Raw genomic sequence first — 57,671 nt, forward strand, 5'->3', positions numbered from 1 at the left:
ACGGGTTTTGAGGCAGTCCGGCTTGAAGCAGGAGGTAGAAACTCTTTATATCTGATCAAAGAGTCTTGCATTTTGTACCTCACTTACTTGCAAACGGCTGTAACTAAATCATCGAGCGTCCCTAATCCTCAATCCTATAAATCGGAATGGTAATTATAAACTGTGAGCCATGTCCTGAAACTGACTTGACTTCTAATGTTCCTCTATGCTTTTCTACAATAATTTGATGAGCGATCGCTAATCCTAAACCAGTTCCTTTACCTACGTCTTTAGTAGTAAAAAATTGTTCAAATATACGCTGTTGCACTTCTCTAGATATTCCTATCCCATTATCAATAATTTGAATTAATCTAAATTTTTGGTCTTTAGTTAGTTCTGTACGAATTTTGATTTGAGGTGTGAATTCGATTTTAGATTTAGGTAATATAGAATTGGGAGTTGGGAATTGAGTAGGTAAGCAAGTTAATTTATCTACTCCCGCTTTCTCTATTTTCGGTAGTCGCACATTATTAATCTTCTCATCAATTGCATCAACAGCATTGGATAAAAGATTCATAAACACTTGATTTATTTGTCCTGCATAACACTCTATGGGTATTAATTCACCATACTCCTTAATCAATTCAATAGCTGGACGCTCTTGTGTAGCTCTCAAGCGACTATGCAAAATCATTAAAGTACTATCAATACCTATATGCAAGTCAACTTTTTTAATTTCCGCTTCATCCAATCGCGAGAAAATTCGGAGCGATAGCACAATTTCTTGAATGCGGTTAGATCCCACCATCATTGATGATAAAAGTTTAGGAAGGTCTTCCTTGAGAAAATTTAATTCAATGAATTGTGAAAATTCTTGAATTTCTTGGATAGTATCTGGTGTATAATTTTCGTATAATTGCAGTAGTTTTAATAAATTTTCAATATATTTTTGAGCATAAATTAAGTTGCCAGAAATAAAACTAACTGGATTATTAATTTCATGAGCAATTCCGGCTACCAATTGTCCCAAAGAAGACATTTTTTCTTCTTGTACTAACTTTAACTGCATTCTCCGCAGTTCTAAGTGGACATTGATCCGGGCTAAAACCTCTTCATGTTCAATAGGCTTAGTAATATAGTCTACCGCACCCAGATGCAATCCCTTCACTTTTTCCACACTTTCAGAAAGTGCCGTCATAAAAATCACTGGAATATCTTTAGTTTTTTGGTTATTTTTTAGACGACGGCAGGTTTCAAATCCATCAATTCCTGGCATCATTACATCTAATAAAATCAAGTCTGGTAATGTTTCTTGCGCTTTTTGTAATGCGCTTTCACCGCTCTTTGCAATAGAGACTTTAAAGCCAGAATTGTTTAAAATATCAAATAGAACCTTGAGGTTATTTGGAATATCGTCAACAATTAAAATCATTTTCTTTTGAAAATCATTCGTTTTTAATTTCATATAAATTATTTTTGATTAAATTAACAATTGCTTCATCATCAAAATTTTCTGCCAATTTTAACATTTTATTAGCAAAAACTGTATATGTTTGGTCTAGATTTTTAATATAATCTGCTTCTTCTTGAATCTCTTGAATATAACCAGTTTTAGCAGCTTTATACAAATTAACAAGCTGCTCTGAAGGTGGAAATATCATTTCTTCCAAAGGACTAATACTCTCTAAAAAGTCATTTTCTACTTCATAAATCCATGTTAAATTTAAATAATGTTGTAATTTTTCAAATAACTCGAAATTTTGCACTGGTTTAGGCAGAAAGTCATTACAACCTGCCTCTTGGCTCTGTTGACGATTCAAGCTGAATACACTTGCAGAAGAGGCGATAATTACCGTATCTTTAAATTCAGATTGAGCGCGTAAATGCTGTGTCATTTTTAAGCCATTCATTATAGGCATTACTAAGTCGGTAATAATCAAATCTGGTTGAAATTCTTGAGCTTTCTTTAAACCCTCTTCGCCATTTTCTGCTTCAAGGACTTTAAAACCAACAGGTTCAAGTAGATTGATAATTACAGACCGATTTTCCCAACGGTCATCAACAATTAGAATTATCTGTTGTCTACCTTGGTAAGAAACTACATTTTTGTTTAACTCAGGCGTCTGTGATGATATCCAGTTACTAGCTTCTGGTAGAGCTAAGTCAAACCAAAATTTGCTACCTTTATTTGGTGTAGTTTCGACTTTGATTTTACCTCCCATCATTTCTACAATTTGACGACTGATTGCTAATCCTAAACCTGTGCCTTCAGATTTATGTTTGCTATCCCCTACTTGCTCAAAAGGTAAGAAAATTTTCTCTAATTGTTCGGGAGTCATCCCAACGCCTGAATCTTCAACTTGGAAGCGGATATTCCAAGTATTAATAATATTTTTCTTTTCTATTGCATATTTTTCATTTTCTAGGACTCCTACTGAAAACGTTACTTCCCCTCGTTCTGTAAACTTAATAGCATTACCCAGAAGATTAATTAATACTTGTTTTAAACGTTTTTCATCAGTATGAATAGCGGTAGGTAACTGGTTAATTACTTCATATTTAAAATTTAATTCTTTTTGTTCTGATTTAATACTACAGATGTTTCTTACTCCCAGAAGAAAGTTTTCTAAATGAAAGTCAGTAGTGTAAATATCGAGTTTTTTTGCCTCAATTTTAGAAAGCTCTAAAATGTCATTAATTAGTGTCAATAGGTGAGAACCACACTCCTGAATAATGCTAAGTCCGTTCTTTTGTTTGGAAGTAGCGGTTTTATCGCGTTGCAGAATTTGAGCGTAGCCGAGAATTCCGTTGAGGGGAGTGCGGAGTTCATGACTCATGTTTGCTAAAAATTCGCTTTTTGCCTGATTAGCAACATCGGCTGCTTCTTTTGCTGCTTTGAGTTCTACGGTACGTTCTTCAACCCGCTTTTCTAAATCTTGATTGGTATTTTCTAAGTTGGTGAAAGACTCTCGTAACTGTCCTGCCATTTGGTTAAAGGATTGGGCAAGGATGCTGAGTTCTTTGATCCCAGAAACTTTTACTGCTAGGTCTAGGTTACCAGATGCGATCGCACTACTTGCTTGGCTTAACTCCCAAATAGGTTTGATAATCCAACGAGAAGTGTAGATTCCCAAAATTGTTGCTACACCTAATGCACCAAGACACAGTAAAATTGTTGTCTGGTTATTGGCGTTGATTTGTGCCATAAAATCCCTTTCTGGTACAACGACAACTACTAACCAGTCGAGACCGAACTCGTCTTGCCAATTCATGACGTGGACAAATTCGCGATCGCCTTTAAACTCAAAATCCAGTTTTTGGGTGTCTTTAATTGCCTTAAAGTTGCCAAATTTATGCTGTAAATACTTTGCTGTCGCTTGAATTAAGAGATCACTACTATTTAATGCGCTTAAGCGTTGCGTTTTACCATTTATCAACGTAAATGACCTGTGGCTATTAGAATTAGCTATTAATAGCCCGTCGCGTTCAATAATAAAAGTTTTTGCTCTTAGGCTAACTTTTAAGTTGCTCAAAAAATCACTGATACTCGACAGCAGCAAATCAGTGCCTATCACACCAATCAATTTGTGAGTATTGTCGTAAATAGGACGATCTGCCGAAGCTACGATATATCCTTCAAATCCCTCTGTTACGGAAATTTGACTCCAAATAGGTCGGCCTGCTTTTACCGTCTCAGCGTACCAGTCATCAGTTAGCGGGTCATAGTCTGTAGATTTTAGTAATTTAGTGCAATTTCCCTGGCTATCTACTGCGTAAGTGTAGTCTTTGTTTGCAAAACCTTTATTAATTACAATTCCTTGACCTGCTAGCCAACGACCCGCCCCAGCCTCTTCATAGGTTTCTAGATTATAGCCAATCCAGCTAATATTTTTGAATACCTGCGCTTGTTTCCAAAAGTAACGCCCTGTACTTTCCAAGTCTTTTAAGTTGAGTAGCCCTTGATCTATTGCATCAATGTTGATTTGATTAATCTGATGCGGGGTTGCCAAATAAGTATCAAGGTGTTCGTCAACTAGGCTATCAGTTTTGCTCATCAACTGATTAGCAAGGTCATTAACTGCCTTCTGTCCATTTTTAAACGAGAGATACCCCACCAGTCCCACAGCAGCAAAGATTTGGATCACAAAGGGGACAATGAGTACAAGGCGCAGTGGTAACTTTTTGGAATATGGCAAGCCAAGAAGGTTCATTGCTTAAAGTTTTGGGCAGTTTGATGACTCCTATCTTGGACTTAGCGATCAGAGTTGCCAGGGCTAAGTGCAAGATGTGAGCAAAAAGTAAATTTACTAGCTGGATTTAGTTTGCCCACAATCTTGTTTCTTGTATCAATCCCGTTAAGATAAAAATGCCGCAATCCAAGTAATATGCACAGTTTCATTCCACCATAACGCTTTTTTCCCTACTCATCTGTACTGACATCCAGGCAATGCCAGATAAGAAAAATGTGGTAATCATCCACCCAGTGGGGGCAATTGAACAACATGACCCTCATCTGCGGTTGATTGTAGATGCCGTTTTACTCAAAGTTAAAAATCCAATATATTAGATGCGGGAGAGCATCTAGATTTGCTAATGTAGGAATAATGGAAAGAGTCCTGGCATAGCTGCTTAAAATCTCTCGAGCAGTAAATTTCTATTAAAAGTAATATAAGAGAAAAAATTATGACGGCGTTTGAACCTCAAAGCATCCGCTCTTATAACCAAGAAGATGTCCAACAGATTCTGCACTTAGCGATCGCTCGTCAAGCTGATGACAAAGACACAGAATTTTCTTATGAGCAGATATTAGAAATTGCTGCTGAGTTAGAAATTTCACCAGAGTCTTTAAAATTAGCAGAACGCGATTGGGTAGGGCAACAGAGCCAAGTCCAACAGCGAAAAGCTTTTGACGCCTACCGCATCAGAAGATTTCAGAAGCGTCTAGGTAATTATGCAATTTTCAATGGCTTTTTGATCCTGGTCGATTTAATTACTGGTGGCGGAATTTCTTGGTCGCTGTACATTTTACTATTCTGCGGATTGCCAGTAGGGCTTGATATCTGGAATACCTTTCAAATCAAAGGTGAAGAATATGAAATGGCATTCCAGAAGTGGAGTCGCAAACATCAGATTAAGAAAACTATCAGTACAGTTTTGAACAAGTGGTTTAAGGCATTACAGGCTTAGTAGATTTGCTTACTTGCCTAAGCGTACCCCGACTCTTAAAGCTTTCTACGCCTTGGTCTGGTAGACCTCGCTAATTCAAAGAAAAACCCCGCAGGAGATCGGGGTAATATTTGCCGCAATACAATATTTGTCGTGTAACAAAATTGTTTTGATACTCCAGTGCATAGATCGGTCTTGCATGAGTTTCTTCAGCGTTGAAAAAGTCACATTTTCAGATATTTGGGTGTTTTTTTGCCCACCTACTTACTCCATAAATTCCTTAGGTGGCAATCCGCCCCAGTGAGCCGCGGCTTGCGGAATATTCTTCCATACTTTCGGTCTTTGAGGAAAATCTTCGTGCCAGGGTCGGGGTTCAAAATATCCGAGGTCTTCGTTGAGCATGATATCTATTTCGGTAAATAGTTCGACTATGTTTTTGTCAGGGTCTTGATGATACGTAGCGATGTTATGTCCGATCCCGTGGCGTACTGGCCCCCAAAGAAGCGTGATGTTGTGCTTTACCAAAAAATCACAAGCGGTTTGCACATGCGCCCAGTCTCGTAATTGAAAGGCAATGTGGAACATTTTTTGCTGTTTAGACTGCAAAAAATTCATAGTATGGTGATCCCGATTGCATCGCATGAAGACAAAGCGATCTTCGAGCCAGTCAGACACACGGAAGCCTAACATATTCTGATAAAAATCAACACATTTATGGACATCATGCACATACATGGCGACGTGTCCTAATTTTTCCGGGACGATGCCTGTTTCTCGAAACCCATCGCTTACTTCTTGAATAGTTGAATATAGCTGGAGAGTATGTCCTTCAGGATCGCAAAACTGAAGGAGTTCCGGTATTCCTGGTTGGGCATCTGTTTTTTGCTCTACCTGGATGCCTGCGTCACGTAGTTGTTTCGCTGCTTCTTTCAATGTCTGACTGCCATCAATCTGAAAAGCAAAGTGATTATGACCGTTCTGTGTCGATGGATAGAGAATGATTGTATGATGATCTACTGCACAGCTTAAATAGACGGCTCCATCAGAGCCTCGTTCGGTCAGAGTAAACCCCAGAATTTCTGTATAGTATGCCAGCATAGCTTCTACATCTGGCGTTTTAAATCCAGCATGACTGATTTTTGCTACTTGTACCATTTTTTCTCCTTATAAATTAGCGTACTATTTAACATATTTAATACTCAAATCATCTCTGTTAACCTACAATTGTGCAAAATAATCTGTAGTTTTAACTATAAAATTAGATGCGCTTACCCTGACCTTTCTACGGATATGAAGATCTATCAATAGTCTGAAAGATGATTTTATCTACAGTGGTTTTCAGATAACACTAGGTGAACCACCAAATAGACATCTGGGAAAATTAATTATGCGTTCACCCAAACCCTTGTAGAGATGCGAAATTTCGCGTCTCTACATTCTTTTCTGGAGATGTCTCAACGCGCTGGCTCCCCTACGTATATTTCCAAAGTCAAATATGAATCCTATATGTGCATCTACCCTTGCACCACAAAATCTGATGCACTGAGAATCGGCGCACCAGTTAGAGTTGCAAATAGATCACCGCTACCAAAACCAGCCGCACTGCCATTTTGGTTGTAGAACAACTGCCCACTAAAAGCGTCGTAGATAATTTTCGCCGTGCTAGCCGCCCCGGAAGAAGTAATTTGAAAATCACTCTTTTTACTAAAACCTGTTCCGGGAGCAGAAGTAATCGCATTAAAGGTAGTTTTATCTAAGATAATCTTATCGCCTTGGGAGCGGTTGAAATCAGCGATCGCATCTACACCAACAGCAGTCAGGGCAAAGGCTGCATCAGTGTTGTAAAAGAAAGAGTCGGCACCTGCACCACCGACAAGGGTATCATTGCCAGAACCGCCGATCAGAATATCATTGCCACAACCCCCCCGCAGCAGGTCATTGCCACTGTTGCCGTCAATAAAGTCGTTACCTCCTTGAGCATTAATCACATCGTTGGAGTTTTCAAAACCTGTGATGCTATTATTCAGGTCATTGAGGAAAGTCACCGTGTTCTTGTTGAACAGGCTAGTTTGAGTGGAATTGGCATTGAAGACATCAAAGCTGTCGGCGATGTTGGTTTGCCCATCAAACTCTATATTACCAATCGCAGGTTTAGCTCCAGAAGCTGGCAGGTTATCGAGGTTTTCTAATTTGAAGTTTTGCAATTGGACTTTGGTAGACGCCACATTTTCAAAGGTAACTTCTAAGTTGTTACCCTGAGGAGTTAATTGCAGATTTTGAGCAGTTAAACCACTACCTGTAAATTGCAAGGTGTCCAAAGAGGCAATTACTGCTGCTGTTGGGTTTGAGCCTTTGCCAACGCCACTAAAATCGGTGATGGTGTCATTGCCATCGCCTGGGCGAATAATAGCCCCTATGCTTGTACGACAAAATCTGATCCACTGAGAGTTGACGCACTATCTAAGAACTGCCAATTCACCGCTACTTCTGCAACTAGGTAGGCTTTGGGCTTGTAGAATAACCGCTGATTTACAGTGTCCTAGAAAATGCGATCGCTACTGCTACCCTCTGAAATTGGACTACGCTACCCTTGCGTCGGGAAACGCAACGCACTCGCTCTCCTATACCATTGGTTGGATATTTTTTTAATTGTCAGTCCCTAACCCGAACTTATTGGTCTTTATTTAAGTTTTTCGTGAGCAGCCCAAATAATTTTTTCGGTTTCTTCCCAGCCAATACATTTATCAGTTACAGAAATACCATATTTTAGTTCTTCTTTCGCTGTAATTGGTTGACTACCTTCATATAAATGGGATTCTAGCATCATGCCAACTATTGATGTATTACCATCCACTATTTGCTGAATAATATTTTCTAAGACAGCACCTTGGAATTTGTAGTCTTTATTGGTATTGCCGTGACTACAGTCTATAACAATTCTCGGTGGTAAATTTGCCTGTTTTAATTTCTCTTCTACCAATTTGACATTTGCTGCATCAAAGTTGGGTTGACTACCACCCCTTAAAATTACGTGACCGTAGGCATTACCCTTAGTTTTAAAGACGCTGACCTGTCCGTTTTGATTAATTCCGAGAAAATTATGCGGGTTTCCAGCTGATTGTAGAGCATTCAAAGCTACTTGAATATTGCCGTCAGTACCGTTTTTAAAACCCACAGGCATCGAAAGTCCACTTGCCATTTCGCGATGAGTTTGTGATTCGGTTGTGCGTGCTCCAATGGCAGACCATGTAATCAGTTCACTAATGTATTGAGGGATGATTGGATCTAGTGCTTCTGTACCAGCAGGTAATCCCAATTCTGTAATTTTTAATAACAGGTTCCGGGCAATTAATAAACCATTCTCTACATGGAAAGAATCATCCATATCTGGATCGTTAATTAACCCTTTCCAGCCTACGGTTGTTCTTGGTTTTTCAAAGTAGACTCGCATAATTAGTAGCAAGTTATCCTTGACTCGCTCGGCCAATACTTTCAACCTCTCAGAATATTCGATCGCTGCTTTTGGATCGTGGATTGAGCATGGGCCAACGACTATAAATTTTCGGCGATCTTGAAAATCCAGGATATGTTCTATTTCCTGCCTAGATTCTAAAACTCTTTGTTCGGCTAATTGTGTTAAAGGTAATTTGGATTTGACTTGATTGGGAGTTAATAAAATGCGATCGTTCTCAATGTTAGTGTTGTCGATATTACTGACTTGATTGGGAGTTAATAAAATGCGATCGTTCTCAATGTTAGCGTTGTCGATATTACTATTAAATAATTTGTTGTGCATAGGAATGCTCTGGCAATTTTATATCCGCACTTCAACTCAAAAGTGTAACACAAACCTATGATATTTTAAAATAGCCTAGTTTCTGCTTGACAAATTTCTACTTAGACTGTAATGAAGTAAGATAATAACTGAAAAAGGGGAAATATATTCCCCCTTTTCTTTGCTATTGGACTACTGACTCAGCGGTAGTGTATATGATTACTGCCATACAAACACTTTGGCTTCGTATGGCCCCAAATCAGCTATGATGCCATCATCACTACCTTCGACATCATAATTGCCTGTCCATTCGTGCCATGTACCACCGCTTGCTAAGTTAGGAACATGATAGTCACCGAGAAAGTTTTCTGAAAAATTAGCTACCACGACTACACGAGAACCTTCATCATTCCAACGAGTATAAGCTAATACTTTTGCCTCTGGATTTTCGTGGATAAAATCAATATTTTCTGTGTAGAGAGCATGATTATTTTTACGCAGGTTAGTTAAGCCTTTGTAAAATTCAAATAAACCACGATTTAAATCATTACCTAACAGCGTCCAATCAATTTTGGCTGATTCAGGTTGTTGAGGTTTGTACTCGCCAAATTCTTCTCCCATCCAAATCAAAGGTACGCCAACAGCAGTCATCAGGATGGCTACTCCCAATTTAGCCCGGCTAAAGGCTTCTTCGTCAAAAATCTCACGGTTTCCTAATTCAACCATGACATGGTTATGATCGTGGTTGGTGAGGTAATTTACCACATTAGTAGTACCCAAGAAGCCTTGGCGCTTGCAGTCAATGACATCTTTTAAACGCTCTAAATCAAATGTATCACCGCAGATATGTTCTAGAATGCAATGATAGAAACTGTCATGCCAGCAACCATCCATTGGGCCATCTACATTGGTAATGCTGGGAGTTTCAGGAATGTGTTCGGCAACGTTATAAAAAGGCTTCATGCTAGCAGTTTTTTTGGCTTCTTGAACAATCCAGTGCATGAAGTCGTAGTTAGCAATTTGTCGCGCCGCATCATAGCGAATACCATCAAGATGATATTCCCCAATCCAAAAACGGATTGTATCACCAATAAATTTCCACGCTGGATGAATATCTAATTTTTCGTCATAATGTTCATAATTAAACTCAGGACCCCAGTTATTATCAGGGTCACGGGGAGAGTGATGATACCAATAATCGTGGTCAATTTGTGTTAAAGGAGCAGATGCTTCTGAGTGGTTATAAATACCGTCAAGAATCACACGAATACCTCTGCCATGACACTCATCAATCAATTTTTTCAATCCAGCAGTTGAACCATAACTAGATTCTGTTGCAAAGAAGTGGCGGGGGTTATAGCCCCAACTATAATCACCAGGATATTCTTTAAGTGGCATCAACTCAATAGCGTTGATTCCGAGTTCACATAGATAATCTAACTTTTCAATGACGTGTTTGTACTTGCCTCGTGCATAAGGGTCATCTTCACCACCAGAAAAGTCACCGACATGCAATTCATAAATTACCAATTCATGGTCAGCAGGTAAAGGTTTATCATCATGTTGCCAAATATAGGCATCAGTAATCCTTTTACCATCTTTTACCTGGATAACACCATCATCTTTTCCACTTTGTTCATCTATATCAGTTGCATAGGGGTCTGTGACATCAACCCATTGTTCTGGTTCCAAAAACCATGAATTTGACTGGATGCGAAATTTATATTTATAAATGCCGTCTTCTAGTTCAACACTTGTACGAAAATAACCATCATCACCTTTTTGCATTGGAATTTCTTGCCAATCCGAAAAAGAACCAATTAATGCGGCTCCTTTGTTGTAAGGTGCAAATAAATTAAATTCAATTGGCTTTGCCATAAAAGTGTTTATAATACCAATGGTTGATGTAAATATTCTCTGATGGTCAATTGAATTTGGAAATCGCTCTATAGAAATAATTAGATAAGGAGTGCTTCTATCTTCAGGAATAATTTATAAATACTTTATAAAACTTAACTGTATTTTTTTATTTTTGACTGTTTATAGTATTTGTTAATTGACTAAAATCCCGATTTACTGTATAAATTTTTTTGCCATTAATATTACTGAAATTCAAATGTAATTGTATTAGACGGCAAATTTAGCAAATAAATCAATAATAAATCAACAGATTTTTATTAACTCCTAATACAGCAGATATTCGGGAGAAATAGGATGCTTTTTAGACAAATATCTCCTGATAAGATTACTCTATTTTGCCGTTAGGTTGTTGCAAATAACTTAACAACCAATTTGCCGCCGTCGCCCTGCGAGTTTGCCGAGGCCCAAATTCACCAATTTTGTAACCTTTGAAACCAAGTTTTTCTTTTAGCATTTGTTTATTTTCAGCAGGAATGGAACGAGTTAACTTGACTGTTGCGGGGCGAGATTCAATGAAATCTGGCGGTTGTGGATACTCATCCTGCCATTCGGGTGCAACTTGGCTAGTGTCCCATTGTACAGTTGAGGAATCATAGCGATAGCCTAAATAATGCCATAGCAATTGGTTGACTGTGGCATCATCAAGTTTATCGTCGAGAATTGCCCAAATTGTTTCTGTATTGAGTGGTGGCAGGTTAGACATAAACAATTCAAAATTCCAAGTTGAAAAACTGATTAATTAAATTCACACCAATTAGTCGGTAGTAAAAAACACTTTATCACTACCTTGCTACACTCTAAAAGATAGCAATGATTTTATTTTTATTTACACCTGCTGGAAGATTTATCTGCCACCAGCATTAGACAAACTACTAAAGTGACCCTAAATAAGGTGATTTACCAACTTAGGAGGAACATTATGGGAATAGGGGATTTGTCCAGAAATATAAAATCTAGTCGGTGGCAACCAGAAACGACGTGATCAAGAGTGGGATAATTGCGATCGCCAGTACAGACATGACAGTGACGATGACGAAGACCGCGAATACAGATATCGCCATTAACAAAATTTATTACAATAGACATAGTTTAATCGTTCAACATATGTAATAGACACTAAAAGTTAATGGACATGGGACAAAGTAACCAACTAGAGATTCGCCACATTAGTCCTAAAGTCAGACAGTTGATTAAAATATACGCCGATGTTAATAACTGTACGCAACCTGAGATGTTGGAACGTATTGTTTTGGAGTGGAACGCCCAACAAAGCGAGAGCGAACGACCGCCAGGAGACGAAGATGAATAGCTTTCTGCTACAATCTTTCTGCTACAATATTTAGTCTACTTTTAGCGAGACGCTTTGATTAATTTGGCTTTCTAGTTCAAGAAAAATTTTCCAGAGATTGGGTCTTGTTTAAGGGATTGAATAAAATCCCTCAAAGTCATCATGCTGCCCGTTAAGGTGAACTTAGGAGTACCATTTTGAGCAACGATTCTCACTTCACCGTCTTGAATCTGAATCTTATTTTTAATGGTATTCCATAGACTATCAAAGCTCTGATCATCCTTGCAACCATTGGCTTCAAGAAACTTTTGGCGCACTTCTGTTTTTAGCGCTAGTGCTTCTGCTGCTTGAGTACGCGCCTCAAAGTGCTTAATTACATCTTCATAAGTACTCTCCCTGAGAGTTTTGTTTTCAGCCTGAACTTGCTCTAACTGAGTTTTTATGGCTTGCAGTTGGGACGCTAAAGCCGCTGATTTCTGGTATTCAACTTTTAAGGCTTGTTTTGCATTGGCTAACAAGGTTTTATAATCTAACTGATCTTGAACTTGATTTTTTTCGGATTCCATTTTTATTTCTTGATCAACAGATTTTCGGTGATCGACTCTCGTCAGTTAGATGACAAAACTGGCGAGAGTTTAGTAAATATTCTCTGTGTTATCTAAATATTAGTTATTTCACTAATAATGGTGATTCAGAGATCGGATTCTCTTGGATACTACTCACACAAAAACTAATGTGGGAGCGAATAGCTCGCTCATAAACTTCAGTCTGCTGAGTGCGTACCCCTACAGCCTGATAGATTAAGTTAATTTCTGGAAATTCAGACCAATACATCAAAAAAATGTCTTTAGCTGGAGTAATTATTTCATAATTATTCTCTTGTCTTTTCTTTCTGAGCCGACAATTATTTAGTTGTAATTTTTGTCTGAATAGTTTTTCAAATTCTGGAATGAAATTTGAAGTAATTTTCATGGTTTAGACACGTTAAAACGTGTTGATGATGCAAACACTATCTCGTGATATTACTAAGTATGACACTTTAGATACCTCTTACAATATAGTGTATCAGTTATCGGGTATTTGAGAATTTGAGGTTATTTTTCCCTTCTTAGGGTGAGCTAATATAGCTAATTCCCATTAAAAAAGATTTTATTTTCTACCTACTAAGTACAGCTTTACATAAAATGTAGCCCTTTTAAACGCACTAGGTAGCAAAGTCAGCGTAAAGGGAAGCAGAGTCTTCTGCCAACGCCAAGGAGCGTCTTGTAGAGTTGGGGAGACGATGCCGCGCATAGCGCAGCCTCTTCTCTACCTTGGGCTATGACAACGAGTCAGACGCTATGCACAGTCGCTCTAAGCGTAGCTTGCTTCCCCGGAGGGGTACGCAAGAGCGTCTCTAAGAGTTGCCATGCCGCAGGCTTTACGCTGGGCTACCCTTGCGTCACCCGTAGGGCTTGCCGTGAGGGATCACTGGTTATGCTGTGTCAGTGTAGCTAGTTAGCAAAAACACCCTGATAATTACACCGCTAAATCATATTCTCTTTAGGTCTTGCGGAGCAATCAGTACCTACAGACTACAGCCTGGGCCTTCAAGACCCTCTGCAAAGCTGATTAATTCCAAGTAATCTGGATTTGCCAGGAATTGTTTAGCTGCTAGCAATCCGGCAATGCTCCAAGTTTGATAAATTCTGGCTTCTTTGCCAATCAAACGACCATTGTTGCCATCGTAGTATTCCGGAAATTTATCCTTAAATAAACGCCTTTCGGCAATGGCGATCGCTGCTTGGGCAAGTTCTGTTCGACCTGTTTTCTGTGCCGCTGCGGTAAAGAACCATAGTAAAACGGGCCAGTTACCGCCGTTGTGATAAGACCAAGCGCTGTTCTTGGAGTCACATCCTGTAACAATTCTCCACTCCAAACCTTCCAAAGCTGGAAAGCAGATTTTAACAGGCATATAGCCAATCAAGTCTTGCCAGCGTTGGGCAAATAAATTCATAATGCTTTCAGATTCTGTTTCGCTTGCTAAGGAAGTTACGATTGCCATCAGATTTCCCAGAGCAAAAAAGCGAAAATCTATGCGTCCTGGGCCCAGATTTCCCGCTAAATATCCTCCAGTTTCGGGTAACCACTGGGTTAACCAACTAGGGATTGATTCTGAGTGGATGTTGAATTTATTAACAATTTCTTTACCAAATTCGTTACCCTTATAACGATAAATTTCCCCCAATCGCTTTAGGTCTAGCCAGAAATAGTTGCGGATATGATATTTCAAAGATCCCAATCGCCTATTGACTTTGCTGAGGTAGCTATCGCCATCCCCATCTGGTAAAAGCAATTCACTAGCAGCCCTGAGGGACGCATAGAATAACACCTGAATTTCTAGAGGATGTTCGTACACTCCCATGCGACGGTCAATCATAAACGCGCCATCGGGAACTAACATTGTTGGGTACAGGGAAAACCGATGTACTAGGCAAAGATCCAAAATTAGCTTGATTCCTTGTTGAAAATTTGGCTGACGCGCTAGAGCCAAATCGCCTGTAGCTTTTTCATAAGCCCGTACCAGGAGAATCCACCACATACAGGAATCAATTGGGGGAACGCGAGCGATCGCCTGCTCACCAAAATCAGCGACCAAAAATTCTTCATTCCCATTAAAATGTACTTTGAAACTTGCAGGCATTAATCCCGCTCCCGGTTCAAAGCAGTCCATCTGCTTTTCATGACTTTGTAATTTTAGTGTTTCTACTAAGAAATTACGCACAATCTCTGCTTTGCCGTGCATGAGAAACACTAAGGCAGAAGGGACAAAATCGCGGAGAAAGCACTGGTCATAATTGAGTGCATCTAACTCCGGATCATGGGCGGCTACTGTACCAATAGGTTTGCCCTGATAATAAATTATGGACTTTTCCAACAGTTTCCAGGCTTCTGCTTCCAGCAGACTGTTATTATCGATCGCGCTAGTCATAGGCGTCTAATTCCACTAATGGTATGTATCGGCTCAATTGTGGAAAGTACGCAAGCCTGACCTCAAGCTGACCAAGTTTCCCGGCAGTCAGCATATAGAGTCAATCCACCATCTACAAGCAGCGTTTGTCCGGTGATGTCAACGGCTTCATCCGAAGCTAAAAAAGCTACTGCGGCTGCCATCTCCTCGGAGTCGCCAGCACGCCCCATTGGGATGTGACTTTCCACAATCGCCTTTTTTTCTATCTTCATCTATCCAGTTTTGATTCATTCGCGTGATCGTTGCTCCGGGGCCAATGGCGTTGACACGAATACCTCGGTTGGCATATTCCAATGCTAAGGTTTTAGTCAGGTTTTCCATACCGCCTTTGCTAATGGAATAACTGATATACATCGGTCGAGGAATAATTTCGTGAACGTTGGAAATATTAACGATCACCCCCGGAAGATTAAGAGACAGGAGGTGTTTAATAGTTTCACGGGCGCAGAGATCAGCACCCCGGAGATTTACTGCAATTACCCGGTCAACGTCTGCTGTGGTAACTTTGTGGGATGGACTTTCTGTTTTAATGCCAGCATTGTTGACTAAAATATCTACACTGCTAAATTCCTTAACAAGGGTGTTGACCATTTTAACAATGTCTGATTCTTGGGAGACAGCTCCCTGAACCAGCAGCCACTTCACACCAGAATTTTCGATATTTCCGCAGGCTTTTTGCAATGCCATCTCTTCGGTATCTGCCGCAGCTTCAGGGTTTTTGCGGTCATTGATGGCGATGTTGCACCCAAGTTGTGCAAGTTTGATAGCGATCGCCTGACCGATACCTGACCTTGCACCTGTAATTAAGGCATTCTTTCCTTCTAACCCTATCATATTTCCTCCCTAAGTTCAGCAATTCTCATAATCAGAATTGCTACGATTAAAAGGAACTGTCATGATGCAGTCAGGCGTTGCTTGTATTCTCAAAACAACAACACCTAAGCATCTACTGACTTAGTTATTTCCTCACATCTATCATTCGTTCATGGTTGTACTGATTCAATAGAGTGACCTTCGTAAATAAATTTGTGTTTTAAAGTAGAAAATAGTTTAATAAACAGCAGGTGTTAGAAAACCAATGAAACCGTTAGGGTTAGTCCTACCTATCTTTTTAATCCTAGTCACGCCTGCTATAGCAGTTGAGTTCAAAGGGCAGAATATCGATGGTCAAAAGCTGCCTGCTAGAGCTTACTACTATGCAACTGGTGGGGTCTACAAAGTTCAGGTGCGCTTTCACAAAAAACGAGCGAGAATTTACTTTGACGACGGTAACCAAATAACCATACAGTTGAACCAGCAAGTGATCACTGACTCAAACAATATTGAAGGCTTTGGAAAACTAGGGCAATATCCTTTAAATGGAACATTCAGTGTTGGATTGGTGTATGACAATAATTGGCTCGGCAGTAATGATAGTCAATCCGAACAGTCAAATCCGCTCTCCGGTTTGTGGAAAATTAGTTTGGAGTAAGTCCAATTAGGCTTTAATTTAGAATGCTTTGCTATTATTTTCTTAAATACTAGATTTATGGATTCTTCTCAGGTTGAAACAGGTGCGCCTCTTTCTATAGAAATTGCTCAGATTGCCTCACCATCAACAACACTCTCTGGTACCTCAACACTCAGTCCTCGTATTTCTAAAGATGCTATTCGCACCAGTTTGAGGGCTTCCACTGTCGATGGAATTTTCGCAGCACTTTTCTCTATTGGCACTGGCGAAATTTTGCTAGGTAATTTCTTGGTGGAGTTGGATGCCACTCCACTGGTATTTGGTATGGTAAGTTCTATCCCTATGTTGGCGAATCTCTTTCAGCCGATAGGTGCTTATTTATCTGAACGCACCACTAGCCGCTTTCAGTATTCCCTTCGCACTCATGGGATTGCTCGGCTACTGTGGCTGATTTTAGTAATTGGCATTGTTAGCTTTAGTTGGGGAGGGCTTAATTCAAACCAATTAGTGGTATTGTCGCTTTTGATTCTCGTATGCACCCATCTTTTAGGAGGACTAGGAACTGCATCGTGGTTCAGTTGGATAGCAATGTTAGTCCCAAGGCGATTGCGAGGTAGATATTTCGGGCTACGCAATAGCATTGGCAACTTAACCGAGTTGGTCAGCTTGCCTTTAGCCGGTCTAGCTGTATCACATTGGTACGGAGGGAGTATCCAAGGTTATGGGGTGATTTTGTTCTTGGGCATTATCTTTGGAATTGTGAGCTTGGCGTCTCACTATTTCCAGGTAGATATAAATCCCCAATTACAAAACACTAATTATGCTAGTTCATCTCAAACAAGTGAGATTCAATCAGACTCGGCACCAAATCAACCTGGTGAGATATCTGAAGCAATCAGTCTGCCGCAAATGCCAACTCCCCAAAACCAGATAGATAACAGCATTTGGAAAAACTCTGATTTTTTGGTGTTTCTGCTTTATTTCGGCTTATGGACGTTTGCTGTTAACCTGAGTGCCCCGTTTTTTAACCTCTACTTGCTAAATACCCTGAACCTGGATGTAAGTTGGGTAACTTTCTACAACAGCCTGCGAGCAGGGGCACATATGGTGATGCTCATCGTCTGGGGTAGATTAACAGATAAAATAGGCAATCGTCCTATTCTAATTTCTACTGGAATTCTAATTTCAGTCATACCCTGGCTGTGGCTGAGGATGGATTCTAATCCCCTCGACCTCTGGCTGTGGTTACCGCTGTTACACATTTTCATTGGAGGTAATTGGGCAGCAGTTGACTTGTGTAACACCAATCTCCAGATAGAGATTGCACCAGTGAAAAATCAGTCTATTTATTTTGCAACAGCAGCAGCTGTTGCTGGGGCGAGTGGTGCTTTAGGAACAACTATAGGTGGCTTCATTGCTCAATTTGCTGGGTCTTTTGGCATAGCGCAAGTGTTCATTGTGTCTGGTATATTACGGTTAGCGTCACTTGTCCCACTTATTATTAAAAAGGATCTAGGTAGTTAGATGAAATTGGTTGACTAACAAACAGTTTTGCATGAGACTTGCGGATTTCTCCACCTCTGGGAAGAATTACTAACTTAATATGTTATATACTGCCCGATGCAAGACTACTCTCTGGAAAAAAGCTGATGACCGATGCTGATAAAAACAAGCAGATAATCCAGAACCTTGTCCAAGTCGTTTGGAACGAACGGAACCTTAGGGCTTTGAAAGATTTCTGGACGGAAGATTGTATCAACCACGCGATGCCAGCATCAGATAATCGCGGTCTTGACGCGCTTCGGGTCTATCATGAGTCGTTCTTTGCTGATTTCTCCGCTTTCTCCAACATCCAAATTCAGATCGTGCAGCAGGTTGCGGAGAGTGATCGGGTTGTTACTTACATCACAACTCAAGGCAAACACAGCGGAATGTTCTATGGCATACCGCCCACTGGTAAGAGCATCTCGATATCGGCGATCCGGATTGATCGTGTCCAAGACGGTAAGATCGCTGAGCATTGGTCTGTTTCCGACGCGGCAGGTCTGATGCAGCAACTTCAAGCCTGAATTCGCCTTTGTATAACGTCGGGGAAAAAATTGACCAATATTACACTTTATAATGCGGATTGGTATCACTCTATAAGCTCGCCCATATTAAAATCTATTCTTATCCAACCTTTGAGTCTTCGTAAATTGTCGAGAATGAGTAAGGGAATTTGCCAGTGATGTACCATCAGGAAGGGTAAAGGATCACTCACCTCAAAAATTGCTTCTTTCCCCTGCCTAATGTTTCTTACCCAGGTTTGCAGTTGCTTAAACGATCTAATCTCATTCAGCCGCCAAACTTCGTGGTACAGCCAATAGGTTGGCTTACTATCACCAAGAGGCTGCAAAGATTCAGCCAGAAGCTCTTTACCAAGATAGGCATCCGCTACTCCTGGATGATTGTAAAACATAGTAATGGCGGAGTGAGTCCGGGGGTTACACTCAATCGCGTAAACAGTTCCGTCTTCTGCCTGGATGAAGTCAAAGGAAAGTTGCCCGGTTTTTCCCAGTTCTTTGGTAAAATGACTCGCCCATTGCATAATTTCTAGCTGATCAACGTTTTCGTAGTTGACTTGAAAGGCGGATGACTCACAGCAGCAGTACATTCTTGACTCACCATCTCGCGCAGTAGTGTGAGTGCAATATTCCTTTCCAGGGATGAATTCCTGCATAATCCAGGGGTTTTCCTCACTGATCGGCAGGCTCTTGACAAATTCTACTGTTTGTGCAAGTGTATCGCAAGGTAGCTTCGTGAGATTCAAGCGACGTATTTGATCGTAGGGGATGCTTTTAAGAATGTATTTGCGCTTTTCCTGAGAAAAGTCAAAGTTGATGACTTGTTCGGGATCGGTAATTTTGAAGGATCTGGGGACAGATAAACCGAACGATCGCGCTGTTTCGCTAAAGGCAAACTTGTCATCCAGGATCTTCGTGATATCAGCATCGAAGTGGAAAAATTCTACACAGTCTGGTAATGGTGGCTTGCCGTGATCATAGTGGATGACAGAGAAAATCGCTACCGGGATAAAAAAGTCGATCTTTTCTGTTTTGGTGATCGCGTGTAGGGTTTCAATGTAGCCTTCTAAGTCTTTGCTAGGATCGGGAACGGTATAAAAGCCTGCAACAGAGTTGGAATATTTATTACCACTTGACCAGAATTTTTCAATGTCAATTATAATCACCCGATGCCCAGCAGCATGAAATGAACGCGCTAGCTGAAGGGTTTTAGTCATTCTCGCGCCAGCGATCAAGATATTTTTGGAATTAGGGTTAACAACAATTGAGTTACTGAATGGTTGCTTAAGAAAATTCCACAGTAGCGATGTTAAGACGACGATGCAGTTTAAGGGAAATGCGATCGCCAGTAATACAAGAGTGCCCAAGTTTTGGAACACTACAAAAATATGTTTTCTCATAATTATAATTGTGACATGATAGTGGAATCAGTCGCTGGTGGATCGGAAAAGGTTAAAGAGATAAGCAGATACGACCCTGCCCTTTTCCATGCTTTCTTACACTCGTATATATGATTGTCAAGCCGTCTCGAATTGGCACCGAACACTTACACGCAACCGGGAATCATCTTTGACGATGCGATTGAAAGGCGCGATCGCCTCTCCATCTAATTTCATTAAGTCTCCAAAGTTTGTAATCAAGCCAACAAGTAGGCTTACTATCACTTAGGGGTTGCAGAGGTAAAGGTTTTATATTTTACGTCTTCTCCAAACTGGATGAGTTTCCCGATGCAAAAATCAATCCTCACCCAACTTCGTAAGGAGCGCAAACTATCGAGTAATAGTAAAGGAATGTACCAGTGATGTACCATTAAGAAAGGTAGTGGGTCATTAACTTCAAATATTGCATCTTTTCCTCGCCAAATATTTTTAAGCCACTTTTGCAACTGCTTTAACGATCTAATTTCATTAAGTCTCCAAAGTTCGTGATAAAGCCAATAAGTAGGCTTACTATCACTCAGGGGTTGCAGAGGTTCAGCCAAAGGCTCTTGATTGAGATAGGCATCCGCTAAACCTGGATGGTTGTAATACATTGTAATCGCCGAGTGAGCGCGAGCGTTGCACTCGATTGCATAAATCGTTCCATCTTCCGCCTGAATGAAGTCAAAAGAAATTTGTCCAGTTAGTTGTAATTCTTTAACAAAATGACTCACCCACTCCTGAATTTCTGGGTGATCAACGTTTTCGTAATTGACTTGAAAAGCAGATGATTTGCAGCAGCAGTGTACCGTTAATTCACCGTTTCTCACTGTACTGTGAGTACAGTATTCTGTTCCGGGAATAAACTCTTGCAATATCCAAGGGTTATCTTTACTAATTGGCTTACTTTTAATATGAAGCGCCATTTTTTCGGGAGACTCCATTGGTAGCTTAGTTAGATCCAAGCGTAAAACAGAGTCATAGACAATACTTTTGAGAATATATTTGTGCTTTTCGTTGGCAAAGTCGAATTTAAGAACTTGTTCGGAATCTGTAATTAGGAAGGTTTTCGGGACAGATAGCGAGAGTGAGCGGGCAATTTCTGCAAAGGTAAACTTGTTATCCAGCGTCTTCATTGTTTCAGCATCGAAGTGGAAATTCTCGCAACAGCCTGATAACACTGGCTTGCGCTCAGAGTCAAAGTAGCTGGCTGCAAAAATGCCTACCGGAACAAAAAAGTCTATGTTTTCTTTTTTGGCGATCGCCCGCACGGCTTGAGTATAGTCTTCTAAGTCTTCTTGCGAGTCAGGAACTGTGTAAAAGCCAGCCACAGAGTTGGAAAATCGATAACCACTGAACCAGTATTGGTCGAGATCAAATAAAATGACTCGATGCCCAGCAGCGTGAAATGATCGCGCCAGCTGAAGGGTTTTGGTCATTCTACCACCACCGATCAAGATATTTTTCGGATTCTCGTTCAAAACCACTTGTTTGCTGAACGGTCGGCTGAAAAAATTCCACAGCAGCGATGCGAGTACGAGGGTACAGTTAAAGGGAAATGCGATCGCCAGTAATGCAAGAGTGCCCAAGTTTTGGAATATTGCAAAAATCTGCTCTCTCATAATTGTAATAATTGTGACATGATAGTGAAACCTGTGGCTGGTGGCGAGCCATATCAAGTCCGGTTAATCACTTATGATTACCGGATCTGTGCAAAAATAGGAAAAGCCTCTTTCCCCCTGCCCCGTGCCCCCTGCCTTTTATAAATTGCCGTCTAGCAGTATTTTAAAGTATTGCACATACTCAGTTTTTTCAGCATCAATGAACACCAACTAAAATAATCCCTGTGCTGCTGCTAGCTTGTGGAGTGTTTCTAATGCTGGTTCCAATTCTAAACAAATTTTGCCACGGTGAGGGGCGATCGCAAAACGTCGAACACTCAAGTAGCTTCCAAGGCGATTGTTAAAAGCATCCAGTCCTGATTACAACATTGTTAAATTAGTCTGGTATTCATATAAAGAATACATTGCTCATCGTCTATTTAAATCAGTAGATGAATTTAAATCTTTACTAGATAAGCTATTGAATCAAGGCGAGTTAGTGATTAAGTAACATCGCCAGATAAAATAAAGGAAATAAGCAATATGTTGCAGCTTAAATGCTTATTAGTTTCTCCCAAGTTAGAAGAAAGCTAAAAAGGTGATTTGCCGGACATCAGTTCATGCCCAACGCTTGATTGATCATCGTCAGAAATAACTCATCTAAAGGAATTCCCACTGTGTTCGCCGTACAGGAAATCACCGCTTTGTGGTCAAAAATACAAAACAACCCGGCTTCTAAGAACCAAGGTTGTCCCTGTGGGTCGATCCGGAAGTCAAATAAACTATAATGGCGACAGCCCAAAGCCAAATGACACTTCTTAACTTCTTGCTGAACCTTTTGGGTAATCGGGTCATTAATATCTACAATCCAACCTGGGACATAATTTTTAGCAGTTGAAGCCAAGTCCCCCTCAATGGGTATTTTGAATTTGTCAGTATAGCTGCGGATGGGTCTGTTTTGGGGGTCTATCTGATACTCTTCAAGGGGTAAACCGATTAGCTCCCCATCTTTGACAATGGCACCGCATCTGACTTCTCGACCGGCTTCAATGAATGTTTCTACAATAACCTCATCTGCAAATTCAAATGCTTTCTTCAAGGCAGCATCATACTCACTAGCCTCTTTGACTAAGGACACCCCTAAAGAGTTGTCGGCATTTGCGGGTTTGATGACTACTGGAGGTGAAATTGTCGGAACGTCTCCTTGGCGGAGCAGTTCTCCAAAAGGCACTTTCACCCCTGCTGCTGCGACAATTGCTTTGGTTCTGGCTTTGTGAGCCGTTAATGCCATGACATCCGCAGTATTGCCTATATAAGGGATCTTAAGCAGGTCGAATAGTGCCCGGTACTCAGTCATTCCAGGGAGACAAAACATTTGTGGCAACATAACGTCAATGTTTTGCGCTGTTATAAACTGTATGGCATCTAATAGGGGCATCGGTTTGGCGATCGCAATATCTTCCAGACTGAGAGAGGAAGGAAATCGCCACAGACCATCAGGTGTGATGTATGCAATCAGAAAGTCATAGAGAGATGGATTTGCCGTAGCTATTATACAGCTTTGGGCGTAATTGCGTGACAACTCACAGTAAAAATCATTGTATGCAGACCCAGCTAAATGAAGGATACGAAGTACTGGCATGATTCATCTTCCTAGTTACTGTTATGCAACGAAAAAATCAGCATTTCTCGTTTGATTTATTTTCCCAGACTTAGAGCGATGTCTACGATAGTCACTGAGCGGCTGGTGAGCGCAGCGATGCACTGAGCTTGTCGTTGGCGCAGCCTCTCGTAGAGAAGTGTCGAACCATGTCGTACCATTTCCCTACGGGACGCTTTGCAAACGTGGAAGCAAGCTATGCGTAGCGTCTCGTAGAGAAGTGTAGGCTACGCCTAAGTCTTTGTCAAGAAGTAGGTGTTAATGATATTATTTTACAGTATATTGAGAATAAAACAGTCTTATTGACATTAGCAGTCGCCCTGGCCCTCTCTCTTCACCCTCTTTTTTGGTAAAAAAGTAGGAGCAGGAGAGGCAGAGGAAGCAGGGGGAGAAAAAATTGTCTCCTTGCACCCTTGTCCGCTTGTCCCCTTGCCCCCTTGTCCCCTTGTCCCCCGATTACGCCACGCGTCTAATCAAGGTGATACCATCTCGTATGGGTAACAGAACTTGCTCTACACGAGGATCGGCGGCGACAACACGGTTGAACTGAGCGATCGCTTCACCGTTTACGGTGCGTTGTTCTGGCGGTAGGTAAACTTGTCCCTGCAACAAAGTATTATCCACGCAGATTAACCCGTCAGGAGTCAGTAAGTGATTATCCAAAATGGTCTGGAAGTAGTTTACATACTCCTTTTTGTCAGCATCTATGAATATCAAATCAAATGATTCCTTTCTTGCTGCTAGCTTGTGGAGTGTCTCTAGGGCAGGTGCTACTTCCACAACGATTTTGTCGCCGTGGGGAGACTCACTAAAGCAACGAATAGCAAATTGAGCGACATAGGGGTCTACCTCACAACCTATGAGTTGCCCATCGCTTGGTAGTGCCTCTGCCATTGCCAAGGCTGAATACCCTGTGAACATTCCCACTTCTAGAATGCGTTTTGCCTTAGTCATGTGAACAAACATTTTCAATGTCTGTCCTTCAAGATGTCCTGAGAGCATCTCCTGTTCTAGTTGACGCACTGTTTCACCATCGCTGAAACGTTTACTCCAGTCTTCTTTGCTGGTTTTTTGCGCCAATGCTGTCAATGCACTCGATTCGGGGGTGGTGTAATCATCCAAGTAGGGATCTAAACCCGCCGCTAATTGCACCCCCAGCCGCAGAGAATCTAATATTTCTACGGGAATGTTGTTCTCTTCTGCTAATTTGAGGGTTTGCTGTAGCTGGGCTACTAAGATGCTGTGTGGCGTTATCGGTCTAGCAGTCTCTCGTCCTAAAACACTAGTCATGTCTTTACACCCCCAAGAGCTTCGCTTCTTGAGTTTCAATGTAGGCGTCAATCCCTTCCCCACCACGAGGGTATGTAGCACAAAGACGTTTATGTTCAGCTAAGGCAGCATCAAGTTCTTCGCGAGTGAGATCGTTGGCAAAGAAGCACTCACCAATCGGACGAGGCATGGCTGCGCGTTGTTTGCCATCTCGTGTCAAGCTTATAGACTGGGTAGCATACCACAATAAATCCCCATCTAGTAGAGGATGATCGAGTGATAAACCTATACGACTCATCAAGTCTAGGATGCGATCGCGCTCCTCTGTTGAAATATAGCCCCGTTGTCCTGCAATGGTTGCAGATAAAGCCATATCTATATTGACCGCGTGACCATGATATAGGGGTATGTGAGGTGCTAATTCTAGGGTAGGACTCCAAGTATGACCGTAGGCAATGACGCGATCAAGGTCTATTTCATGCAAGTTAGGAGTCTCTAACTCTAGCATGGTTTTGATTGCTTCGTAGTTGACTTTGTGGGCAATCTCTTCAAGTTCAGGTGTACTATTCACATGTCCAAAGTGAGTGGAAAGCAGTTCTTCGCCATATTCGTATAGCAGTTCAAAGACTTCAGAGTTAGAAACTACAGCAATTTTCACTAACTCTGCCATCCCATTACGAACTTGAGCCGTTGGCAAGGTTTTCAAAAATGAGAAATCCAGGATCACTTTCAAAGGTGCATGATATGCTCCCAAGCGATTTTTTTCCTTGCGATGATTAACTGCAACCTTAATTGCTACACCTGCATCAATTAAACCAATCAACGTAGTAGGAATGCGAATATAGTTACTCTTGCGACGGTAAGAAGCGCAAGCAAACCCAGCCACATCAGTAATTAGACCACCACCGACGACTAATACTGGTTCTTTACGAACTAAGCCAAAGTCCGAAAAAGCATCAATAATTTTTTCAAAAGTTGCAAGGGTTTTAGCTGGCTCTGTAATGATGATGGAAAATACTGTGAGTTCAATGTCATAGTGTCTAAAATATGACCTGATCTGCTCGCCATAAAGTTCATGGACATTAGCATCAATTACAGTCAGACAGCGACCAAATTTTGCATAGCTATCTGCTATTTCTCTGTTTTTAATATCAAATGCACCGTTCACATAGACAAGACTAAAATCGATTTTTTCGTAACCTTGCACGTGAAATGCAGCTTCCGTAGCTTCAAATGATGCTTGAACTTTATTCATGTGTGTTGACCTTATTCCAATTAAAAAATTGTGAGATTTCGGTAATCATTCCGGTTTACTCTAATGTATGCCAGCAAGCAATTATCCTGTTTATCCTTTCAGATTAAAGACAGGACAAAATTAGCTTTCAATAAAAAGCCAACGCTTTTTGCTGACTGGCAATGTTTTTAAACAACACCATTCATTTGAGTAAATTATGTAGATAGGTTAACCCGTAATCCGGTATAACCTCAAACTAGTCAACTAGCCCCACTAGCAATATATTGGCATAATACTTGCCTGTTTCTTTCATGGATTATTGACTTTAGATTTGGGAAATTCATCTGAGTTCAGATTTATTCCACTATTAACTCTAGTGGCTTTCCAACTGTGCGATTCCGCAAAAACTCTAGCCGAGAAAACTGATCGCATCGTTGATCTCCAAGCTTAAATTTGAGATTAGAACCCTGATTAATCGTTAGTTCGCTGTTTTTTAGCATTAGTATCAAACCTTGTATCACTAAACTCGCTACATTCTATTTGGTTCAGAATGACAGTGGACTTTTAGGAAGTTTATCTGAATTTTCATTAACTCCACTATGTTTGTATCTAGCAACTTTCCGACCGTTAGACTTTGCAAAACTTCTATCTTAGTAAACTACTCATATTGTCTATCTCTAGGCTGACATTTAAGATTCTAGGCATGATTAATCCTCAACTAGCTGTTTTTTAGCAGTGGTCTCAAACCATAAAATAGCTAAAAACGAAGATGAATAACTACACTCTATTCAGAATGATCGTAGATCCCTCTTTCGTTGAGTTAAGTTACTGCCCAGTATTCAACATACCTACCTTAGCAACTCCTGAAAATTCAGAATTTAAATTTATCTGAGTTATCATTAACAAAACTTTAACTTTATTAAGGAACGATTGTGTATTAAAAAATATCTAAGTTTGGTTGAATTGGCTTTATAGCTTCAAATTAAGCTATTTTAGCTTAAACCAGCAAATAATTTCCTGGTTGATAACTTAGAGGCACAATACAAATCATAACATTGGAACAATACAAATCATAACATATTTAAATATATTTAAGTCAATCTACCGTGGGAAGTGTACTAGGGAACAAGGTATTTTTAGAAAAGTATATCTGAAGATAGATATTTGATACAGCAACCAGATTTAAGGCACTTATCAATGATAAAATTATCCGCCGTCGATGAAAGCCCGATGTTTCGTAAGCGCCAAAGTATAACAGTGTGCAAATATCCTTGATCCGATGAGGCAGCGCTGTTTCATTCCCTAAAGAGCCTTAAAAATCAAGTGTTCTAGCGATTAAAAATTGATTATTTTGTTACCAACGTGCCGAGAAAATGAACAATCTTACTGTTGTTTAAGTGCTTAAAAGTTCATCTTCTCATCACCCTCACTTATAATTTTTCTCGCAAACCATCTTGACAAATTCTGTTTGAAATGGAATGAAACAGCCCTGCTCTTACAGGGGGTTTCGCCCATGAGCGACTGCCTATCTTCTCTTCTCTACCTTGGCTGTGCCCTAAGCGTAGCTATGCCGCAGGCTTTACGAGACGCCCAACGGACGCAGGCAGCAGCGTTAGCGAGTCTTGTCTACGACACGCTGTTCGCGTTCGAGCGTCACTCCAAAGGAGCGGGGCATTTTATTTCTTGGATCTCCCTAGAAAAGCATTTGGGGACTTCCAAAAAATAAAATCAGATTGACCCATTAAGTTAAGATAGACGCTGCATCGGGAGCAACGCGAAAAAGTGAGATTATCGTGAAATAAGCAGCAGTCTCAGAATATTTTACGTTCTTCTAGATGGGCAAGAATATCTGAGTGATCGCGCCACACAGGACGCAACTTTTTGTTGGCGGACATCTGTAACTGGTCGCTAATATGGGGCGATCCAGGTTGAGTTGCATTACCATAGCTGGTGAGTGCCATTGCCCGTACAGGATTGGAAAATTCAATTGCAGCCACATAGGAATCACCTGCAACGGCTTGGAATGTTTGCTCTGCTCCAGGAGCAAAATAGAGTGTACGAAAAATTCCCAGCTTGCCATCCCCACCATTGGCAGCTAAATCTACATCACCCAACCGGAGCCGAAAAACCTTGCCCCACGCTACATCAAGCGCCCCATAAGTCTTTTCTACCTGGGCTGCGACTGCTTGCAGAGTTGCAACTGCACTTTCAGGATTAGCTAAACCATCGGGTGTGGTGCGTGGAGAATTTTCATTCCAGGGTTTACTAAACCCCTTATCCTTATCTAAGTGCATCTGTTGTACCCAAAAGGCAAATAGTACAGCCCCCCGACTATCTGCATTGGCTTGCCGATCCCAGGCTTCTAGGACATTAGCTGCTTGTTGCCCTAAGTCATTACCATACTTGCGTGCAGCCGGAATTAAATCATCCAAAATCCGATCAGCTAGTTCCATGCGGGTAGAGTACTTGTCTGCAACCATTTTATCAAAAGAGATTTTGTCATCCTCAGCTAACATCCTTACAGAACGTTGTGACCGGAAATCCATGAAATGAGGAGCCATGTAAGGCGGGTAATTATCTGCTTTAATGGCGGCTGGAAATGTAGTTGTCCAAGGTGGGTCATTTGTATTTTGCAACCAGCCACTCTTAGGGTCAACTATGCGCGGTAAATCTTGGTAAGGATGAATTTTTGTCCACAAGGTTTTAGATGTATTTCCTGGGATTATGCCTTGCCAATATTTAAAATCACCCCTAGAGCGCACTGGAACTTGACCGTTGAAAAGGTGCATGATATGCCCTTCTCTATCTGCATACATCACCGTAAACATCGGCAGTTGCAAGCGCTTGAGTACTGTTTGAAACTCGGTAAGGTTTTTTGCTCGTGCCATATCCCACCACTGCTGGAGTACACCTGGTCGGTCAAGACCTGCAACTCTCAGCGCCAGGGTTTTACCATTTTTCTCGGCTACTATAGGCCCGTGGACAGAACTTTTCACAACTAATGATTGCTCTTGCAAGGAGCCATCTTTCTGCTTCACCTTTAAGGAAAGAGTTTTGGAAACGAAGTTACGAACTTTGTGATCAAAGCGATACCCATTACCTGCCAGTGTGAGTTGATAAACATCCCAACCATCATAAGTGTTAACGGTGTGAGTCCAACCTAAGTTGTTGTTAAATGCGATCGCTAAGACGGGAATCCCTACAAGTGTTGCCCCATATGCATCAATTCCTGGTGCGGTGATTTGGGCTTCGTACCACAAAAATAAATCTGACCAAGGTAGATGTGGGTTTGCTAGCAACATGGCCTTCCCATTGGCAGAATGAGTTGGTGCGATCGCCCAACCATTAGATCCTGCTTGCAACTTTTGTTTGCTCAGGTCTAATACTTCCTCCGGATCGACCACAAAGGTGAAATTGAGTACCCGATGTAAGTGAGCCATGACATCTTCTGCTTTGACTGGTAGCACCACCTCAACTTGATCATCAATCAAGTCAGGATTTTGGGAAGCATAAGCATTAATCCCAGTAGCAAAAGCATCAAGATAACTGCGAAAAGTTGGACTCTGTGCTTTGTACCAAGAACGAGCGCGTTCTGGTACTCCCACAGTCTGTACCCAACGATCTGAATCCAGGTATTTCTCTCCCCAATATTCGGCTGCGCGTCCCCGTGCTTGACCATAGAGACGCAAAAGCAAATCTCCATGACTTTGCATTTGTGCCCAACCAAAGGCATAAAATGCACTCTGGTCATCTTTTCCGTAGATGTGCGGCACACCATAGGTATCCCATAATATCTCTGTGGATTTTGTTGGCACAGCTATAGTGCGGCTTCCTACAAACAAAACCAGTATCAAACTGAGTGTTAAGGGTAAAACACGACGTATTGATTTTCTTTTGTAAACCCTGAGTAAAATATCAATCCTCATTAACACCACCATGTCCAGATGTAACGCCTGGTGACTTAAACTGCTATTGGGCATTGGGAAGAGACAAGGGAGTGACTTTTTCAATAATTCCCCTTTGTCCCCTTTGTTACTATGTTCTAGTAACTAGTACAGCACGCCGTAAATCTAGCTACCATCTTAATTAACAAGACTTGGAGGGGTTTAAGCCCCTTGGTAAAAATAGGAGTAGGCAAACTGACGCCACAAACTACTAGTTCCAAGTCTCCAGTCCCTAATGCCCTTTTCCGTAACAATGTCGCAAGTGACTTTAACAAAGCAGATTTAAGTTTATATAACAATACCACTTTATTGAGAAATAATATCAAAGCTAAAACGGTATCCTTGATTCATTTTAAAAAATTTGGAAAAGGCAACACGATCATATAATCTATATATTTATCAATAAAGATTATCAATTGTCAATGATTAAAAAACTTTGAAAAAACAACTAACCAGCAGAGCGTAATATTTTCAAGTTACGGCAGGATCATGATAAAAGCAACTACGTATCTCCTAGAGGATTAAAAAAGCCACAAATATCAGCCTTACTTGGTCTGGTTTTGGGACTATGTATGCTGCTAATTTGCTTGGTGTATAGTGTGACGTTAGGTGTGGCAGAAATACCTCTAGATAAGATTTTGACATATTTTATAGCCTTTGATGGTTCTTACGATCACTTAGTCATTCAGACCGTGAGATTACCGCGATCACTAATTGCTATCCTTGTAGGTTCAGCCCTTGCTGTCTCAAAGTTATGAGACAATAGTCGGAGAACGAGGTCAAAAAATATCTGGTGGACAACGACAAAGAATTGCGATCGCCAGGGCTGTTTTAAAGAACCCGCCTATATTAGTTTTAGATGAAGCTACATCAGCAGTGGATAATGAAAGTGAAGCTAGCAATCCAGAAGATCCGAACCTGAGAAGATTATCGCCTTACCCTACCTAAGTGCCGTTTGTAATGAAACCATACGAATTTATCCTACTCAGGTTGTGATATTTTCCAGACTTGTAGAATCACCAATTGAAGTAATAGGCTACAAATTAGACCCAGGTTTGGTATTATTCAAGGGGACATAAAGGAAAAACTCCGCTCCTTTTCCTGGTGACGATATTACACTTAGTTGTCCCCCATGTTTTTCCATAATAGAGTAGCTAATCGATAATCCCAAGCCTGTTCCTTGACCAACAGGTTTTGTTGTGAAAAATGGGTCAAATAGACGCTGCTTCACTTCCTCAGACATACCAGACCCATTATCTGCAATTTGAATGCTTACTGTATCGGCATCAGTCATCTTAGTACGAATTCGGATGGAGGGAATTGCTGTTTGTCTATCTTCAGTTGTGATTGCTCTTTCATTTGTTGTAAATGATGAATCCAATGCATCGATAGCATTGCTGAGAATATTCATAAACACCTGATTGAGCTGGCTGGCATAGCAGTTAACTTCTGGCAACTGTGCATATTCCTTAATCACATCGATTGCAGGACGGTGTGCTTTCTCTTCTAAGCGGTGCTGTAAAATTAGTAAGGTGCTGTCGATGCCTTCATGAATGTTGACAGGTTTCGTTTGGGACTCATCCAGGCGCGAGAAGTTGCGGAGAGAAAGGACAATTTGGCGGATGCGATTCGCCCCCACTTTCATTGATTGCAGCAATTTTTCTAGATCTGACTTAAGGAACTTGAAATCTATTGTCTCTAGTTCCTCTTGAATCTCAGCGAACGGTTGAGGATAATAGTGCTGATAGCGCTCAACCAAGCGCAGTAACTCTTGACAATACTCATTGGTATAGGTGAGGTTGCCATAAATAAAGTTAATCGGGTTGTTAATTTCGTGAGCAACACCTGCCACCATTTGTCCCAACGAAGACATTTTTTCAGTTTGAATCAATTGGGTTTGCGTGTGTTGAAGTTCTTCTAAGGTTTGCGAGAGATGCTGATTTTTCTCATTCAACTCAAGAGTTCTCTGCTGCACCTTGTCTTCCAATGTATGGTTATAGTCCTCTAGTTGGGCTTTTGCCACGGCTAAATTACTATACAACATGGCGTTTTGCAGGGAAATGGCAGCTTGTGCTGTGAGTAGCCGCAAAATCTCAAGACGGTTTTGGGTGAAGACTCCAGTTGTCAAACTGTTTTCCAGGTAGAGGATGCCAATGACCTGGCCACGATTGTGAATGGGCGTACATAGCAAGCTTTTGGGTTGCCATTGAATAATGTAGGGATCGTTGGCGAAGGTGGTTTCTGTGCGAGCATCATCTAGTACCAGTGTTTCGGAGGTACGTGAGACATAGTTCACAACCGCTTTGGGAATATTCTGACTGGCTGAAAGAGGAAAGGCGGAATGGTTTATTATCTCAAGGTTTTCACCCGATTGCTCCTTTGAGGGGGGAATTGGATTTGCGTAGCTTGCCGCCGTAGGCATTGCCGTTTCAACAGTCGGGTTGCTGGTTCTTTGAGCCGCAACCACCCAGTTATCCTCTTGAAGCAGCAGGAGTACGGATTTTTCAGCCCCGGCATTTTCAATCACGACTTGCATCAGGGTCGTCAACAGCTTTTCTAATTCAATTTCTCCAGCCAGTGTATGAGAGGCTTTGATCACCGTTGCTAAATCTAACGCCTCAGAGCCACCGGAACTAGTGTGTCCCAATCCGATTATAGTAGTTTGGGTGAGGATTGAAGAATCAGTTTCCTGCGGCTGTTCGATCGTAGCCAATAATTGAGGATATTGATGTGACAACTGCTTGACTTTGGCTACCGCTCCCCAGTTGAGATAATTATAATAGGCATTTGCCAGGTACATTTGAGCGATACCTTCTTTACGAGAGGCTACGCCAACGGTGGGCTTTCCTACGGAACGCTGCGCGTAGCTTGCTTCCCCGTAGGGGTATGCCAACGCTTCTTTGTTCCATTCCAGGTAAAATCGGGCAGCCAGTTCATTGGCGAGGGCTTCTTCCTGAATGTATCCATTTACTTTTGCCCCGGCGATCGCGCGTTCATAGTGATCCAGTGCCTGCGCCATTTGTCCCAACACTCGGTATTCTTCGGCTTTTACCAGTTCAAATTTGTGCAAATAATTCATGGGTGCGTGGTGCGCCCAAGTCTGCATTTTTCCCTGGTTGTCTGTGACTCGTTCCAGCAGTGTTTCTCGCCCAGAAGCTGTAGCCGTAGAATACTCTGCCAGAGCCGTCAGTGAATCATAGAAATAAAACATCGGCACAGTGGCATAGCCCATGCCTGCAACTAGATATTCTCTGGCTTGAGCGGCTATTTCCACTGCTTGAGAGAGGTTTTCAAACAGATAACAGAGAATCAACTTGTGGAGCCAGAAGTAGTGAAGCCCAGTAAACTCATTGGCATTAACCAGTTGGGTGACAAATTCGGCTTCGTTAAGTGCCTCACCTGTTAGAATGCAGGGATTTTCAGCAAGCCCAAGCAAGTTCAAAACTGTTTGCCAGAAGATGCGGCAGTAGTTGAGGGTCGTAACTTGCTTAAAATTTTCCAAAACATGACTATAAGCCCCTATGTCTTGCTCTAACGAGTTCAGTTCTCGACCCAGGAAATAGGAATACTGGCAGATGTCTTTCGTATTGAAGCCTGCGTAGTATACGTTTCCAGTTTCCAGGGCAATCTTGTAGCTCTCCAGCATGAGCTGTAAGGATTTTTGCAGAGGAGACTTCAAGTAGGTGATGAAAGCACCCACGACATAAAATACAGTGGGTTTGATGTCGTTAATATTAAATTTGTCAGTTAGTGCCAAAGCAAGGTTACCAACTTGATCGGCTGTTTCAATATCCTGGAGAATTCCGTTCAAAAGAATGCCATAGCAGGCATAACAGAAGGCAGAAAATGGAGCATTGCCATACTGAATCGACGCTTTGACTTGGGACAAGATGAGTAGCGCAAACAGATTTGGCTCGGCGATGTAAACGGCTGGAGCAACGTTTGCCACAATTCGGGTGACTGCCAGCTTGTCTTTTGGTGTCATGATCGGTAAGTTAACCAAGGAAGCAATGTCACGTCCGTTAATCAGGACAGCGGTTTCCTCAAGGGCTAGCTGAATATCTTGGGGGGTGGGTGTTTGTGGGAAAACCACACCAAACTGACTCATTCCCTGGCGGGCGATCGCGATCGCGCCCAGCACATTATTTTGAGCTGTATACGCCTGGATTTTGGTTTCGTAAATCCTGACTTGATCCAGTGGAGTTTTGGTTTGCTGCATCACTGTTTGTGCCAATTGCTCCATCTGTTCATATGCGCCACAAAGGTAAGCAGCCTCAGCGGCTGATTCGTGCAGTGCCAGAGCCGACTCATACTGGCTTTGCCAACAGTCGGAGCTCAATAAACTAATCCCCGTGGTCAAATACTCAATTGCTACTCGGTAAGCCGTGGAAGACTTGGCTTTCCGTCCTGCCAGCAGGTTGAGTTGTACCAGTTGATCGCGATCAGGCTGGGCTTTTATCAGTTCTATGCCAATATTCAGTTGGTTGACAATTTCAAAAATGATCTTTTCTCGCTCAGTTTCCGGGGTATTGTTTAACAGCAATTGACCAATCTTTAAGTGAGTTGCTGGTTTTTGATTCGCTAGAATAAGTGAATAAGCGGCTTGTTGAACGCGATCGTGGAGAAATTTGTAAGTAATAGTTATCGATCCGCTGTCATTTGTGATTTGCGGATTTATCAGTTGTCTGTTGTGAGGCAGTGCGTTGCAAAGATTCCCTCCGTTGTAGCAACTGCCGAACCCGTAAGGATCATTTGTGATTAGCGGGTTGTTCTCAACGAATGACAAATCACTGTTAACGGCAGATTCATCCTGAAATAATTTATACCCTTCTCCACTGGGCAAGATTAATCCATCCTTGAGAGCTGGCCACAGATCCGCAGCGGTCTGTGCTGGAGATTTTTCATAGACAACCGACAGGGTTTCTAAATCAAACTGATTGCCTACACATGCAGCCAGTTTAAGAACATCCTGAGTTTGCGGTAGTAATTTCTGGAGTTGCAACGCCACAAACTCCACAATATCTTCTCTAAAAGAAAGCGCCCGGATTTGAGCAATATTACACTGCCAGCTGCCTGTTCTGCTAGCAAACGTGATCAGCCCATCTTCATGCAACGATTTGAGAAACTGGTTAGTGAAAAATGGATTACCTTTGGTCTTTTGATACACCAGATTTGCGATCGCTACTGCTTGTTCTGGTGAATATTTGAGGGTATCTGCAATCAGTTGATTGAGGTCAGTCTGGGTGAGCACAGAAAGGACAATACTACTAACTGTAATCGCTTCTTGACGCATCTCCTCAATGGTTAACATCAGGGGATGTGCAGATGAAACCTCATTATCCCGATATGCTCCAATCACTAGCAAATAAGAGTTGCCTGCTTCACTCATCAACAGATGCATCAGCTTTAAGGAAGCGGAGTCTGCCCACTGCAAGTCATCGAGGAAAATGACAAGGGGATGGTCTTGGGTTGTGAATACTTGAATGAATTTCACAAACAGCAAATTGAAGCGGCTTTGGACAGCACTGCCTGATAATTCAGGAACGGAGGGCTGTTTACCAATGATATGTTCGAGTTCTGGAATCACCTCAATAATCACCTGACCACTCTCACCCAATGCGGATAAAATTTGGGTTTTCCACTGCTCAATTTGAGCATCATTCTCTGTCAAGAGTTGTGCCATTAAGTCTCGAAACGCTTGCACTAAAGCAAAAAAGGGAATATTACGATTAAATTGATCAAATTTACCCTTGATAAAATATCCCCGTTGACGGGTGATCGGTTTGTGAACTTCGTTGACAATTGCCGTTTTACCAATGCCAGAGGAGCCTGCTACCAGCATTAGTTCAGAAGTTCCTTGGCGCACCCGCTCAAAGCTTGCTAGCAGGATTGCTACTTCTACTTGACGACCGTAGAGTTTTTCCGGAATTGCAAAGCGATCGCAAACATCCAGCTGCCCTAGTTCAAACGGCACAATATTGCCGCTTTCCTGCAATTGCTCCAAACAGGTTTCCAAATCATGTTTTAGTCCTAATGCACTCTGATAGCGGTCTTCAGCATTCTTCGCCATCAGTTTATTGACAATTTCCGATAGCTGGGGAGGAATGGCAGGATTGAGATGATCAACAGTGACGGGTTGTTTGGCGATATGGGAATGCACCAATTCCATCAAATCATCGGATTGAAATGGCAATTGCCCCGTTAACAGCTCATAGAATGTGATTCCGAGAGAATAGAAGTCAGTGCGGTAATCAATCCCCCGGTTCATTCGCCCCGTTTGTTCGGGAGAGAGATAGGCCAGGGTTCCTTCTAAAACAGTTGGGCTGATTGAAAGTTGAGTAACTCTTGGCAGCAGTGAGGCAATGCTAAAGTCGATGAGTTTGACCTGCTTGGTGGTAGGATTGATCAGGATATTGGCGGGTTTGATATCCTTGTGGATGATTTGATGATGGTAGAGATCACCCAGGATATCGGCAAGGGCGATCGCAATCTGTAAAAACTCAGTCAGTAAAGAAGGATGAAGGGGTGAGGAATTTTCCTGATTTTCTGTCTGGCTGAGTCTTTTGCTTCTAAAAGTAGTGTACTCCTTCAAAGAAACTCCGCCAAAGTCTTCCAGGATCAGGGCAAGTCGATTTTGGCAACTCTCTAGGCTGTAGACCTGGACAACCCCAGAGACATTTAAGGTTTTCGCAATTGTGTACTGATTTTTGAATTGAGCCAACTCAATCAGACTAGGATAGGCACTTTTGAGGAGTTTGATGACAACTGGGATTTGATCAGCCTCTCGCCAACCTCGGTAAACCAGGGTGCGAGTGCTGGTGTAAATGTTTTCACCAATCCGATAGCCAAGAACATCAACTCGATTCTCTACCATAATTGTTGCGACTGGATAACCTGAGTTCAGTTTTCCCTAATCCACTCGCAATATCACAATTTATCCAGTAATTTTTGGGCGAAAATTTGTTGACTCACATAGCAAATTAAGAGGGAAGGAGCAACTCTTAATAGGGAAAACTGTTTATACAGTAGCAGTCACCATTAAAGAAGCGACGGTAGAAAGCTTTGAAGCCTTTACCATCGCCAAATGACTAAAAACTGAGCAGATAGCTTAGACAGCTCTTAGCAATCGCTCTGGTTCGTACACTTTAGAAAACGGTTCTTGATAAGAATGGGTTTTAATATAGACCAAAAACTCATTGATCAACTCTGTAAAATACTCAAACGCCACATCAATCAACTCAAGTGCTTGTTGACGAATCTCCTCTGACACCTGAATCTCTTTCATTACTTGCAGAGAAGCAGGAGTATGGAGAGTATGGGTATTTTCGATATGGTTATGACGCATACCAAAGTAACGAAACTCTGTTTGAGTCATTTCTTGCAGTTGCAGAGCCGCAGACATGGTTGAACGGAAAAAGACATTCGCTGTCACCTCAGATACCTCAATGGCAACCAATTTTATGATCGGATCTGCCCCACGAGTATACCGCTCAAACAGAGGAAACATGGAACGCGAAACCTTGGTATCCTCACTCCAAATGAATCGCACCACATCACTGAACCGCATAGGATAGTCAATTCCCATCTTGTCCATATCTTCCAGTAACCATTGCCAGTGGAAATGTTCTTCGTGCGTGTGCAGATTGACCATATCTTGAATGTAATTAGTCGTTGGCTCATCTCTGAGAACTCGTTTGCACAACTCACTGAACTCCAGTGCGAGTGGAGCAATTACAGGTGCAAATGCCAGCCTCTGGCGTGGGTCAATCATCTCATCTTTCATATACTCAAAGAACGGCAACTGAGCATACTCCTGGTTCTTTTGCTCAATCAACTCAAGAATTGATTTCATTTTAATGCTCCTAAAAATAGACAAGGGGCTGCCAATCGGCTTGGTTATCCGATCAGACCTAGTACTGTGTTACTTAGGTAAAATTGTAGTTTTCTTTACTTAAATTTTAAACAGTATAATTACTTATATAAGACAAAAGAGGCAAATTGCCTATACATAGGTTAGCCGTAATCTTTATGCGCTTACAATCAGCTTTTATCTAGGACTTGCTTTGCTTTTAACAGCACTTTCAGATAGGTTAATTGACTATTCCAAGCTGAACGTGGAAGCAGGGGTTTCTCTAATTCTTCAGATGGTGATGACTCAAGGTCAGTTTTTTTCGCTGAAATTGTCGTAATTTCGGAATTTTCTGCCATAATTTATGATCTCGCTAGGGAGTAAGAAACTTCGGGTTCTTGCTGCCAACCTTCTGACCATTGAATGCTGTCAGCAGTAAAGTGTAATGGGTCGTTTGCTGGCAAAAGAGTGTCTGTAGGCTCGACAATTAGCTCAAATTCACCATTATCAAAGGGCAAGCCTTGGGCTCTCACTTTGGGAATTACACGCTCTCTCATCCCTTGTTTTGCATGAGTAAGAGCGCGATGATGGCAGTAAGGATTATTACCTCTCTTGTCAAAGAAAACATGGGCAGTCCAACTGCAACCTCCACGGCAAAGTTCAGCATATTCGCAGGTTTTACAGAAACCCCACAGGTGTTTTGTACCTTCAGGTGTTCCCGCTCCCAGATTTAAACGCAATTCTGCTGTATTTTCAATGATGTCATGGAGCGATCGCTCTCGAATATTACCACCTGTGTAGGCAGTAGTAGGTAGCGAGGGACAACCTTTAATCGCTCCGTCAGCTTCAATTCCCAAAGTGGAGAGTCCCGCACCACAACCTTGCCAAAATGAGAATTCATGCTCGTTTCCCCGCCCCCGCAACAGTCGTTCATAAGGACCGTAGTAACCAATATTATTTCCCGCTTGAAGTTGCACACCTTCTTGGTAAGCACGACGCGCAACACGGGCGAGCATGGGGTAGATATCTAACAGTTCATGGGGTTGGAGCAGGATGTCTGCGTTGTCGGCTGCATTCCCCATTGGCACAGTCAGCTGAATTTGCCAAGCACGGGCACCTGCATCACGAATACACTCATAGATGCGCGGAAACTCTGGCGCTGACAGGCGGTTAATTTGGGTGTTGCAACCGAAGGAAATACCCACTTCTCGCAGATGACTCATGGTTTTAAATGCATATTTCCAAGAGCCTTTTTTTCCCCGCAGACGGTCATGAGTTGCTTCCAAGCCATCAATGGAAACAGAGACAGTGCGAATCCCTGCTTCCTTCATTTTTTGTGCAGTTTCTAAGGAAATACCATAACCGCCAGTAGTCATACCACATAACATCCCCGCCTCATTAATAGCTTTGGCAATTTCTAGCCAGTCTGGACGCAGAAATGCCTCACCACCGATGAGAGTAACTTCTTTAATTCCAACTTCTGCCATCTGCTTGACAAGATCCAAAGCTTCCTCTGTGGAGAGTTCTTTGGTGCGCTCATGTCCGGCGCGGGAACCACAGTGACTACAAGCTAAATTGCACTTTAAGGTAATTTCCCAAACTGCGTAGCTTTTGCGCTGATATGCCATAGGTTAACTCTCAATCTCGATTTTAGAAGTTGACTTTAACCGGATAATGGTTGAATTAGGAGGATCGTAGTCAATACAGTTCGGATAGACTCGATCTTCGCAACCCCTTAAAAAGGTTTGCTCAGAATGGCTATATTTCCCCTTTTTTAAGGGGGAAATAGAGGGATCTTTAAGGACTGTGCATCTTAACCGAACCGTATTGGGAGCATAGTATCATCATTAGGCTATTGTATTTGTATTTGCAACTGCTCCGTATACCGCTTGTATAGGGTGACCTATTACTATGCCATAGAGGGGTTGTGGGTGTGGAGGTAGCTTGGGAATACATTTTTTAATTGGCGGTTTTGCACATTCTTTGGGAGGTGAAACTACAACACCATATAGTGGCCGAGCAACTATATCATTGGTATTCGCAAACCCACCAACGGCTCCCACTAATTCCTCTTCAGTGAGGTCTTCAAACAGACCTAATTCTTTTAATTCCAATATTTTAATGGAAGCTGTTTCAAATTCTTCTTGAGAAAAATCATAACCACCTTCTTGCATGACTTTTATCACTTCGTCGATTTTATCACTCATGAATTGAGTGCGAAAAGCTTCGTCTTTGACGAGTCTTATCAGGAAGTTTTTGACTTTTTCTAAAATTTCTAGGGACATATTCTTGTTTTCTCCTTGAACATGATTTTTTTGTCTATATAAAAAGTTTGGAGTAAAGACTTCAGTCATTAAGGCAAGGACTAAAGTCCTTACTAAAAACTTTTTTTCTTTTTTGAGCGCAAGCGATGTCTACGACGGGCTACGTCTACGCTTCTTCTTTTCCTTGTTGTTGCAGTATCACCCCCAAGTTATAATGAGCTTCTACCAAATCGGGCTGTAGTGCGATCGCAACTCGATAGTAAGCAACAGCAGTTTGCCAATCGCCTGCTTGTTTACGGGCAATGCCCAGCTGATAATTCAATTGTGCATAATAAGCTTGTTTCTCTGTTGAGAGCTTCCCTTGAGTAAAAAGTGCATTCCCTAAATTCACCTCCGCTTCTGTGCAGTTGGGCTGGAATTCCAGAGCTTTTCGATAGGATGCGATCGCTTCATCAAGCTTACCTTGTAGTTCCAAGGTGTAACCTAAATTATTACAAATTGTCACACTGTCTGGTCGCAGAGCAATAGCTTTTTTGTAAGCTGACTCAGCTTCTGATAACTGTCCTTGGGCTTGACGGAAATTGCCTAAACTAAACCAGATTTTGGCAGAATCAGGCTGATATTGTGAAGCAGCACTCAGCAACTGTTCAGCACTTTGGGTTTGCCCCAGTCGTTGCATTAATATACCAAGTCTGTATAACGCTTCAGCGTGATCGGGTTGTTTTTCCAGAATTTGACGATATAGCTGTTCGGCTTCGGTTAGCTGATTAACTCGTTCATATTGAGCTGCAAGCTGGAGGATTTCAGCTACTTCAGGTGCAGTAAATCTCCGAGGTTTGTTGAGCGCCTTTAACAAAAAGTCCTCTAATGCTCTGACTGGTTTTAAATCACCGTATAACTTATATTTATTTTCAGAAACTTGTTGGGAAATGTGCTGACGATATTGAGCATCTTGCCCCAAACGGACTGCAATTTTCACGTACTCATCTTTTGTCGCCGCAATCGTTTCTTCTATGCCCATCATTTTGAGGATAGCCAAAGTATGCCGTCCTCGCATCAAGTCTCGTGGCAAAGTCACAACTGGTATATTATGGGCGATCGCTTCCAAGGTAGAATTACATCCAGACCAACCGATGCTATCTAGGAAAACATCTGCGATCGCTGTCATACCTGCAAACGCGTTGATATCCATACGCGGCAAAAATATGCAGTAGTCTTGATAGTTCAGCCCGTATTCCTGAAAAGCACGGCTTAAACGCTGCTGAAAGACTTCCAACACATATTCGCCTTTATCATATTTAATAAATACAAACTTGCAACTACCTAAATCTTTGGCAATTCGCACAAATACATCATCATGCTGCGGTAAATATTTATATAATGCTTGACAGCATCAAAACATGATTTCATCATTTTCAATGCCAATTTTCTGTTTGTTGAGCGCTTGCGGTTGAATTGCTAAAGGGGTGTAATAAATTGATAAATTAGGTAATTTAACTAACTTTTCTGTATAGTGTTCTTGAGCATTTTCTGGTTCCATAAAATCACTGCTCAAGTAATAGTCAATCGTTGGTAGCCCACTAGTATCCGGGTGTCCCCAAGATGTCATTTGAATCGAAGCTAGTCTCAAACAACCCAAATTAACTGTCATTGGGTCCATCCCAAATTCAGGGAAAATCAGGACATGTAACTTGTCTTGTTGAATGATCTCGACCCATTGTTTCAGCAATAGTGGTCCTTGGGTAAATTTGTCAAATATTTTCGCTGCTTTGACAGTTTCTTGATCGCGTTTTGCTTCAGTATAATACCCAAATAATTCAAACTCACTTCTATCCAGGTTTTCTACCCAACCTTGAATAGGTATTTTCCAATTAGAGTGCCTATAAAAAAATCTAGAAACAAAACCAACACGTATCTTTTCGTGTGCTTTTAACTCTGGTAGATTAATACTTTGGCTCCATTCAGGATAACAACTTGCCATGATTCTAGCTATCATTATCCCATAAGTTTGCTGCAATTCTCGGTCATTCAAACCTTGATAAGCTAAATAAAAAGGTTGTAATGAACCTATACCTCCCACCGCGTTTTTTAAGTCTTTTGGTTGAGCTATTTTATAAGTTTCAGCCAAATCTTCAAGGTACTTTTGATAAGTATCTCTTTTAGAATTTATATCTGCAAAACTTGAATATATAATAAGCAATTGTCCAATAGAAATTCCAAATTTAGCTGAAGCACAGTCAGGATTAAGCCTTAAAGTTTGCTGGTATGACTCTACAGCTGCCTCTAAATCGCCTTGTTCATAGAGTGTATTTCCTAAATTGTTGTGAGCCTCAAAATAGTTAGGGTTTAAGCTTATAGCTGATAATATTTGACAGCAGTATCTAAGTTACCCTGTAGCTTGAATGCATGTCCCAGTTTATGATGAGCGTGAACATCGTCAGGTTTAATTTTTAATATTTGCTGATAGCACTCTACTGCTGCATGGAACTTACCTTGTTGGAGAAAAATATTTCCTAAATTATAATGAGCCTCAGCGTAGTCAGGCTTCAGATTTAAAGCTTGTTGGTATGCTTCTAAAGCTGCTTTTAACTTGCCCTGACGCTCAAATATTTTTCCTAAGTTACTAATTACTAAGGCTTGATCTTCCTTTTTAATATAGTCTAGTTCATCTACACATTCGGATTGAATTTGTAATATTTGTTGATATAGTAACTCAGCTTCATTCCATTCACCTGATTGGTGTTTTTGCACCGCTATCTCAAAGAGAGATTTTATTTGTAATTTTGAGATATTTTGGTGTACATTGTTAGATCATACAATCATGCAAATTTTTGTTAACTTAGTATAATTCCAGAGTTCAAATATTAGAAAACTAATCTAAGAAAATATTATCGATTCCGAGTTAAACTGCTTAGAAGTCACACCTGATAATAGTAATGTTCCTTGATTTTCTCCAGTATTCAAATTGAAAAGGAGACCCTGTTTAGTATCGGTTATATTTCCTTGAGAAAACATCTTATTTAACCAAGTTTTAGCATTAATATGATCTCCACCGTTGAATTCAATCTTATCGATACCAACTTGAAAATCTTGAATGACATCAAACTCACCTTTCAACAAGCTATCACCACCGTTGAAAAGCTTATCGATACCAAGTGGTAAATCTTGAATGAAATTTAACGCACCTTTGAACAAGCTATTGACATCAAACTCATCTTTCACCAAGCCATCGCCACCGTTGAAAACAAATGTGTCATGGCCGTCGCCACCAACCAAAAGATTATTCCCCTCACCACCAATTAGAACGTCATCACCCCAACCGCCATAAATTTTATCATTGCCTTGTCCTCCATTTAGAGTATCATTACCTTGACCGCCCTCGAGGATATCATCGCCTTTCTTTCCATCCACCTTGTCATTGCCTAAGCTGGCATAAATTTTGTCTCCATTGTTAGTTCCTTTAAGATTATCTTTCCCAATCGTGCCATAAATAACATTCTGACCTAAATTGTTGATTAAATTATCTCCTAAAAAAGTAATATTAGTGACATTCATTTCTACTATTGTTATGTTGGTGTTCTCCTGAAATGTCTTGTGGTAACTACCAATCGGCTTTGCTATGAGTAAGTCCTTGCCATTATTGCCGTCAATATCAATAGTTTGCTGGCGACTTTTAATAAGAACCTTACGACTTCTGCCATATTTCAAATCAGCAATTTTCTCAGAGGAAATTAACTTACCTTGGATACCAAAATAATCTAATACCTTAGGTTTCTTATAATTTGTGGTGTCTAGTACCAAGAAACCAATTTTTCCCTTAGCCTGGTTATATTCAGTAGCGGAATTTTCAATTTCTTTAGCTTTTAGTGCTAAGTCTGCGGCAAAATTGAAAGAGAAGGTTCGATTAGCACCAACTTTAAAACTAGCAATCACTTGCATTTTACTCTTGGCACTTCCTGCGAAAGAACCATCTAATCCAATGCCAGTAATGTTACTAAAGAGCAAAGAAAAAGTCGGGTCATTCTTAAAAACAGTTTTGGCTTGAACTATAGCAGCAGCAACGCCACCGTCAACCAACGTCTTTACCTGAGTGGTACTTAAAGTTCCTGAAGGCTTTTGACTATAGTTGGAGAAAGAAGCAGCTCCTTGAGCGTTAGCAAAGTTAGGGTTGCGATTAGGAGTTGGATGTACAATTGGCTGTAAAAATAGTGTCTGTGACCGCATGATATTTTCTGTTTATCTTGTTATGTACTGTGTCTGAAAAGATATATGAGTGTATGCAACACTATCTTGTTGAATTGGGCGTAGCGATCGCATAATCTCATAATTTGAACAGTAATGTCGATTGTCCAAGGCGATCGCATCTAAATTACTCTTGACCACAATCAAGGTATTGTTAATTTCATCCTCTATTTATGACGAGGTATACCTAGCCAATAAGGTTAACATTTGCCACAATCGCAATCAGGTCGGGACCGCTAGGAAGTTTGGCGAAAATCAACGTATCAAGCTTACTGAAAATAGATCCAGTTCCATATGCATAAGTCACAGCTGGGCTAAGTTGCAACTGATCAATACCCTTCTCAAAGCCATAAATAATCGCATAGTCCTTGGAGCCAGCAGCTGTATAATAAGAGCCATTTGCATCTCCAAGCACAAATACGTCTTTGGCGCCATCAGGAGAAAAATTTGTGATAGTGCCGGTCTTGTCAACCGCACCGCCACCAACTAACACATCTCTCTCAAATCTTCCTCCTGTACCACCGCCATATCCATTAAGCGTGTCACTCCCAGCACCCCCAACCAGAAAGTCCTCAAAGAATCCCTGAGGAGCATTGGGAGATCCGTTAGTACCTCCACTCAGATTATCATTACCATCACCCCCAAATAGTACGTCACTACCATCACTTCCATTCAGGGTGTCATTGCCAGCCTGCCCAAAAAGCAAGTCATCCCCAAGACTTCCAAAGAGAACATCATTGCCGAGGCCTCCATAAAGTGTGTCATTGCCGAGACCTCCACTGAGGGTGTCATCACCACTACCCCCATCTAAGAAGTCATTACCAAGATTTCCATTAAGGTTATCATTACCGCTACCCCCATTGAGGGTAACGTTATCGAGGTTGCCAAACAATTTGTCATTGCCAGCTCCCCCATTGAGTATGGAATTGCCACTGAAACCTGCAAAAATGTTGTCGTTACCGCCTCCCCCGGTCAAGGTATCACTACCACTAATACCAAAAATAGTGTAATCATTAGTATTAGTGTCTCCTCCTGGGACACTTAATACCTCGTTGCCGTTAGTTCCTTGTAAGATTGGCATATTTTTTATCTCCTAAAATTGTAAATTTGACTATCATCTACGCTTAAATATTTATATTCTTAATTGAAGTTACCAATATGTAGTGGGAATCATTGATAAATAATTACCGAACTATCTAACCTCTTTAGCATCCCTATCGAACCATCTGCTTTTAGGTAGGGCTTGCTTTGCTTTTAAAAAAACTTTTCAATAGATTAATTGACTATATTTCACACAAATATGCAACGCCGAATTTTCTCTAATGTCATGCAGCGATCGCTCTTGAATATTACCATCTGTGTAAGCGTTAGTAGGCAACAGGGCTATTTCACTCTAAAATGTCACGTTTTATGTTTACGAGTTAATTCTCACAAAATGGGTATTTTTTAGGGATAGGTTCGTTGCTAAATTATTGTTTTTCCCAAAAGTATTCGTAAAAACTGCCCTAAAAATAGAATGAATTAGCCCCGCTCAGGAAACTATTTTTCAATTGAACTAAGGTGTTGTTAACTTCTCCATCATCTATTAAATCGAAGCCTGCAAATCCCAAGTCATTTGACAGGTTTTTATTTGCTCCGATGCCAATGGTATCACCTTCAGATAGATTGGAATTATTGGAATTACTGATTACATCAGAAAGCAAAGAATCAGAAGTTTCTGCGTTAAGTCCAAATAAATCGTCATCAGCATCTCTGGTAAGTGTATCATTGCCTAAGTCGCCGACGAGAGTATGGTTACCTTTACCTCCCAATAGCAAATCGTTCCCGTCAGATTCAATGGAGGAATCCGTGACTGCCACAGTAGTTTTATTTGATCTTCCTCCAGCTAAAAAAAATTCTTGACTCTTGTTAATGGTCAAACCTGTAGGGGAATTAGACGTTACGTTGATGCTACCGCCAGAACCACTTTTGTTGACGTAGGACAAACTTGTGACATAAATACTGCTCATAACATTTCCTCCTTATCCTGCTAGATCGGCAATACTCACTTTACAGATCCTGTGATATTGAAGTTCAGCTATGGCACTTGTGATTATAGCGATCGCTCGTACCTTAGTCGCTCATGAGGGAAACCCCCAAGATCGCGCTGCTTCACCGCTACGCCTCTATGGATGCAATACACTCTGACCTCACTTCCATTCCTCTGTCCTAAAAAAACAGAGGCTTTGAGGCTTACTCCCCAACGCTACAAGAGTTAGGTCTGTATTCCATGCAATTGAGAACCCGCATAGAGACTGAACTTTGGAGGCGCTAGCATTACTCGACTTGGCATAAGCATTGAATGCTACCGCACTAGTGCTACTGAATTTTTTCAAGTTTTAGAGGTGGCTATGGCAATATTAATGCCGCCGACATCTTTGCCATTTACAAAGGATTTGGCGGTGACAACAGGCTTGCTACATTAACGAACAGATATCGGCTGCCATAAAGACGTAAGTCTTGCAACTGTCTGATTAACTGTGTTAACATTGACTGAAATTTAGGAAATTGCTGAAAACTATAACTCAAAATAGTTTCCAGCAAATTCTGAACATCCAACAGTAGGTTGAGTAGAGTACAAGATAACCCAACAAAACAATTGCTCTGGAGTGTTGGTTTTCATACTTTCTCTAACCTGCTTTTGTTTTTAGGCTTAAGCTTAACTAATCCAGTTGGATCAAGTATTAGCTATTTGGTAGCAGAAATAGCGTTAACGAAAGTTTCAGAACGACCCTTTTCGGTTTGTGTACCACCAATGACGCTTGAGAAGGTATTGTTACCACTAGCATCAGCGCTAAATACTGCTTCAGCAACGTTTCCGTTTAAACCACCCAAGTAAGTGTGAACTACCTTGGTATAGCTTTCATCAACATTAGCGAAAACTGTCTTGTTTGAAGTGTAGTAGTTCCTTATGTCAGTACCACGACCACCGAAAATTTCTTCAGAGGTATTTTCCAAGTAGTTTAGATCAGAAATAATCATTTAAGTTTCTCCTGAAAGTTGTAAGTTGCTTTTGGACTTTTTGACGTAGCCAACTGGTTGTTGTCTACATAATTACTATACTTTATTCACCGAAAAAGTCAATAGGTTTTTGAAAAATATTTCAATCTAAAAAACTAATATTTTTATACAATTTCGCATTTTATAGTAATATTTAAAAATAATAAAACTGCATAACAATTTTAGACAGCAATCATAATTATTCTTGCCCAGCAACATTTATAGCAATTTAATTTAATTATTTAATCGCCCGAAATTAGCACTTTGTGGATGTATTCACAAAATACTAAAAATAAAAAGGATATTAAATTTTTAAGCAGACAATACTAGCATCCATAACATTTTTGAAGACTAAAGATATCTCCCATAAATAAGGGGAGATTGTTAGCTACAAAAATATTTGGAATTTAATAACCTATTTAGTCTTGGTGAATAACATATCTAACAATTCCTCCTGCGAACCGTCTAAGTCTATCTGGGTAACTATTTTCATAGCGTTGATTTGTTGCTTTAACCAATCAGAAAATAATTCTGTAATGATTTTTTGGCGCAACTGTTCATTTAATTGGGGTTGAATGACTTCTTCCACCCAAATTAAATGCACCCCCTTGGAAGTCGTAATCGGTTTGAGAGCTTCTGGTGGTGCAGCAGCAAATACAGCTGCTGCAATCTCTGGACGAAAATTTTTGCGGTATCGGAGTCCTTGATATCCATAAGCATGGCGGAGTTCTGGTTCTGAGATATATAAACGAGCAATTTCTGGAAAATTGATTTCGCCTTCTTCTAGGGCATAAAAAAGTTCTAAAGCCAAGTCTCGATCCTCGAAGACGACTTCGTAGGTAACGGCGGCGACATAATCTAGTTGGCGTTCATAAAAGTACTTTTCGAGTTGAGCAGAAAATAGATGATTCGCTAACTTCCGCGAAAGGATGTTGTTGTAGGCTAATTCTTCAAACTCATTCACAGACAGGTGATGTTTTTCTAGCCATGTCCAGGTGTCTTTAGCTTTGACAAGCTTCTTGGCGAACCGTAAGTCATCTCCTTCTTGCTGTAGTTCTTCTGGTGTGACTGTAATTCCTAGCTGTTGAGCTGCTTCGGCAATAATGCTTTGCGATGCTATTGCTTCTACTACCTCAGGTATTTGACAGGAAAGTTTGAGACTGTGAATAATATCTGAACTGGAAATGGTCAGATTGTGGGGCATAACATAATATCTTCAATAATTAAGGGGATTGCACATGGGGCATTGGGGAGCCACTGCGCCCTTGCGCTCTGCCGACTTAAAGCAAGTGGCGTCATGGGGCATTGGGCATTGATTATTCCTCAAATCTCTAAACCGCCTTTTTGCAGTTTCTTGAATGGATCTAAAACAAAGTCAATCACTCGCCGTTGGCGAATCAGGACTTCAGCATTTGCTGTCTGACCGGCACCTAATGGAATACGTTTGTTGCCATTTTGGATATACTGCTGTTCTAGGGTGATTTCTAGCTCATAGGTTTCGATTTTCCCTTGGGGTGTTTGGCTAACTTTCGAGTCAGGAGAGATCCAAGTAACTTTCCCTTGCACGATGCCATACTCTTGGAAGGGATAGGCATCAAACTTGACTTTCACTGGCATTCCTAACTTCAAGAAACCACTATCTTGATTAGGCATATTTGCTCTAAGTACGAAGTCTGCATTCTTGGGTGCGATTTGGGCAATCCTTTGACCGGGTTGTACTACCGCTCCTGGCTTAGTGGTGGGTAATTCAAAAATCACCCCATTAATCGGCGATCGCACCACTCGTTGCTGTATTTGAACTCTTATAGATGTAATCTGGCTTTTAGTCTGAGCCACTTCTGATTGCACTGCTGTTATTTGCGTCTGTAGGTCTTTTAGCTGTTCCTGATTTTTCATTACAGCCAGTTCTCCGGCTTGGATCACACTTTTATAGCTACTTTGTTCTTCTTGCAGTCGCAGTTTTGCTTGTTTGATATCCGACTCCAACGTCTTGATAATTACTTGATAACGATTTAGCTCTTCCGCTAAACGCAATTGTGCTTGTTTGATATCTGATATAGCTTTTTTATAGAGTCGTTTGCTTTCTTGTTCTTCTTTTTTGAGTTGATCAATTTGGGTTGCAGAAACTGCGCCATCGTTAACGAGTTTGTTAAAGCGGTCAACTTGTCTAGAATCTATACCCAGACGAGTTTTAGCCGATTGCTGATCATCGCGAGTGGTGTAAATCTGCTCCTCTGCTTGCTTAACTAATGCTTGTTTTTCTAACTTTTGAAGGTTATAGCTACTCAGTTTGGCATCCAGGTTTTGCTGCGCCTGGTTAACTTGAGCCATTTTTTCTAATTTTTGGGATTTATTTTGTTGCTCTAAGAGGTTAGTTGACATTAAGAGTTGATTTTTGAGCAGTTCCAGTTGGGATTGCCGATTTTGTAACCCTTGCAATTTGCTCTGAATTTCTTGCAGTTCCGTTTGCAAAATATCAGACTCCAGTTCTAGTAGAACCTGACCGGCTCTGACTGTATCTCCTTCTTTGACCGTAACTGCTTTGACACTCCCACCAACTTGAGCGTCTAATTTTTGAGTTGCGCCTTTAGGTTCTATACGCCCTCTGGCGCTGCCAGTCTCATCTATTTTCGAGAGAGTTGCCCAAGGCAAAAACAGACCAGCAAAGACGATGAGTACATACAATAAACCACGAGTCCAAATTCGAGGTAAGGCATTGAGCAATTTTTCAGTACCGTAGTACAAATCTTGACTGTTATTTTCTGCCTCTGTCTCCTCGTTAAACTCTACAGATTCCTCTTGCTGTATATAACTTTGGGGTTCATCTGGCTGATCTTTGGAAATTGGAGACGATCTATTGGGATTTGGCATGGTTTTATTTCTGATAAAGGTACGTATATATATGAGGGAGTCAGGGAGTAGGGGAAAAAACTATTAATTATTGAGCAATGTTCCATACTCAATCTCAACTGACTTGAGCCAGTTGTTGTTGATTCAGGTAGTAATAATGACCTTTTTTCGCGATTAATTCGTCGTGAGTACCGTTTTCTACCAAAACACCTTGATCTAAAACCAGGATCAAGTCAGCGTTGCGGACTGTAGAGAGGCGATGGGCAATGATTACACTTGTGCGCCCTTTGAGAATTGTTTTGAGGTTGTTTTGAATAATTCGTTCTGATTCCGAATCTAGGTGGCTGGTGGCTTCATCAAATAGTAATAACCGAGGATTTCCGAGCAAAGCACGAGCGATCGCTAGGCGTTGGCGCTGTCCACCAGAGAGCATACCGCCGCCTTCACCAATTTCAGATTCGTAACCCATCGGTAGTTTTTGAATAAAATCATCGGCTCCGGCATATTTTGCGGCTTGGATAATTTCTTCTGAAGAGGCATTTGGATGAGCGATCGCAATGTTTTCGCGAATAGTCCCACCAAACAGAAAAGTATCTTGGTCTACAACGCCGATTTGAGAACGGAGCGATCGCAAGGAAACACTAGTGATGTCGCGACCATCAATGAGTATTTTGCCATCTGTCGGTGGGTATAAACCTAAAATCAATTTACTAAGGGTTGTTTTTCCAGAACCGCTCCGCCCCACTACTGCTACCATCTGTTCCGGCTGGATTTCAAAGTTGAGATTTTGTAGTACGTTAGTCTCACTTTCTGAGTGATAGCGAAAGGTGACATTATCAAAGCGAATGTGACCGTGGAGTTTACCCAATGACTTCCGGGGTTTAGTTTCTAAGTCTTCTTCTGGTTCCGCCTCCAACACATCATTAATACGTTCGGTGGAAATCACGATTTCCTGCAATTGATTCCACAGCAGAGATAGCCGCTGGAAAGGACTTAAGACGTTACCCACCAACATATTGAAAGCAACTAATTGTCCAATAGTGAGTTCGCCATTAATTACCTGGGTCGCTCCATACCACAACAATGCAGTATTCACAAAGGTTTGGATAACGCCACTGATAATTTGCAGGTGATTACCAATTATCTGGGCATTAAAGCCTTTTTTGACCAAATCATTCAGCAGTTCCTCCCAACGCCAGCGCACGGTCTGTTCAATTGCTAATGAGCGGACGGTACGAATTCCGCTTAGGGATTCTATGAGATAGCTTTGTTCTTTGGCACCTGCATTAAAAATCTCTCTGGAGATGCGGCGCAAAATACTTGTGCTAGCCAACGCCAAGATAAAAAATGGCGGTACAGTAAACAGCACGAATAATGACATCCGCCAGCTATAGGAGAACATCAAGCCCAGATAAACTACCAATGTCAGCATATCCAGCAAGATGGAGAGTGTCTGACCAGTCAGGAATTGCTGAATTTTCTGGTTTTCTTGGATGCGCGAGACTATATCCCCAACGTAACGCGACTCGAAATAGGAAAGGGGTAAGCGGAAGGTATGTTTAATAAAACCTACGAGTAGGGAGATGCTAACGCGGTTAGCAGTATGAAATAGGAGATATTGCCGTAGAGCATTGACAGCGACACCAAACAACCCAAAAATAATCATCCCCAAACCAATGGCGTTTAAGGTTGTAACGCTGCGTTGCACAAGTACTCTATCAAGCAACAGCTGGGTGAATACTGGCGTTACCAGTCCAAATAATTGGATTAGTACCGAAGCTATAAAGATTTCTAATAGTGTCCGATAGTGAGGTTTGATTAACTCAAAAAACTTCCAGAAGCTTCTACTTTCGTCTTTAGTATTTTTTAATAGCGCTGTAGGTTGCACTAACAATGCATAACCACTCCAACCTGCTTGAAATTCAGCTTTTGTCAGGCTGCGTTGACCAAGAGCAGGGTCACACACAATCACCCGCTTTTTGGTGATTTCATAGACAACAATGAAGTGATTGCCTTCCCAATGGAGAATTGCAGGTAAAGGTTGTTCTGACAATTTATCAAGAGTGGCTTTCACCGGACGGGTGGCAAAACCCAGGTTTTCTGCTGTTGCTGCCATGGCCTTGAGAGATGCACCGTTACGGTTGACGTTGGTCATATCCCGGAGGCGATTGATACTAAAATGCTTGCCCCAATAGTTACCAATCATCACCAAGCAAGCAGAGCCGCAATCGGCAGCGCTTTGTTGGGCATAAAACGGATAGCTCTTGGTGAGGCGTTTCCACCAATGCCCCACTTGCACCTTCGGAGTGGGAAAGTAAAAACGTGACTTTTTTGGCTGTTGTTGTGACTGCTTCTCTCGTTGGGGAAAAGGAATGATTTTAGATTTTGGAGATTGGGAAGACCGATTTTTAGTCTCCAGTCTCAAATCCTCAGTCTCTAGTCCCCAGTTCCCTAATTCCGGCAAGTATTCTAATGCTGTTTGCCTATGGTCGTTTTTCAGGATGTAAGCAATTGTTGGTTGCGTTGCTTGCCAATCTCCTTGTTTTGGTTGGGCAAAGATTGTGCCTGGTGTCAAAGAATGACCTTCAGAATGCCGCAGTTGACCTCTGTACAATAGCCACAATTGCGAATCTTGGGATATTTGTGGACTTAAAGAGCCAGTTTCTAACTGGTGGCGCTCAAACAGAGATAAAGCTCTCAGCATTCCTGCAACTTGTGATGTATGGCACGGAAGTTGTGAGATTTGGCGACATAACAACAGCAAATCCCAAAGTTCTGCACGGGCGCATAGGCGATCGCGAATGTTAGGATACTTCTCTATCAATATTTTCAATGCGTCTTGCCTGAAATAGCCAAGTTTTAAGCTTGTCGAAGCTCTGACTACGTAAGGACTAAAGTTAGCTTCGGGAAACAGAGTCAATTCGCCGAAAACAGACCATGCACCAAAGCTAGTAATTAAATTCTCAGAGCTATCCAACAGTCGGACTTTACCTGTAAGGATAATGTAGATACCAGGATTCGTCTGTGCAGATTGCCAGAACTGCTTCGCCACTAGTGGCTCCACAATCTCCATTTCTGCCAATAAGTTTTGTAATTCTTTTTCTGAAAGCGTTGCACCCAAGATGTACAAGAGCCTTTCGCCTACATGTTGCCCAGAAAGCACTGGTGGCATTTTCTAACCTCCAAGACAGAATTTAGTTATCGATCTAAATTAAAAAAAGACAAAAAGTATTATTTGATACTGTTATCTTCTGCTATGAAACCCTAAGCTTTTTAGGAGAAAAGAGCTTTGTCAAACGCATATTTGTTTACATAAAAGGTATTTTTATTTGGTAAGCAGCGTTTACAGCTTTCCCAAGGCATCAAAACACAATATTTCAGACATTCCTAGTTTTTCAACAGCCTTGTCGTTACTAAAATGGTGTGACATAATTGTATGTAGTTCCACTAAGTCGGAAATTATAGGCAAGCGTAATCCATAACAGTTGTGTGATTAAAGCCTGAGAGCAAAAAGACCACAACAGCGGTACTTGATTAACCCTATAAGGTTGATTAAAGGTATTGCAATGTGCATTTAGCGCCCAAACTCAGTCTCCAGTGCGTAACCTCCAGCATTAAAAAGCTGGCTTCAGGCAGAGTACAGTCAAGAGACAACACAAAGTAGAAAGCACATTAAATTTTTTTGAGATTTAACTAGTCAATGAAAATCTCACTTAAACAATACCTTTGCCACTTTGCCAATTTAGGACTATTGGCATATAGCAAATCCAGATAAGACACACTTATTTTTACCAACAGGCAAAAACTGAGCCAATAAAATCCTCTATGGTTTTTATGTGAGGAATTTATACTGTCTTGTCCGTCTAGACTATGGTTTGACGTTTTGCCTAAAAGTATTACCCACTATTGTGTTGGGCAATTTCGGCAAAAGTCAGACTATTTCTATTTTTGGCGAAGGTATTGTTCAAGAATATTGCTTGAGTTTGCTTGGAAAATACTAAAGCCAATCTTTTTCCAGCTGTGTTTAGTGTTTTAAAGGTAACGCCCAAACAACTATGTAAGTTTTGCTACACCTCCCATAGCGTAATCAGTACGAGTGGTTAAAAGAGTTTTGTGAGAAACATATTTACATAATTAGCTTACACTGATCAACTTAAAATTTAAAGAGTTTATGCCTTTTTTAGTGTAAATTTTCTGAAGTATTACATAATGGCTAATTCTTAGCGAAAAAAATACAGTTATAAACCATTTATATATTAAATCTTTAAACAGATAGGCCACACAGTATGATCCAAGTCATAACATCCTAGATGGTAGCCTCACTCATTTCGGAAAGAGGCTCATAATCTTTGCTCAGACCACAATATTGGTTAATCCTCTTCTATTACTCTCACAAAATAAGAATCATAAACCTTGATTTTCATTGGCTTTATGAATTAAAGGCAGTTTGAGGAGCCACTGCGTTGGACGGGTTAAGAGGCTTGTCCCTTGCGCGTGTCCTTTAGGAGAAGGGCTGTAGGGAGAAGCAAATGGCGTTTGAGGAACAAAACCCAACACTAAGAATCCTTGATTTGGTTGGGTTTCACGGACTTTTCTGCAACCTATCAATATTTTTATTTTTTCAAAGTTCTAAGAGAGGGTTAAACTATCCGAAAAATCAAAGGATACAGAGCAACTAAATTTATTTATGGAGAAGAAAAATATGTATGTAGAGACGCGCTTTCAGGAAGCGAGTGTGTCTCGTAGAGAGAAATACGGCGCTCATGCGAGCCGCAAAGCCAAAGGTGTCCTTAAGACGCGAGCAACTAAATTTATTTATGGGGATTATTAATGCATGAATGCGTGAATTTGAAGCGAACGCGAGTGTTTCTGGTAGAGAAGCGACGTGACACTACTGGGTGCGGAATGTGGGATTTACCCAAAGGATTTGCCTGCACTGACTCCTGCCATGTTTTAGTTCTGTCGAACTCACATTTAAGTAGGTTGGTGCTATTAAAGGTAACTATGCAAAGCTTTATAAAAATTATGAAATGTGCTTGAATTAAGCTTAGTTGCCCGTTTGCATACCTTTATATGATTTGGTTTTTCCCCGCCAACCTACTTAATTACATTATTAGCTGTTAAGTAGAAGAGGCGATCGCTGTACTCCAAAGGGTAAGTTTTGGCAAAGCCATTACTTACTATTATGGGGTAATACAAATCAATGTATGGAGATGTCATATGGGGAGAGTAATAATAAACTTTGTCCCCTCACCAGGCATTGACAGGCAGTTGATTTGTCCATTGTGTTTATCAACAATAATTTGGTAGCTAATCGCTAATCCCAGCCCGGTTCCCTTGCCCACGGACTTGGTTGTGAAAGATTGCTCAAAAATTCGAGCTTGCACTTCAGCAAGCATACCGGGGCCATTATCTTGGATGCAAATTGTGATGGTTTGTTGCTGAGGTTCAATTGATGTAGTAATGGTGATGATGTTCGGACAAGCAGCAATCTTTTGATAAGAGTGGTTTTGATTGAGTTCATCAAATGCATCAATGGCATTGGCGATGATATTCATGAACACCTGGTTCAGTTGTCCGGGATAGCAGCTGATTGCAGGTAACTCACCGTATTGTGTTACAACCTGGATTTGAGGCCGCTCGCCATTATCTTTGAGTCGATGTTTCAACAGCATTAAAGTGCTATCGATTCCTTCGTGAATCTGAAACTCCACCTGAGATGCAATATCTGTGCGAGCAAAAGTTCTTAGAGAGAGGCTGATATCTTGAAGACGGGTAATTCCCTGGTGCATTGATGCCAGTAGTTTCGGCAGATCCTCTGCCAGATACTCCAAGTCGATTTCTTCAACAAGCTCTTGAATTTCCGGGTCTGGCTGCGGTAGCTTCTGCTGTTGGAGACTCACTAGGCGAAGCAGATTATTTACATATTCCTCAATATAGGATAAATTTCCGCCAACAAAACCAACCGGATTATTAATCTCATGACCAATACCTGCAACCATCTGCCCGATAGTGGACATTTTCTCACTCTGGATCAGTTGTAGTTGGGTTTGTTGTAACTGCTGTAGAGATTGAGTTAATTTTGCGGTGCGCTCTTGCACACGTTCTTCTAATGTCCGAGTGAGATGGGAAATTTTTAGGTGTAATTTTAAACGGGCAATAACTTCTTCCTGTTGGAAGGGTTTGGTAATATAGTCAACTGCACCAATTTCCAGTCCTGCCACCTTGTCTGTAGAATCAGACAGGGCAGTCATGAAAATCACCGGAATATTCTGAGTGATGGGATTGGTTTTCAGCCTGCGACAAGTTTCAAATCCATCAATACCTGCCATCATCACATCCAAGAGAATGAGATCGGGATGAGCATATTCTGTTTGTTCGATCGCTGACTCTCCATCTGTTGCCATCAGGGCTTTCCAGCCACACCCCTGAATCGCTTCAGATAGCAGCTTGAGATTGTTTGGATTGTCATCCACGAATAGAATATGTATGGGTTTCGAGAGAGAATCGACGATCATGGATGTAACTCCGTTGCGACAAATGATTTGAGGAACTTACGGATTTTCCCGGTTTGGAAATTGGCAGTGAGTTTGGTTAACTCTGCCGCGAAGGGAGCTAGCTGACTGTTTTGCTCAATTAGCTCTCCTAACATTCCCTCGATCGCCGAGATATCCCCCATCATTGCCAGATGATAGAGTTGTTGCAAAACATCTTGGGATGGTAGAACCCATTCACCACCAGTTACTTGCTCACCTTTGGGAGGCGAAGATTGGGCATACATCCACTCCACTCCCAACAGCGATCGCAGTTTATTGAGTAGTTCGTCGATCTGGAGGGGTTTGGGCAAAAATGCTGTTGCCCCTGCCTCTAAACTCCGCTGGCGATTTGACTCGAAGACGCTGGCACTAGAGACGATAATTGGAATAGAACTGGTTTGCGGATTCGCTTGCAGGTGAACCATTAGCTCAAAACCATCCATATTGGGCATGGCTAAATCGAGCAGAATCACATCTGGATTGTGTTCAGTTGCCACCTGTAGCCCATGTTTGCCATCGGTCGCTTCCAGGGTTCGACAGCCAATTTCTTGCAGCAGACTGGTCAACATGGAACAATGGTTGCGATCATCATCGACAATCAGAATCTGAGGCGCACTACCCCGAATCCCGGTAATTTTCTGGGGAGTTGGGATTGCATCTACGCCCCTCGTAGACATCACTTTTCCATGCCAGTCATGAGCAAGTGGTAGTGATACTGTTAAATCCAGCCAAAATAGACTTCCTTCACCCAGGTGACTCTGCACCTGAATTTGGCTCTCCATCAATGCCGCAATTCTTTGGCTAATCGCCAATCCCAAGCCAGTACCTTCAGATCGCTGCCCTGCTTCACCCACTTGCTCAAAGGGCAAAAAGATTTTCTTGAGTTGGTCTGGTGACATCCCAATCCCCGTATCTTCAATCTGAAAACGAATCTTGGCGATTGGAGATTGGGAAGACTCTTGCCCAGTCTCTAATAACTCTACTTTTAACATGACGCCACCGCTGTCTGTAAATTTGATCGCGTTGCCTAGCAAGTTAATCAACACTTGCCGCAGCCGTTTTTCATCAACTTCAATGGCAAGTGGTAGGCGATCGCTAATTAAGACATTAAATG

Annotated in this window: 43 protein-coding genes and 6 pseudogenes (1 of these 49 cut by a window edge); 10 read left to right on the forward strand and 39 right to left on the reverse strand. The window is 41.4% G+C overall.

The features are described from left to right. Positions 1-121: 121 nt before the first annotated feature. Both V7K85_RS34750 and V7K85_RS34755 read right to left on the reverse strand, forming a co-directional pair. Positions 122-1,444 carry a sensor histidine kinase gene (locus tag V7K85_RS34750; RefSeq protein ID WP_334820999.1) on the reverse strand — a complete coding sequence of 441 codons (1,323 nt, stop codon included), beginning with the start codon at positions 1,442-1,444 and terminating at the stop codon, positions 122-124. Beyond that, positions 1,425-4,190: a hybrid sensor histidine kinase/response regulator gene (locus tag V7K85_RS34755; RefSeq protein ID WP_334821001.1), complete on the reverse strand. Its 2,766-nt coding sequence runs from the start codon at positions 4,188-4,190 to the stop codon at positions 1,425-1,427. Before V7K85_RS34755 ends, V7K85_RS34750 begins: the two co-directional genes overlap by 20 nt. Before the next feature lie 236 nt (positions 4,191-4,426). Here V7K85_RS34755 and V7K85_RS36760 point away from each other — a divergent pair, with 236 nt between their 5' ends. Then, positions 4,427-4,546, forward strand: coding sequence for a hypothetical protein (locus V7K85_RS36760; protein WP_442940646.1), 120 nt, complete (start codon positions 4,427-4,429; stop codon positions 4,544-4,546). Between the two features lie 116 nt (positions 4,547-4,662). After that, entirely contained in the window at positions 4,663-5,166 is a 504-nt protein-coding gene (locus V7K85_RS34765) for a 2TM domain-containing protein (protein WP_334821003.1), read from the forward strand. Between the two features lie 243 nt (positions 5,167-5,409). On the opposite strand, the gene V7K85_RS34770 is transcribed toward V7K85_RS34765, so the two are convergent. The 6 genes and pseudogenes from V7K85_RS34770 to V7K85_RS34795 all read right to left on the reverse strand — a co-directional run bounded on the left by V7K85_RS34770 (position 5,410) and on the right by V7K85_RS34795 (position 11,926). After that, entirely contained in the window at positions 5,410-6,300 is an 891-nt protein-coding gene (locus tag V7K85_RS34770; protein ID WP_334821005.1) for a VOC family protein, read from the reverse strand. A 359-nt stretch (positions 6,301-6,659) separates the two neighbouring features. Further along, positions 6,660-7,553 (reverse strand): annotated as a pseudogene (locus tag V7K85_RS34775) (calcium-binding protein); the annotation flags it as partial. 272 nt (positions 7,554-7,825) lie between these two features. Then, positions 7,826-8,941, reverse strand: coding sequence for a 3-deoxy-7-phosphoheptulonate synthase (locus V7K85_RS34780; RefSeq protein ID WP_334821007.1), 1,116 nt, complete (start codon positions 8,939-8,941; stop codon positions 7,826-7,828). A 198-nt stretch (positions 8,942-9,139) separates the two neighbouring features. Continuing rightward, positions 9,140-10,798 carry an alpha-amylase family glycosyl hydrolase gene (locus tag V7K85_RS34785; RefSeq protein ID WP_334821009.1) on the reverse strand — a complete coding sequence of 553 codons (1,659 nt, stop codon included), beginning with the start codon at positions 10,796-10,798 and terminating at the stop codon, positions 9,140-9,142. Positions 10,799-11,165: 367 nt separating this feature from the next. Beyond that, the gene (locus V7K85_RS34790) at positions 11,166-11,543 is read right to left on the reverse strand and encodes a DUF1823 family protein (protein ID WP_334821011.1); all 378 of its coding nucleotides are present in this window, start codon (positions 11,541-11,543) and stop codon (positions 11,166-11,168) included. 194 nt (positions 11,544-11,737) lie between these two features. Further along, positions 11,738-11,926, reverse strand: coding sequence for a hypothetical protein (locus V7K85_RS34795; RefSeq protein WP_334821013.1), 189 nt, complete (start codon positions 11,924-11,926; stop codon positions 11,738-11,740). Between the two features lie 40 nt (positions 11,927-11,966). On the opposite strand from V7K85_RS34795, the gene V7K85_RS34800 reads away from it, so the two are divergent. Continuing rightward, positions 11,967-12,149, forward strand: a complete 183-nt coding sequence (locus V7K85_RS34800) for a hypothetical protein (RefSeq protein ID WP_334821015.1) — start codon at positions 11,967-11,969, stop codon at positions 12,147-12,149. A gap of 71 nt (positions 12,150-12,220) precedes the next feature. Here the strand turns inward: V7K85_RS34800 and V7K85_RS34805 are convergent, their stop codons facing one another. From V7K85_RS34805 to V7K85_RS34820, 4 genes and pseudogenes are all read right to left on the reverse strand, one after another. Further along, positions 12,221-12,694: a hypothetical protein gene (locus V7K85_RS34805; RefSeq protein ID WP_334821017.1), complete on the reverse strand. Its 474-nt coding sequence runs from the start codon at positions 12,692-12,694 to the stop codon at positions 12,221-12,223. 103 nt (positions 12,695-12,797) lie between these two features. Continuing rightward, a complete protein-coding gene (locus V7K85_RS34810; protein WP_334821019.1) occupies positions 12,798-13,100 on the reverse strand; it encodes a hypothetical protein in 303 nt (100 codons plus the stop codon). A gap of 595 nt (positions 13,101-13,695) precedes the next feature. Further along, positions 13,696-15,099 (reverse strand): glycoside hydrolase 100 family protein, encoded by a 1,404-nt coding sequence (locus tag V7K85_RS34815; protein WP_334821020.1) that lies wholly within the window; start codon positions 15,097-15,099, stop codon positions 13,696-13,698. A 62-nt stretch (positions 15,100-15,161) separates the two neighbouring features. Beyond that, positions 15,162-15,972 (reverse strand): annotated as a pseudogene (locus V7K85_RS34820) (glucose 1-dehydrogenase). 244 nt (positions 15,973-16,216) lie between these two features. Here V7K85_RS34820 and V7K85_RS34825 point away from each other — a divergent pair. The 3 genes from V7K85_RS34825 (at position 16,217) to V7K85_RS34835 (ending at position 18,657) form a co-directional block, all read left to right on the forward strand. Then, positions 16,217-16,609 (forward strand): hypothetical protein, encoded by a 393-nt coding sequence (locus V7K85_RS34825; RefSeq protein WP_334821022.1) that lies wholly within the window; start codon positions 16,217-16,219, stop codon positions 16,607-16,609. A 57-nt stretch (positions 16,610-16,666) separates the two neighbouring features. Beyond that, a complete protein-coding gene (locus tag V7K85_RS34830) occupies positions 16,667-18,112 on the forward strand; it encodes an MFS transporter (RefSeq protein WP_334821024.1) in 1,446 nt (481 codons plus the stop codon). Between the two features lie 125 nt (positions 18,113-18,237). Then, complete coding sequence (locus V7K85_RS34835; RefSeq protein WP_334821026.1) at positions 18,238-18,657, forward strand: ester cyclase; 420 nt, start codon at positions 18,238-18,240, stop codon at positions 18,655-18,657. A 65-nt stretch (positions 18,658-18,722) separates the two neighbouring features. Here V7K85_RS34835 and V7K85_RS34840 read toward each other — a convergent pair whose 3' ends face one another. Then, a complete protein-coding gene (locus V7K85_RS34840) occupies positions 18,723-20,051 on the reverse strand; it encodes an ATP-grasp enzyme (RefSeq protein WP_334821028.1) in 1,329 nt (442 codons plus the stop codon). Between the two features lie 260 nt (positions 20,052-20,311). Continuing rightward, positions 20,312-21,691, reverse strand: a complete 1,380-nt coding sequence (locus V7K85_RS34845; protein ID WP_334821030.1) for an ATP-grasp enzyme — start codon at positions 21,689-21,691, stop codon at positions 20,312-20,314. Between the two features lie 340 nt (positions 21,692-22,031). Between V7K85_RS34845 and V7K85_RS34850 the strand changes: the two are divergent. Next, positions 22,032-22,181 (forward strand): annotated as a pseudogene (locus V7K85_RS34850) (IS630 family transposase); the annotation flags it as partial. A 102-nt stretch (positions 22,182-22,283) separates the two neighbouring features. Here the strand turns inward: V7K85_RS34850 and V7K85_RS34855 are convergent. From V7K85_RS34855 to V7K85_RS34875, 5 genes are all read right to left on the reverse strand, one after another. Further along, positions 22,284-23,312 (reverse strand): D-alanine--D-alanine ligase family protein, encoded by a 1,029-nt coding sequence (locus V7K85_RS34855; RefSeq protein WP_334821032.1) that lies wholly within the window; start codon positions 23,310-23,312, stop codon positions 22,284-22,286. 474 nt (positions 23,313-23,786) lie between these two features. Beyond that, positions 23,787-24,620: an O-methyltransferase gene (locus V7K85_RS34860; RefSeq protein WP_334821034.1), complete on the reverse strand. Its 834-nt coding sequence runs from the start codon at positions 24,618-24,620 to the stop codon at positions 23,787-23,789. A 4-nt stretch (positions 24,621-24,624) separates the two neighbouring features. Continuing rightward, entirely contained in the window at positions 24,625-25,854 is a 1,230-nt protein-coding gene (locus tag V7K85_RS34865; protein WP_334821036.1) for a sedoheptulose 7-phosphate cyclase, read from the reverse strand. A gap of 335 nt (positions 25,855-26,189) precedes the next feature. Further along, positions 26,190-26,333: a hypothetical protein gene (locus V7K85_RS34870; protein WP_334821039.1), complete on the reverse strand. Its 144-nt coding sequence runs from the start codon at positions 26,331-26,333 to the stop codon at positions 26,190-26,192. Positions 26,334-27,644: 1,311 nt separating this feature from the next. Beyond that, a complete protein-coding gene (locus V7K85_RS34875; RefSeq protein ID WP_334821041.1) occupies positions 27,645-29,759 on the reverse strand; it encodes an acylase in 2,115 nt (704 codons plus the stop codon). 590 nt (positions 29,760-30,349) lie between these two features. On the opposite strand from V7K85_RS34875, the pseudogene V7K85_RS34880 reads away from it, so the two are divergent. The 3 genes and pseudogenes from V7K85_RS34880 to V7K85_RS34890 all read left to right on the forward strand — a co-directional run. Beyond that, positions 30,350-30,526: pseudogene (locus V7K85_RS34880) on the forward strand (iron chelate uptake ABC transporter family permease subunit); the annotation flags it as partial. After that, positions 30,519-30,677 (forward strand): annotated as a pseudogene (locus tag V7K85_RS34885) (ATP-binding cassette domain-containing protein); the annotation flags it as partial. The pseudogenes V7K85_RS34880 and V7K85_RS34885, both read left to right, overlap by 8 nt. Before the next feature lie 74 nt (positions 30,678-30,751). After that, complete coding sequence (locus tag V7K85_RS34890; protein WP_334821138.1) at positions 30,752-30,856, forward strand: hypothetical protein; 105 nt, start codon at positions 30,752-30,754, stop codon at positions 30,854-30,856. Here the strand turns inward: V7K85_RS34890 and V7K85_RS34895 are convergent. The 20 genes and pseudogenes from V7K85_RS34895 to V7K85_RS34985 all read right to left on the reverse strand — a co-directional run. Then, positions 30,814-36,651 (reverse strand): trifunctional serine/threonine-protein kinase/ATP-binding protein/sensor histidine kinase, encoded by a 5,838-nt coding sequence (locus V7K85_RS34895; RefSeq protein WP_334821045.1) that lies wholly within the window; start codon positions 36,649-36,651, stop codon positions 30,814-30,816. The genes V7K85_RS34890 and V7K85_RS34895 overlap by 43 nt on opposite strands. Positions 36,652-36,885: 234 nt before the next feature. Beyond that, on the reverse strand, positions 36,886-37,629 hold the full coding sequence (locus V7K85_RS34900) for a hypothetical protein (RefSeq protein WP_334821046.1): 744 nt from the start codon (positions 37,627-37,629) through the stop codon (positions 36,886-36,888). Between the two features lie 188 nt (positions 37,630-37,817). After that, positions 37,818-37,985 (reverse strand): hypothetical protein, encoded by a 168-nt coding sequence (locus tag V7K85_RS34905; protein ID WP_334821047.1) that lies wholly within the window; start codon positions 37,983-37,985, stop codon positions 37,818-37,820. 3 nt (positions 37,986-37,988) lie between these two features. Next, on the reverse strand, positions 37,989-39,254 hold the full coding sequence (locus V7K85_RS34910; RefSeq protein WP_334821049.1) for a nif11-class peptide radical SAM maturase 3: 1,266 nt from the start codon (positions 39,252-39,254) through the stop codon (positions 37,989-37,991). A 219-nt stretch (positions 39,255-39,473) separates the two neighbouring features. Continuing rightward, on the reverse strand, positions 39,474-39,980 hold the full coding sequence (locus V7K85_RS34915) for a Nif11-like leader peptide family RiPP precursor (RefSeq protein WP_334821050.1): 507 nt from the start codon (positions 39,978-39,980) through the stop codon (positions 39,474-39,476). A 76-nt stretch (positions 39,981-40,056) separates the two neighbouring features. After that, complete coding sequence (locus V7K85_RS34920) at positions 40,057-41,235, reverse strand: tetratricopeptide repeat protein (RefSeq protein WP_334821052.1); 1,179 nt, start codon at positions 41,233-41,235, stop codon at positions 40,057-40,059. A 48-nt stretch (positions 41,236-41,283) separates the two neighbouring features. Continuing rightward, complete coding sequence (locus V7K85_RS34925; protein WP_334821054.1) at positions 41,284-42,090, reverse strand: O-linked N-acetylglucosamine transferase family protein; 807 nt, start codon at positions 42,088-42,090, stop codon at positions 41,284-41,286. Positions 42,091-42,126: 36 nt separating this feature from the next. Beyond that, positions 42,127-42,258: pseudogene (locus V7K85_RS36765) on the reverse strand (tetratricopeptide repeat protein); the annotation flags it as partial. Then, complete coding sequence (locus V7K85_RS34930; RefSeq protein WP_334821056.1) at positions 42,243-42,641, reverse strand: tetratricopeptide repeat protein; 399 nt, start codon at positions 42,639-42,641, stop codon at positions 42,243-42,245. The gene V7K85_RS34930 and the pseudogene V7K85_RS36765, both read right to left, overlap by 16 nt. A 126-nt stretch (positions 42,642-42,767) precedes the next feature. Then, complete coding sequence (locus tag V7K85_RS34935) at positions 42,768-44,114, reverse strand: calcium-binding protein (protein ID WP_334821058.1); 1,347 nt, start codon at positions 44,112-44,114, stop codon at positions 42,768-42,770. A 12-nt stretch (positions 44,115-44,126) separates the two neighbouring features. Further along, positions 44,127-44,273 (reverse strand): hypothetical protein, encoded by a 147-nt coding sequence (locus tag V7K85_RS34940; RefSeq protein WP_334821060.1) that lies wholly within the window; start codon positions 44,271-44,273, stop codon positions 44,127-44,129. 46 nt (positions 44,274-44,319) lie between these two features. After that, positions 44,320-45,213, reverse strand: coding sequence for a calcium-binding protein (locus V7K85_RS34945; RefSeq protein WP_334821062.1), 894 nt, complete (start codon positions 45,211-45,213; stop codon positions 44,320-44,322). Between the two features lie 424 nt (positions 45,214-45,637). After that, positions 45,638-46,141: a hypothetical protein gene (locus V7K85_RS34950; RefSeq protein ID WP_334821064.1), complete on the reverse strand. Its 504-nt coding sequence runs from the start codon at positions 46,139-46,141 to the stop codon at positions 45,638-45,640. 718 nt (positions 46,142-46,859) lie between these two features. Next, positions 46,860-47,153 (reverse strand): hypothetical protein, encoded by a 294-nt coding sequence (locus tag V7K85_RS34955; RefSeq protein ID WP_334821066.1) that lies wholly within the window; start codon positions 47,151-47,153, stop codon positions 46,860-46,862. A gap of 433 nt (positions 47,154-47,586) precedes the next feature. Beyond that, positions 47,587-48,375, reverse strand: a complete 789-nt coding sequence (locus V7K85_RS34960; RefSeq protein WP_334821068.1) for a peptidylprolyl isomerase — start codon at positions 48,373-48,375, stop codon at positions 47,587-47,589. 119 nt (positions 48,376-48,494) lie between these two features. After that, positions 48,495-50,042 (reverse strand): HlyD family efflux transporter periplasmic adaptor subunit, encoded by a 1,548-nt coding sequence (locus V7K85_RS34965; protein WP_334821069.1) that lies wholly within the window; start codon positions 50,040-50,042, stop codon positions 48,495-48,497. A 94-nt stretch (positions 50,043-50,136) separates the two neighbouring features. Further along, positions 50,137-53,193 (reverse strand): peptidase domain-containing ABC transporter, encoded by a 3,057-nt coding sequence (locus tag V7K85_RS34970; RefSeq protein WP_334821071.1) that lies wholly within the window; start codon positions 53,191-53,193, stop codon positions 50,137-50,139. Between the two features lie 1,232 nt (positions 53,194-54,425). Further along, positions 54,426-54,629 carry a hypothetical protein gene (locus V7K85_RS34975; protein ID WP_334821072.1) on the reverse strand — a complete coding sequence of 68 codons (204 nt, stop codon included), beginning with the start codon at positions 54,627-54,629 and terminating at the stop codon, positions 54,426-54,428. A gap of 608 nt (positions 54,630-55,237) precedes the next feature. After that, positions 55,238-56,539, reverse strand: coding sequence for a hybrid sensor histidine kinase/response regulator (locus V7K85_RS34980; RefSeq protein WP_334821074.1), 1,302 nt, complete (start codon positions 56,537-56,539; stop codon positions 55,238-55,240). Continuing rightward, positions 56,536-57,671, reverse strand: partial view of a CHASE2 domain-containing protein gene (locus V7K85_RS34985; RefSeq protein WP_334821140.1) — the 3' portion only. The gene runs 1,651 nt beyond the window's last position; the window shows 1,136 of its 2,787 coding nt (coding positions 1,652-2,787); the start codon falls outside the window, past its right edge; it ends in the stop codon at positions 56,536-56,538. Before V7K85_RS34985 ends, V7K85_RS34980 begins: the two co-directional genes overlap by 4 nt.

Source organism: Nostoc sp. (assembly GCF_036917615.1).
Classification (GTDB): Bacteria; Cyanobacteriota; Cyanobacteriia; order Cyanobacteriales; family Nostocaceae; genus Nostoc.

Bases quoted from the DNA above. Each gene is read 5' to 3' on its own strand.
- V7K85_RS36760 (WP_442940646.1), top strand. From the start codon at position 4,427: ATGCCAGATAAGAAAAATGTGGTAATCATCCACCCAGTGGGGGCAATT.
- V7K85_RS34915 (WP_334821050.1), bottom strand. From the start codon at position 39,980: ATGACTGAAGTCTTTACTCCAAACTTTTTATATAGACAAAAAAATCAT.
- V7K85_RS34845 (WP_334821030.1), bottom strand. From the start codon at position 21,691: ATGAGAGAGCAGATTTTTGCAATATTCCAAAACTTGGGCACTCTTGCA.
- V7K85_RS34785 (WP_334821009.1), bottom strand. From the start codon at position 10,798: ATGGCAAAGCCAATTGAATTTAATTTATTTGCACCTTACAACAAAGGA.
- V7K85_RS34870 (WP_334821039.1), bottom strand. From the start codon at position 26,333: ATGCTAAAAAACAGCGAACTAACGATTAATCAGGGTTCTAATCTCAAA.
- V7K85_RS34830 (WP_334821024.1), top strand. From the start codon at position 16,667: ATGGATTCTTCTCAGGTTGAAACAGGTGCGCCTCTTTCTATAGAAATT.
- V7K85_RS34895 (WP_334821045.1), bottom strand. From the start codon at position 36,651: ATGGTAGAGAATCGAGTTGATGTTCTTGGCTATCGGATTGGTGAAAAC.
- V7K85_RS34815 (WP_334821020.1), bottom strand. From the start codon at position 15,099: ATGACTAGCGCGATCGATAATAACAGTCTGCTGGAAGCAGAAGCCTGG.
- V7K85_RS34970 (WP_334821071.1), bottom strand. From the start codon at position 53,193: ATGCCACCAGTGCTTTCTGGGCAACATGTAGGCGAAAGGCTCTTGTAC.
- V7K85_RS34980 (WP_334821074.1), bottom strand. From the start codon at position 56,539: ATGATCGTCGATTCTCTCTCGAAACCCATACATATTCTATTCGTGGAT.
- V7K85_RS34755 (WP_334821001.1), bottom strand. From the start codon at position 4,190: ATGAACCTTCTTGGCTTGCCATATTCCAAAAAGTTACCACTGCGCCTT.
- V7K85_RS34840 (WP_334821028.1), bottom strand. From the start codon at position 20,051: ATGAGAAAACATATTTTTGTAGTGTTCCAAAACTTGGGCACTCTTGTA.
- V7K85_RS34860 (WP_334821034.1), bottom strand. From the start codon at position 24,620: ATGACTAGTGTTTTAGGACGAGAGACTGCTAGACCGATAACGCCACAC.
- V7K85_RS34965 (WP_334821069.1), bottom strand. From the start codon at position 50,042: ATGCCAAATCCCAATAGATCGTCTCCAATTTCCAAAGATCAGCCAGAT.
- V7K85_RS34900 (WP_334821046.1), bottom strand. From the start codon at position 37,629: ATGAAATCAATTCTTGAGTTGATTGAGCAAAAGAACCAGGAGTATGCT.
- V7K85_RS34780 (WP_334821007.1), bottom strand. From the start codon at position 8,941: ATGCACAACAAATTATTTAATAGTAATATCGACAACGCTAACATTGAG.
- V7K85_RS34955 (WP_334821066.1), bottom strand. From the start codon at position 47,153: ATGATTATTTCTGATCTAAACTACTTGGAAAATACCTCTGAAGAAATT.
- V7K85_RS34865 (WP_334821036.1), bottom strand. From the start codon at position 25,854: ATGAATAAAGTTCAAGCATCATTTGAAGCTACGGAAGCTGCATTTCAC.
- V7K85_RS34835 (WP_334821026.1), top strand. From the start codon at position 18,238: ATGACCGATGCTGATAAAAACAAGCAGATAATCCAGAACCTTGTCCAA.
- V7K85_RS34765 (WP_334821003.1), top strand. From the start codon at position 4,663: ATGACGGCGTTTGAACCTCAAAGCATCCGCTCTTATAACCAAGAAGAT.
- V7K85_RS34805 (WP_334821017.1), bottom strand. From the start codon at position 12,694: ATGGAATCCGAAAAAAATCAAGTTCAAGATCAGTTAGATTATAAAACC.
- V7K85_RS34910 (WP_334821049.1), bottom strand. From the start codon at position 39,254: ATGGCATATCAGCGCAAAAGCTACGCAGTTTGGGAAATTACCTTAAAG.
- V7K85_RS34875 (WP_334821041.1), bottom strand. From the start codon at position 29,759: ATGAGGATTGATATTTTACTCAGGGTTTACAAAAGAAAATCAATACGT.
- V7K85_RS34825 (WP_334821022.1), top strand. From the start codon at position 16,217: ATGAAACCGTTAGGGTTAGTCCTACCTATCTTTTTAATCCTAGTCACG.
- V7K85_RS34935 (WP_334821058.1), bottom strand. From the start codon at position 44,114: ATGCGGTCACAGACACTATTTTTACAGCCAATTGTACATCCAACTCCT.
- V7K85_RS34800 (WP_334821015.1), top strand. From the start codon at position 11,967: ATGGACATGGGACAAAGTAACCAACTAGAGATTCGCCACATTAGTCCT.
- V7K85_RS34960 (WP_334821068.1), bottom strand. From the start codon at position 48,375: ATGCCCCACAATCTGACCATTTCCAGTTCAGATATTATTCACAGTCTC.
- V7K85_RS34790 (WP_334821011.1), bottom strand. From the start codon at position 11,543: ATGTCTAACCTGCCACCACTCAATACAGAAACAATTTGGGCAATTCTC.
- V7K85_RS34770 (WP_334821005.1), bottom strand. From the start codon at position 6,300: ATGGTACAAGTAGCAAAAATCAGTCATGCTGGATTTAAAACGCCAGAT.
- V7K85_RS34905 (WP_334821047.1), bottom strand. From the start codon at position 37,985: ATGGCAGAAAATTCCGAAATTACGACAATTTCAGCGAAAAAAACTGAC.
- V7K85_RS34855 (WP_334821032.1), bottom strand. From the start codon at position 23,312: ATGCCAGTACTTCGTATCCTTCATTTAGCTGGGTCTGCATACAATGAT.
- V7K85_RS34795 (WP_334821013.1), bottom strand. From the start codon at position 11,926: ATGTCTATTGTAATAAATTTTGTTAATGGCGATATCTGTATTCGCGGT.
- V7K85_RS34945 (WP_334821062.1), bottom strand. From the start codon at position 45,213: ATGCCAATCTTACAAGGAACTAACGGCAACGAGGTATTAAGTGTCCCA.
- V7K85_RS34750 (WP_334820999.1), bottom strand. From the start codon at position 1,444: ATGAAATTAAAAACGAATGATTTTCAAAAGAAAATGATTTTAATTGTT.
- V7K85_RS34950 (WP_334821064.1), bottom strand. From the start codon at position 46,141: ATGAGCAGTATTTATGTCACAAGTTTGTCCTACGTCAACAAAAGTGGT.
- V7K85_RS34810 (WP_334821019.1), bottom strand. From the start codon at position 13,100: ATGAAAATTACTTCAAATTTCATTCCAGAATTTGAAAAACTATTCAGA.